50 protein-coding genes (2 of these 50 running past the window's edge) are annotated in these 54,640 nt (G+C 69.4%); 22 read left to right on the top strand and 28 right to left on the bottom strand.

All coding sequences use genetic code 11. The features are described from left to right. Positions 1-351, top strand: the 3' portion of a protein-coding gene (locus tag AVTE2539_RS08615) for a phage holin family protein (RefSeq protein WP_272569868.1). 6 nt of this gene lie to the left of the window's left edge; only the last 351 of its 357 coding nucleotides appear in the window; its start codon lies off the left edge, out of view; its stop codon occupies positions 349-351. Here AVTE2539_RS08615 and AVTE2539_RS08620 read toward each other — a convergent pair. Beyond that, on the bottom strand, positions 319-1,860 hold the full coding sequence (locus AVTE2539_RS08620; protein WP_502868898.1) for a M48 family metalloprotease: 1,542 nt from the start codon (positions 1,858-1,860) through the stop codon (positions 319-321). The genes AVTE2539_RS08615 and AVTE2539_RS08620 overlap by 33 nt on opposite strands. 171 nt (positions 1,861-2,031) lie before the next feature. Between AVTE2539_RS08620 and moaC the strand changes: the two genes are divergently transcribed. After that, positions 2,032-2,544, top strand: a complete 513-nt coding sequence (moaC, locus tag AVTE2539_RS08625; RefSeq protein ID WP_284409774.1) for a cyclic pyranopterin monophosphate synthase MoaC — start codon at positions 2,032-2,034, stop codon at positions 2,542-2,544. On the opposite strand, the gene AVTE2539_RS08630 is transcribed toward moaC, so the two are convergent. The 7 genes from AVTE2539_RS08630 to sucC form a co-directional block, all read right to left on the bottom strand. Beyond that, the gene (locus AVTE2539_RS08630) at positions 2,522-4,132 is read right to left on the bottom strand and encodes a PglL family O-oligosaccharyltransferase (protein WP_284409775.1); all 1,611 of its coding nucleotides are present in this window, start codon (positions 4,130-4,132) and stop codon (positions 2,522-2,524) included. The two genes, moaC and AVTE2539_RS08630, sit on opposite strands and share 23 nt — an antisense overlap. A gap of 171 nt (positions 4,133-4,303) precedes the next feature. Next, positions 4,304-4,795: a pilin gene (locus AVTE2539_RS08635; protein WP_284409778.1), complete on the bottom strand. Its 492-nt coding sequence runs from the start codon at positions 4,793-4,795 to the stop codon at positions 4,304-4,306. A gap of 254 nt (positions 4,796-5,049) precedes the next feature. Then, complete coding sequence (locus AVTE2539_RS08640) at positions 5,050-5,712, bottom strand: FHA domain-containing protein (protein WP_284400623.1); 663 nt, start codon at positions 5,710-5,712, stop codon at positions 5,050-5,052. A 53-nt stretch (positions 5,713-5,765) separates the two neighbouring features. Beyond that, positions 5,766-6,572 carry a Stp1/IreP family PP2C-type Ser/Thr phosphatase gene (locus AVTE2539_RS08645; RefSeq protein WP_284406524.1) on the bottom strand — a complete coding sequence of 269 codons (807 nt, stop codon included), beginning with the start codon at positions 6,570-6,572 and terminating at the stop codon, positions 5,766-5,768. A 192-nt stretch (positions 6,573-6,764) separates the two neighbouring features. Next, positions 6,765-7,457 carry a TerC family protein gene (locus tag AVTE2539_RS08650; protein WP_284409780.1) on the bottom strand — a complete coding sequence of 231 codons (693 nt, stop codon included), beginning with the start codon at positions 7,455-7,457 and terminating at the stop codon, positions 6,765-6,767. Between the two features lie 127 nt (positions 7,458-7,584). Beyond that, entirely contained in the window at positions 7,585-8,481 is an 897-nt protein-coding gene (gene sucD / locus AVTE2539_RS08655) for a succinate--CoA ligase subunit alpha (RefSeq protein WP_092742583.1), read from the bottom strand. Positions 8,482-8,496: 15 nt separating this feature from the next. Then, positions 8,497-9,657 carry an ADP-forming succinate--CoA ligase subunit beta gene (sucC, locus tag AVTE2539_RS08660; RefSeq protein ID WP_272566514.1) on the bottom strand — a complete coding sequence of 387 codons (1,161 nt, stop codon included), beginning with the start codon at positions 9,655-9,657 and terminating at the stop codon, positions 8,497-8,499. Between the two features lie 169 nt (positions 9,658-9,826). Here sucC and argC point away from each other — a divergent pair, with 169 nt between their 5' ends. Continuing rightward, positions 9,827-10,759: an N-acetyl-gamma-glutamyl-phosphate reductase gene (gene argC, locus AVTE2539_RS08665; RefSeq protein ID WP_284409783.1), complete on the top strand. Its 933-nt coding sequence runs from the start codon at positions 9,827-9,829 to the stop codon at positions 10,757-10,759. A gap of 54 nt (positions 10,760-10,813) precedes the next feature. Here argC and dprA read toward each other — a convergent pair whose 3' ends face one another. Beyond that, on the bottom strand, positions 10,814-12,007 hold the full coding sequence (gene dprA / locus AVTE2539_RS08670) for a DNA-processing protein DprA (RefSeq protein WP_284409784.1): 1,194 nt from the start codon (positions 12,005-12,007) through the stop codon (positions 10,814-10,816). Positions 12,008-12,076: 69 nt separating this feature from the next. Next, on the bottom strand, positions 12,077-13,285 hold the full coding sequence (locus AVTE2539_RS08675; RefSeq protein WP_272566511.1) for a LysM peptidoglycan-binding domain-containing protein: 1,209 nt from the start codon (positions 13,283-13,285) through the stop codon (positions 12,077-12,079). Between the two features lie 201 nt (positions 13,286-13,486). Between AVTE2539_RS08675 and def the strand changes: the two genes are divergently transcribed. The 6 genes from def (at position 13,487) to AVTE2539_RS08705 (ending at position 17,956) form a co-directional block, all read left to right on the top strand. Then, positions 13,487-13,996 carry a peptide deformylase gene (def, locus tag AVTE2539_RS08680; RefSeq protein ID WP_272566510.1) on the top strand — a complete coding sequence of 170 codons (510 nt, stop codon included), beginning with the start codon at positions 13,487-13,489 and terminating at the stop codon, positions 13,994-13,996. Continuing rightward, complete coding sequence (locus AVTE2539_RS08685; RefSeq protein ID WP_284409787.1) at positions 13,993-14,508, top strand: hypothetical protein; 516 nt, start codon at positions 13,993-13,995, stop codon at positions 14,506-14,508. The genes def and AVTE2539_RS08685 overlap by 4 nt, the downstream gene beginning before the upstream one ends. Before the next feature lie 16 nt (positions 14,509-14,524). Next, positions 14,525-15,511, top strand: a complete 987-nt coding sequence (gene fmt / locus AVTE2539_RS08690) for a methionyl-tRNA formyltransferase (protein WP_284409789.1) — start codon at positions 14,525-14,527, stop codon at positions 15,509-15,511. After that, entirely contained in the window at positions 15,508-16,329 is an 822-nt protein-coding gene (locus tag AVTE2539_RS08695) for an AzlC family ABC transporter permease (protein ID WP_272566504.1), read from the top strand. Before fmt ends, AVTE2539_RS08695 begins: the two co-directional genes overlap by 4 nt. Then, positions 16,326-16,661 carry an AzlD domain-containing protein gene (locus AVTE2539_RS08700; RefSeq protein ID WP_272566502.1) on the top strand — a complete coding sequence of 112 codons (336 nt, stop codon included), beginning with the start codon at positions 16,326-16,328 and terminating at the stop codon, positions 16,659-16,661. The genes AVTE2539_RS08695 and AVTE2539_RS08700 overlap by 4 nt, the downstream gene beginning before the upstream one ends. Positions 16,662-16,762: 101 nt before the next feature. Continuing rightward, complete coding sequence (locus AVTE2539_RS08705; RefSeq protein ID WP_284409793.1) at positions 16,763-17,956, top strand: phosphoglycerate kinase; 1,194 nt, start codon at positions 16,763-16,765, stop codon at positions 17,954-17,956. Between the two features lie 84 nt (positions 17,957-18,040). Here the strand turns inward: AVTE2539_RS08705 and AVTE2539_RS08710 are convergent, their stop codons facing one another. Continuing rightward, positions 18,041-18,940, bottom strand: coding sequence for a DMT family transporter (locus AVTE2539_RS08710; protein WP_284409795.1), 900 nt, complete (start codon positions 18,938-18,940; stop codon positions 18,041-18,043). 76 nt (positions 18,941-19,016) lie between these two features. On the opposite strand from AVTE2539_RS08710, the gene pyrF reads away from it, so the two are divergent. The 4 genes from pyrF (at position 19,017) to AVTE2539_RS08730 (ending at position 22,855) form a co-directional block, all read left to right on the top strand. After that, a complete protein-coding gene (gene pyrF, locus AVTE2539_RS08715; protein ID WP_284409797.1) occupies positions 19,017-19,841 on the top strand; it encodes an orotidine-5'-phosphate decarboxylase in 825 nt (274 codons plus the stop codon). A gap of 40 nt (positions 19,842-19,881) precedes the next feature. Next, positions 19,882-20,775, top strand: a complete 894-nt coding sequence (locus AVTE2539_RS08720) for a LysR family transcriptional regulator (RefSeq protein ID WP_284409803.1) — start codon at positions 19,882-19,884, stop codon at positions 20,773-20,775. 131 nt (positions 20,776-20,906) lie between these two features. Then, complete coding sequence (locus tag AVTE2539_RS08725; RefSeq protein WP_284409805.1) at positions 20,907-21,884, top strand: Bug family tripartite tricarboxylate transporter substrate binding protein; 978 nt, start codon at positions 20,907-20,909, stop codon at positions 21,882-21,884. Positions 21,885-21,889: 5 nt separating this feature from the next. After that, the gene (locus AVTE2539_RS08730) at positions 21,890-22,855 is read left to right on the top strand and encodes a M14 family metallopeptidase (protein ID WP_284409807.1); all 966 of its coding nucleotides are present in this window, start codon (positions 21,890-21,892) and stop codon (positions 22,853-22,855) included. A 37-nt stretch (positions 22,856-22,892) separates the two neighbouring features. Here AVTE2539_RS08730 and AVTE2539_RS08735 read toward each other — a convergent pair whose 3' ends face one another. The 4 genes from AVTE2539_RS08735 to AVTE2539_RS08750 form a co-directional block, all read right to left on the bottom strand. Next, entirely contained in the window at positions 22,893-23,843 is a 951-nt protein-coding gene (locus tag AVTE2539_RS08735; protein ID WP_284409809.1) for an EamA family transporter, read from the bottom strand. A gap of 237 nt (positions 23,844-24,080) precedes the next feature. Continuing rightward, positions 24,081-24,794 (bottom strand): arsenical resistance protein ArsH, encoded by a 714-nt coding sequence (gene arsH / locus AVTE2539_RS08740; RefSeq protein WP_284400561.1) that lies wholly within the window; start codon positions 24,792-24,794, stop codon positions 24,081-24,083. A 24-nt stretch (positions 24,795-24,818) separates the two neighbouring features. Further along, complete coding sequence (locus AVTE2539_RS08745) at positions 24,819-25,325, bottom strand: arsenate reductase ArsC (RefSeq protein WP_284409810.1); 507 nt, start codon at positions 25,323-25,325, stop codon at positions 24,819-24,821. 25 nt (positions 25,326-25,350) lie between these two features. Beyond that, positions 25,351-25,674 (bottom strand): ArsR/SmtB family transcription factor, encoded by a 324-nt coding sequence (locus AVTE2539_RS08750; protein ID WP_284409812.1) that lies wholly within the window; start codon positions 25,672-25,674, stop codon positions 25,351-25,353. Between the two features lie 106 nt (positions 25,675-25,780). Between AVTE2539_RS08750 and AVTE2539_RS08755 the strand changes: the two genes are divergently transcribed. Beyond that, positions 25,781-27,751: a methyl-accepting chemotaxis protein gene (locus AVTE2539_RS08755; protein ID WP_284409814.1), complete on the top strand. Its 1,971-nt coding sequence runs from the start codon at positions 25,781-25,783 to the stop codon at positions 27,749-27,751. Positions 27,752-27,826: 75 nt separating this feature from the next. On the opposite strand, the gene AVTE2539_RS08760 is transcribed toward AVTE2539_RS08755, so the two are convergent. The 3 genes from AVTE2539_RS08760 to ompR form a co-directional block, all read right to left on the bottom strand. Continuing rightward, the gene (locus AVTE2539_RS08760; protein ID WP_284409818.1) at positions 27,827-28,933 is read right to left on the bottom strand and encodes a serine hydrolase domain-containing protein; all 1,107 of its coding nucleotides are present in this window, start codon (positions 28,931-28,933) and stop codon (positions 27,827-27,829) included. 181 nt (positions 28,934-29,114) lie between these two features. Further along, positions 29,115-30,503 carry an ATP-binding protein gene (locus AVTE2539_RS08765; RefSeq protein WP_284409820.1) on the bottom strand — a complete coding sequence of 463 codons (1,389 nt, stop codon included), beginning with the start codon at positions 30,501-30,503 and terminating at the stop codon, positions 29,115-29,117. Next, entirely contained in the window at positions 30,500-31,255 is a 756-nt protein-coding gene (ompR, locus tag AVTE2539_RS08770; protein WP_284409830.1) for an osmolarity response regulator transcription factor OmpR, read from the bottom strand. The genes AVTE2539_RS08765 and ompR overlap by 4 nt, the downstream gene beginning before the upstream one ends. 227 nt (positions 31,256-31,482) lie before the next feature. On the opposite strand from ompR, the gene AVTE2539_RS08775 reads away from it, so the two are divergent. The 3 genes from AVTE2539_RS08775 (at position 31,483) to AVTE2539_RS08785 (ending at position 36,163) form a co-directional block, all read left to right on the top strand. Beyond that, on the top strand, positions 31,483-32,517 hold the full coding sequence (locus AVTE2539_RS08775; RefSeq protein WP_284409831.1) for an alpha/beta hydrolase: 1,035 nt from the start codon (positions 31,483-31,485) through the stop codon (positions 32,515-32,517). Between the two features lie 242 nt (positions 32,518-32,759). Further along, positions 32,760-34,661, top strand: coding sequence for a DUF1800 domain-containing protein (locus AVTE2539_RS08780; RefSeq protein WP_502868904.1), 1,902 nt, complete (start codon positions 32,760-32,762; stop codon positions 34,659-34,661). Between the two features lie 38 nt (positions 34,662-34,699). Beyond that, positions 34,700-36,163, top strand: coding sequence for a DUF1501 domain-containing protein (locus AVTE2539_RS08785; protein WP_284409835.1), 1,464 nt, complete (start codon positions 34,700-34,702; stop codon positions 36,161-36,163). A 28-nt stretch (positions 36,164-36,191) separates the two neighbouring features. On the opposite strand, the gene AVTE2539_RS08790 is transcribed toward AVTE2539_RS08785, so the two are convergent. The 3 genes from AVTE2539_RS08790 to uvrA form a co-directional block, all read right to left on the bottom strand. Further along, the gene (locus AVTE2539_RS08790) at positions 36,192-36,611 is read right to left on the bottom strand and encodes a hypothetical protein (RefSeq protein ID WP_284400833.1); all 420 of its coding nucleotides are present in this window, start codon (positions 36,609-36,611) and stop codon (positions 36,192-36,194) included. Then, a complete protein-coding gene (locus AVTE2539_RS08795; RefSeq protein WP_284400543.1) occupies positions 36,611-37,504 on the bottom strand; it encodes a DUF6402 family protein in 894 nt (297 codons plus the stop codon). Before AVTE2539_RS08795 ends, AVTE2539_RS08790 begins: the two co-directional genes overlap by 1 nt. A gap of 117 nt (positions 37,505-37,621) precedes the next feature. Next, the gene (uvrA, locus tag AVTE2539_RS08800; protein WP_284410653.1) at positions 37,622-40,642 is read right to left on the bottom strand and encodes an excinuclease ABC subunit UvrA; all 3,021 of its coding nucleotides are present in this window, start codon (positions 40,640-40,642) and stop codon (positions 37,622-37,624) included. A gap of 445 nt (positions 40,643-41,087) precedes the next feature. Between uvrA and AVTE2539_RS08805 the strand changes: the two genes are divergently transcribed. Then, a complete protein-coding gene (locus AVTE2539_RS08805; RefSeq protein WP_272569859.1) occupies positions 41,088-42,284 on the top strand; it encodes an MFS transporter in 1,197 nt (398 codons plus the stop codon). Positions 42,285-42,326: 42 nt separating this feature from the next. On the opposite strand, the gene AVTE2539_RS08810 is transcribed toward AVTE2539_RS08805, so the two are convergent. The 3 genes from AVTE2539_RS08810 to AVTE2539_RS08820 form a co-directional block, all read right to left on the bottom strand. Continuing rightward, positions 42,327-43,007 (bottom strand): aspartate/glutamate racemase family protein, encoded by a 681-nt coding sequence (locus tag AVTE2539_RS08810; protein ID WP_284409837.1) that lies wholly within the window; start codon positions 43,005-43,007, stop codon positions 42,327-42,329. A gap of 11 nt (positions 43,008-43,018) precedes the next feature. After that, positions 43,019-43,945: a transporter substrate-binding domain-containing protein gene (locus AVTE2539_RS08815; protein WP_284409839.1), complete on the bottom strand. Its 927-nt coding sequence runs from the start codon at positions 43,943-43,945 to the stop codon at positions 43,019-43,021. A gap of 68 nt (positions 43,946-44,013) precedes the next feature. Next, the gene (locus AVTE2539_RS08820; RefSeq protein WP_284409841.1) at positions 44,014-45,345 is read right to left on the bottom strand and encodes an aspartate aminotransferase family protein; all 1,332 of its coding nucleotides are present in this window, start codon (positions 45,343-45,345) and stop codon (positions 44,014-44,016) included. Positions 45,346-45,602: 257 nt separating this feature from the next. Here AVTE2539_RS08820 and AVTE2539_RS08825 point away from each other — a divergent pair, with 257 nt between their 5' ends. After that, on the top strand, positions 45,603-46,475 hold the full coding sequence (locus tag AVTE2539_RS08825) for a MurR/RpiR family transcriptional regulator (protein ID WP_272566430.1): 873 nt from the start codon (positions 45,603-45,605) through the stop codon (positions 46,473-46,475). A gap of 31 nt (positions 46,476-46,506) precedes the next feature. Here the strand turns inward: AVTE2539_RS08825 and leuA are convergent, their stop codons facing one another. After that, entirely contained in the window at positions 46,507-48,213 is a 1,707-nt protein-coding gene (gene leuA, locus AVTE2539_RS08830; RefSeq protein ID WP_284409844.1) for a 2-isopropylmalate synthase, read from the bottom strand. Positions 48,214-48,646: 433 nt separating this feature from the next. Here leuA and AVTE2539_RS08835 point away from each other — a divergent pair, with 433 nt between their 5' ends. Then, complete coding sequence (locus AVTE2539_RS08835; protein ID WP_284409846.1) at positions 48,647-49,801, top strand: ABC transporter substrate-binding protein; 1,155 nt, start codon at positions 48,647-48,649, stop codon at positions 49,799-49,801. A 57-nt stretch (positions 49,802-49,858) separates the two neighbouring features. Here the strand turns inward: AVTE2539_RS08835 and AVTE2539_RS08840 are convergent, their stop codons facing one another. Beyond that, positions 49,859-50,494, bottom strand: a complete 636-nt coding sequence (locus AVTE2539_RS08840) for a 3'-5' exonuclease (protein WP_284409848.1) — start codon at positions 50,492-50,494, stop codon at positions 49,859-49,861. Positions 50,495-50,594: 100 nt separating this feature from the next. Next, entirely contained in the window at positions 50,595-51,554 is a 960-nt protein-coding gene (locus AVTE2539_RS08845) for a LysR family transcriptional regulator (protein WP_284409850.1), read from the bottom strand. 145 nt (positions 51,555-51,699) lie between these two features. Between AVTE2539_RS08845 and AVTE2539_RS08850 the strand changes: the two genes are divergently transcribed. Both AVTE2539_RS08850 and AVTE2539_RS08855 read left to right on the top strand, forming a co-directional pair. Continuing rightward, on the top strand, positions 51,700-52,794 hold the full coding sequence (locus AVTE2539_RS08850; RefSeq protein ID WP_272550243.1) for a tartrate dehydrogenase: 1,095 nt from the start codon (positions 51,700-51,702) through the stop codon (positions 52,792-52,794). Between the two features lie 87 nt (positions 52,795-52,881). Then, entirely contained in the window at positions 52,882-53,883 is a 1,002-nt protein-coding gene (locus AVTE2539_RS08855) for a Bug family tripartite tricarboxylate transporter substrate binding protein (protein ID WP_284409852.1), read from the top strand. 25 nt (positions 53,884-53,908) lie between these two features. Here the strand turns inward: AVTE2539_RS08855 and AVTE2539_RS08860 are convergent, their stop codons facing one another. After that, on the bottom strand, positions 53,909-54,640 hold the 3' portion of the coding sequence (locus tag AVTE2539_RS08860) for an extracellular catalytic domain type 1 short-chain-length polyhydroxyalkanoate depolymerase (protein WP_284409854.1). The gene runs 492 nt beyond the window's last position; the window shows 732 of its 1,224 coding nt (coding positions 493-1,224); its start codon lies beyond the right edge, outside the window; it ends in the stop codon at positions 53,909-53,911.

Below are 54,640 nucleotides of genomic sequence, written 5' to 3' on the forward strand. Positions count from 1 at the left end.
CTCATCCTCAAGTGGTTGCTCAGCGCTGCGGCGCTGCTGTTCGTGGCCTACGTGTACAGCGGCGTGGAGGTGAAAAGCTTCACCAGCGCGCTCATTGCCGCCTTCGTCATCGGCTTGTTCAATGTCGTGCTGCGGCCCGTGCTGGTGGTGCTGACGCTGCCGGTCACCGTCCTCACCATCGGGCTGTTTCTCTTCGTCATCAACGCGCTCATGTTCTGGGCCGCCGCCACGGTACTGGGCGACGGCTTCCAGGTGCGGGGCTTCGCGGCGGCGTTGATCGGCTCGCTGATCTATTCGGTGCTGGGCGTGCTCATCGAATCAGCGCTCGGCGGCCTGTTCCTTAAGAAGTGAATCGACGGCCCGCAGACGCGTCTCGATGATCGACGCGTCGATGTAGTCGGCCGGGTCGCCCCCCCGGCTGCCGCTCTTGCGCGCCAGATCCTGGCCCGCCTTGAACCGGTCCACTGCCGCCTGGTAGTCGTAGCGTGCCGCATGCGCCTCGGCCTCGGCCCGCACCGCGCGCAGCGGGTGGTTCTGCTGCTGCCACACCGCCGCCAGCAAATGCCATGCGGTGGCATCGTGCGGATGCGTCGCCACCCGCGTCTGCAGCGGGCCGGTCATTTCCTGGGCATTGCCCGTGCGCAGCAGGGCCTGCGTGCGCAGCAGCATCTCCGGCCGCCCCGTCGGCGCAGCGGCCTGGGCGGGCGGGTGTGCCGAAGAAGCCAGGGTCGCCTGCGCTGGCAACTGCTGCAGTGCGGCCTGGAAGTCCCCGGCCGCGAATTCGATTTCCGCACTGAGCAATCTCGCCTGCCGCAGCGCCGGCGCATCGCCGCGCACCGCCTCCATCAAGCCCCGCAGTGCGGTGCGCGCCGCCGGCACGTCCTGCAGCTGGCTGGCGCTCAGCGCCGCCGCGTACCAGGCCGCCACCCGGCGGGGCAACGGCTGGGCCGCGAAACCGGTGCCCAGCGGTTCAGTCGTCCACTGCCGCCAGACATCCACGCCCGGACGGGACAGCACGCGGGCGCGCGCGGCCATCATCGCGTGTTCCAGCGTGGGCGTGGCCGGTGCGGCAGAGCCCCCTGGCGGCAGCCGCGAATGCATGTCGGCAATGCGCTGCGTGGTCAGCGGGTGGCTGCGCAGGTAGGGCCAGCTGCCGTTGTCGTTGATGCGGTTGGCTTGCTGCAGCTTGTCGAACATGGCCACGAACCCCTGCGGCGCAAAGCCGGCCGGCGCCATCAGCCCATAGCCGATGCGGTCGGCCTCGCGCTCCATGTCGCGCGAGAAGTTCAGCTGGTTCTGCACCGCCACCGCCTGCCCGCCGATCATCAGCGCCTGGGCCGCATTGGGGCTCTTGCTGGCGGCCAGCGCGCCCAGCACCAAGGCCCCGAGCATCAACGGCGTCTGCCGGTTCTGCTGCGTGATCAGGCGCGAGATGTGGCGCTGCGTGACGTGGCTCAGCTCATGCGCCAGCACCGACGCCAGCTCATCGCGCGTGGACACCACGCCGATCAATCCCAGGTGCACACCGAAATAGCCGCCCGGCAGCGCGAAGGCATTCACCGTGCGGTCACGGCCCAGCAGAATCTCCCAGGCAAAGCGCTCGTCCAGTTCGGGGGAGAGTTCCCCGCGCTCTCGCGCTGCTTTCACCAGGGGTTGGAAGATGCTGTCCACGTACTCGTTGAGCACGGCGTCGTCGATGTAATCCGGATCGCGGTACAGCTCGCGGATGATGCGGTCGCCGAGCTGGCGCTCCTGGGCGGTGGTGAGGTCGGAGCTGTCACCCAGCGTGGGCAGGCCCGCTTGCGCATGCACGGCGGTCGTGCCGCACACACCGCTCACGATGAAAAGGGAAGCGGCCACCGCCTGACGCACAAGCACCAGAGGCCGTTTTCGATCAAATGGCACGCAAAGTCTCCTGCACTGATTCGGCCACGCCACCCCGGCCCTGGCCGCTACACATGACCGTATGATGCCCTGGCCCCCGAATGTTCCCTGCCAGCGAATGACCCGCGTGCAATCACCAGTACTTGTATGAGCGACACCCCCACTCCCTCCAGCCTGACCCATTTCGACGCCCTGGGACAGGCCCACATGGTCGATGTGAGCGCCAAGCCAGCCACGCACCGCGTTGCCGTCGCCACCGGCCGCATCGAGATGCAGCCCGAAACCCTGGCCATCATCCAGTCAGGCACCGCCGCGAAGGGTGACGTGCTGGGCATCGCCCGCATCGCGGGCATTCAGGCGGCGAAAAAGACCAGCGATCTGATTCCGCTGTGCCATCCCTTGTCGCTGACGCGCATCGCCGTGACGTTTGCGACCGCATCCGAGGGGGTCGGCATCGAATGCACGGCGACCGTGGAAACCGTGGGGCCGACGGGCGTGGAAATGGAGGCGTTGATGGCCACCCAGGTCGCCTTGCTCACGGTGTACGACATGTGCAAGGCGGTGGACAAGCACATGGAGATCAGCGGCGTGAGGGTGGCGAAAAAACTCGGCGGCAAATCCGACTGGAAAACACCCCCTACTTCGGCCACGCCACCTTAGCCATCTCCGGATAGACCGCGGCCTGTTCATCCCATTGGCGGCGCAACTCGGCGACCAGATTCTGGCTGGGCTGGTTCAAGCGCGTCATCACCACGACCCAATATTCCGCCTCCTGGGTTTTGCCGGCCGAGGCATACATCGCGGCAAGCTTGTAGAGCGTGATGGTGCTGGGCAGGAGTTTCGTGGTCCGTGAAGCACGGACCAGATCCTGCTCGGAGTGCGCCTTGCCGGGATTCACCCGGATAAGCCACATCAAGTCCTGCAACTGGGTCAGAGATACCACTTCCGGGGCCAGGCGATCCGAGGGCGCGGCCAATTGCTGGCGTTCGAAGCGGAGAGAGAAGAAATCGTCTTCGATTCGCAGGTAGTCGTGGATGGTGATGGCCAATCCCACGCCAGCCACTCCCATCATGATGGCGATCGGCCAACGCCCCGTCTGCCCGACGGGCTTGAACCGCAGTGCCTCGTTCAACGCGCCCAGCATGAGGCCGCACGGCAGCAAAAAGTAAGCGTAGTAGAGGGGGTATTCCAGCATGGCGTGCACACCCAGCGCGGCCACGAACAGGAACATCCAGAGGTGCTCTGGCTGGGCCATGCGACGGATCGCATGAACGGTCCACAAGACCAGCACTGCGCACAAAGCCAGACCCAGCGGAATCCCTGTGAAAACCAGCAGATCCATCAGCAGGTTGTGGGCATGCCGGTGCGTTCCCGCCGTGACCATGTCGTAGGGGTTCGGAGCGAACTGCGCAAAACTGGTTTGCATCCAGCCAAAACCAAACCAGGGGCGACTCCATACGGCTTCCCACAGATGCATCCAGACGTCCAGGCGCAGTTCCAGGTTCGAGATGCTCCGCACGGGTCGCAGCTGGGACGCACGTCCCAACCACACATCGACATGGGGCAGCGCAACGAGGAAAACCGCGAACATGCCGGTCCAGGTGAACGCGCCCACCATGACGCCCCGCGTGATGGCCAGGCGTTTGCGGAACAGGGCCAGCATCGCCAAGAACAACAACACGACCAGCCAGGTCGTGCGCGACTCCGCCAGCGCCAGTCCGACAGCCAGCAAAACGGCCAGGAGCCAAGCCACAAGGCCAGGCAATCGGCTACGCTGATGCAGCCACGCACACGCCAGCACGCCGAGGCAGAGCAAACTGGCCAATTGGTTCGGCTGCCCCAGGTTGGCATGAAAGCGCTCGGGAGGGGCAGGAATGAAGAGCCAGAACGCGCTGCCGGGGTCGACTTGGAGCCATTGCTGGAATTGGATCAGCAGCGACCCCAACGCCCCCACCAGCGCCGCCATGAACAGAAAATCGGCGGCTTGAGCAGGCCGCCACCGCTCCAGCGCGGCCCCCACCAGCATGGTCAGGGCCAAGCCCATCAAATACAGGGAACTGGTCCACGCCACCCCTCTCGCCTCCACCAGACCGGCTGCGTATTGCGCCCATACGATCACACAGCACGCCAACACCGCCAGGGGAAGAACATGCCACGCTACCGCCTGAGCTTTGTTGATCCGCCATAGCACTACGGCGCCAAGCCCCCACATCGCACAGGCCGCCCACGCATCCGAATAGAAGTCCACCCAGGGCTCGTGGTGGTTGGGCAATAGCCAGCACAAGGCGAAAACCAACGCACCCAATACAGCCAACGGTATCGAACGGGAGGAAGAAGTGGGAGCCATAAATCTTTAAGGGCCAAGAAAAAAGGGGGCTGAAGCCCCCTTTTTTGAATAGAAACGCCAAGCGTTCAGTGATTACTTGCAAGAACCGGGTGCATAACGCAAAGCAACGCCGGTGCTCTTGCAGATCCACTCATAGACTTGCAGGCCTTGACCGCCGTTGGTAGCCGTGCCCAGTGCAAAGTTGTTACCACCGCTGTCCTTCTTGGGCGTGAGCGTGATGGTGTCGGTGCTGGCCATCGTCACACCCAGGTTGGTTGCATGCGGCACGACAGTGATAATGCCGGTGGTCGCATCGGTGGTGATCGAGGCCACCATCTTGGTGGGACCCGTTGCATCGCAACCGAAGGCATTCGTACCCGACAGCGTCGCATCGGTGCGCATGCTTTGGATGGTTTCGCTGATGGTCGTACGGCATTGGGAAGCGGCCAGAACCACTTCAGACATGCGCGCCTTGATGGTGTAGTCCTTGTAGGCCGGCAGGGCCACGGCAGCCAGAATACCGATAATCGCCACCACGATCATCAATTCAATCAGGGTGAAACCCTTTTGCAGATTGCGCTTCATAAATCTCTCCTAGGAGGTCGATTGCAAATAAAAACCTGCAGAAGAATTCTCCAGGTCCGCCATCAACTCAGCAGGTTCCATGCCAATGCAGCTCATCCGGTAAAACAGAAAAACCCCAGGGGGACAGACCAGGGAACCCCCGTCTGAATCGTTCCATCCCTGGCACTTGTGACAAATTTGTCCACCACCCCTGTCACAAGCAGATGCGTGAGTTACGAATCTCGCCGCATCGCAAGCCGACTGATACCAATCGATCAGCCCTGGACGAACTCCATCTCCGTCCCTGCCAGCGCCAAGCGGTCCCCGCTCTTCAACAGCACCGGTTCATCCGCCATCACGGCGCCATTCAACTGAGGCCGCTGCGCGCCTTCCACGTGCGACAGCACAAATCCATGGTGCCGCTTGGTGATCGACGCAACCGCCACACCCGGCTTGCCGATGGTGGTCACCACCTTGACCAGCGCCACCTCGCGCCCTGCAGCCGCCCCTGAGCAGACCCGGATCGACGCGCTCAAGACCGGAGCAGGCGTCGACCCGGCGGCGGACAGCGGGGCGGAACGGGAGGTCAATGGCCGCGGCGGCACCATGCCGGGCTTGAACACCATGGTCTTTTCGAAGTTTTCGCCCTCGTTTTCCTGCAGGAAGCGGATCTTGTACTTACCCACTTCCACCGTGTCCCCGTTGCGCAGCGGCTGGCGCTTGACGGGTTGCCCATTCACGTAGGTGCCGTTGGTGCTGCCGAGGTCCTCGATCTCCACCTCGTCGGGCGAGACATGGAGCACGGCGTGTTCGCCACTGACGGCCAGGTTGTCGATGACGATGTCGTTATAGGGGCGGCGGCCGAGGGTCGTACGCTCCTTCGTCAATTGGACTTCCTTGATGACGACTCCGTCGATCGACACGATCATTTTCGGCATGATCAATTCCTCATTCTTTCATTGCGATGGTCGGCCAGGTGGCTGATTCAACTTCAATCGGCACGCAAAAATCGCGACATCAAGCCGCGCTTCCTCTCAATGGATCCCGCCTGCACCAGCAGCACGCTGATGTTGTCGCGGCCGCCCCGGGCATTGGCGGCTTCGATCAGATGGGCGGCTTTGTCCTCCAGGGGTTCCTGTACCAGGGCCAGCGTTTGAATCTGATCGTCTTCGACCATGTCGGTCAAGCCATCCGAGCACATCACGAACAGATCCTGCGGCTCCACGGGAAACTCATTGATTTCGACCAGTACAGCACTTTCCACGCCAAGGGCCCGGGTGACCAGGTTGCGCTGGCCCGATATCGCCGCTTCTTGCGGCGTGAGGATGCCTGCATCCACCTGTTCCTGCAGCCAGGAGTGGTCGCGCGTGATCTGCCTGAGCACGCCGCCGCGCAGGCAATAGCACCGTGAATCGCCGATGTGCCCGAGGATCAGGCGATCGCCCAGAAAAACGCCGACCACTACCGTGGTGCCCATGCCCGAATACTGCGGATGGGAGAGCGACGCATCGAAGATGGCGTGGTTGGTGCGCTCCACGCAGTCTTCCAGCGCTCGGCGCACTTCCGTCGACGCGGCACGGGGGCCGGCTTGCGCCAGCCACTGGGTCATTTCGTCGTGAATGAGGCTAGTGGCCATGCCGCTTGCGATTTCGCCCGCGTTGTACCCGCCCATGCCATCGGCGAGCACCGCCAGCTGCGCGCTGGCGTCCGCGATCACGGCGTCTTCATTGTTCGAGCGCACCCGGCCTTGGTCGGTGCGGGCGCAAAACTGATAGTTCAGCTTGATACCCAAGGTCATGCTTCACCCGGCGCAGGGAGAAGCAAAGCTGCGCCAGCGGTGTGCGCAGTCCCTGTTGCAGTTTTTTGAAAATCCCCCATGTCGTGCCCTGTTGCGTCGCGTTCCGCATCATAGACGACGGACCCGCCGCCGAGAGGGCCTCGGGGTCGGCCAACCCCAAGTTTTCATCGGGCTACCGGAGGCACAACCGCATCAACCGGCCGCCGCCGAGTTTTGCTGCGCCCGTGACTGCAGGAATTTCCCGGCGCCCACCACGAACAGGGCGCCCAGAGCGGCTGCCACATAGTGCAAGGAAGGATGGGCCAGGACGACATCGTGCAGCGATGCATCGCTGGCGATGGTCTCGCCACCCACCCAGCCGATCAGGCCAGCGCCGAACAGGACGATGATGGGAAAGCGCTCCATGAGCTTGATCATGAGCGTGCTGCCAAAAATGACGAGCGGAATGCTGATGGCCAGGCCGAGGATCAACAGGACCATGTTGCCGTGGGCCGCGGCGGCCACGGCGATCACGTTGTCCAGGCTCATCACCAGGTCGGCGATCAGGATGGTGCGGACGGCCGCCATGAGGCCGCCGCCGGACTGGGAGCCTTCGCCGTCTTCGTCGCTGTCGGTCATCAGCTGCAGGCCGATCCACAGCAGCAGGCAGCCGCCGATGATCTGCAGGAACGACAGCTCCAGCAGCTTGGCGGCTACCACGGTCAGCACGATGCGCAGCACCACGGCGGCGCCGGAGCCCCAGAAAATGGCTTTCTTCTGTTGGTGCGGGGGGAGCGAGCGCGCGGCCAGTGCGATGACCACGGCGTTGTCGCCGGACAGGATGATGTTGATCCAGACGATCTTGACGAGGCCGATCCAGAAGTCGGCCGTGTGCAGGAATTCCATGCGAGGTATCTCCGTGTTATGAATGAAAGAGGCGCCCGAAACCAGGGTTTCGGGCGCCTCTTCTTTTATGGGAGAGCGCAGTTTATCGGGGCTGCAAACCCCTTTCGTCCGTAGTTTTGCTTACAGATTACTTCAGCTGCGCCTTGAGCAACTTGCCGAGCTCGGAAGGATTGCGGGTGATGATGAAACCCGACTCTTCCATGATGGCGAGCTTGGCATCGGCCGTGTCGGCACCGCCGGAGATCAGCGCGCCTGCGTGGCCCATGCGCTTGCCGGGAGGGGCGGTCACGCCGGCGATGAAGCCCACGATCGGCTTCTTCATGTTGGCCTTGCACCATTGGGCGGCTTCCGCTTCGTCCGGACCACCGATTTCGCCGATCATGATGACGGCATCGGTATCGGGATCGTCGTTGAAGGCCTTCATCACGTCGATGTGCTTGAGGCCGTTGATGGGGTCGCCACCAATGCCCACGGCGCTCGACTGGCCCAGGCCCACTTCCGTCAGCATGGCCACGGCTTCGTACGTCAGCGTGCCAGAACGGCTCACCACGCCGATGCGGCCCTTGCGGTGGATGTGGCCGGGCATGATGCCGATCTTGATTTCGTCGGGCGTGATCAGGCCGGGGCAGTTGGGGCCCAGCAGCAGCGTCTTCTTGCCGCCAGCGGCTTCCTTGGCCTTCATCTTGTTGCGCACTTCGAGCATGTCGCGCACCGGAATGCCTTCGGTGATGCAGATGGCCAGGTCCAGATCGGCTTCCACGGCTTCCCAGATGGCAGCGGCAGCGCCTGCGGGCGGCACATAGATCACCGACACGGTGGCGCCGGTCTGCGATGCGGCTTCCTTGACGGAGGCGTAGATCGGAATGTTGAAGATCGACTCGCCGGCCTTCTTCGGGTTCACGCCCGCCACGAAGGCGTTCTTGCCGTTCGCGTACTCCTGGCACTTTTCCGTGTGGAACTGGCCGGTCTTGCCCGTGATACCCTGGGTAATGACCTTGGTGTCTTTGTTGATGTAGATCGACATGTGTGTTCTCCGGGCTTACTTGACGGCAGCAACGATCTTGGTCGCAGCTTCGGCCATGGTGTCTGCGGCGATGATGGGCAGGCCGGATTCGGCCAGCATCTTCTTGCCCAGCTCTTCGTTGGTGCCCTTCATGCGCACGACCAGCGGCACGTTCAGGTTCACGGCCTTGCACGCGGTGATGACGCCCGTGGCGATGGTGTCGCACTTCATGATGCCGCCGAAGATGTTGACCAGGATGCCTTCGACCTTGGGGTTCTTCAGCATGATCTTGAAGGCTTCGGTGACCTTCTCGGGGGTGGCACCGCCGCCCACGTCCAGGAAGTTGGCCGGCTCGCCGCCGAACAGCTTGATGGTGTCCATGGTGGCCATCGCCAGGCCGGCACCGTTCACCAGGCAGCCGATGTTGCCGTCCAGGCTGATGTAGGCCAGGTCGAACTTGGAGGCTTCCACTTCGGCCGGGTCTTCTTCGTCCAGATCGCGGTAGGCCACGATTTCAGGATGGCGGAACAGCGCGTTGGCGTCGAAGTTGAACTTGGCGTCCAGCGCCATCAGGTTGCCCTTGGAGTCGCAGTTCAGCGGGTTGATTTCCACCAGCGAAGCGTCCGTCTCCATGTAGCACTTGTAGATCTTGGCGAAGATGTCCACGGCCTGGTCGATGGAAGCGCCGGTCAGGCCGATGGCTGCAGCCACCTTCTTGCTCTGCTCGGCGGTGATGCCGGTCAGGGGATCGATCATCTCGGTGATGATCTTCTCGGGCGTGGAGTGCGCCACTTCCTCGATGTCCATGCCGCCTTCGCTGGAAGCGATCAAGGCCACCTTCTGCGTGCCGCGGTCGGTCACCAGCGAGACATACAGTTCGTTCTTGATGTCGGCGCCGTCTTCGATGTACAGGCGACGGACCTTCTGGCCTTCGGGGCCGGTCTGGTGCGTCTTGAGCTGCATGCCCAGGATTTCGCCCGAGATGCGCTTGACATCGTCGATGGTCTTGGCGACCTTCACGCCGCCGCCCTTGCCACGGCCACCGGCGTGGATCTGGGCCTTGACCACCCACACGGGGCCGCCGAGCTTCTGGGCAGCCTCCACGGCTTCCTGCACCGTGAAAGCAGGAATGCCGCGCGGAACGGGCACACCAAAATTGCGCAAGATTTCCTTGCCTTGGTATTCGTGAATCTTCATGAGGTCTCTCTCAGGGAAGGATGTTGGTAACCCGTTTGCCATGAGCAGATGTCTGGCCGCGGGCGGGTGACATGGCAACCGGCGACTGTATCATGCTGCGATGCACCATCCCTTGCGGATGTCACGTACCACGGCGGGCCGCCACGGCCATCTTTTGCAGGAGCATTCCATGTCCAAAGTCTTCATCGACGGCGAAGCCGGCACCACGGGCCTGCAGATCCGCGAGCGCCTGCAGGCGATGCCGCAGGTGCAGGTGGTCAGCATCGCGCCCGAGCGGCGCAAGGACCCGGCCGCCAAGCGCGAACTGATCGCCGGCGTGGATCTGGTGATCCTGTGCCTGCACGACGATGCCGCCCGCGAGACCGTGGCCATGGTGGACGAGATCGAAAAGGCCGGCGGCCGCCGCATCAAGGTGATCGATGCCAGCACGGCGCACCGCACGGTGGCGGGCTGGGTGTTTGGTTTTCCCGAACTGGCCGCGGGCCAGAGCGATGCCGTGGCATCGGCCACGCGGGTGGCCAACCCCGGTTGCTATGCCACCGGGGCGATCGCGCTGCTGCGCCCGCTGGTGGAGGCCGGTCTGGTGCCGGTCGATTTCCCGCTGGCCCTGCCTTCGGTGAGCGGGTACTCGGGCGGCGGCCGCACGATGATCGAGGCCTACGAGCAAAACGCCGCCCCGGCGTTCGAGCTGTATGCCCTGGGCCTGTCGCACAAGCACCTGCCCGAGATCATGAAGTACACCGGCCTGACGCGCCGGCCGATCTTCGTGCCGGCGGTGGGCAATTTCCAGCAGGGGATGCTGGTGCAGTTGCCGCTGCACCTGGACCTGCTGCCCGGCGCGCCCAAGGCAGCCGACCTGCACGACGCCCTGGTCGCGCACTACGCCAAGAGCAACACGCCGGACCAATGGGTCAAGGTGTTGCCGCCAACTGACGACGGCAAGCTCGACGCCCTGGCGCTCAACGACACCAACCAGCTCGAACTGCGCGTGTTCGCCAATGAAAACTACCGCCACGCGGTGCTGGTGGCCCGCCTGGACAATCTCGGCAAGGGTGCCAGCGGCGCGGCGGTGCAGAACCTGAAGCTGATGCTGGGCCTGTGATGGGCCGTTGCGGCTGAGGGGCGGGGGCGGCGCCGCGATGCCGTACGCCCGGCCTCAGGCCCGCCCCATGCGCTGAAAGAGCCCACCGGGCAGGCGGGCCACCTGCCCGTCCAGTTCCAGTTCGAGCAAGGCGACCTGCAGCGACGCGGCATCCATGCCGGTGCGCGCCACCAGCGCATCGAGGCCGGTCGGGTCGAACCCCAGCGCCTGCAGCAGTGCCGCATGCTCTCCCGCCGGCAACGCCTCGCTGCTTTCGCCATCGCTGCGCGGCGAGGGCGCCTGCGATGCGGGTGCAGCCCGCGGTGCCTCGGAAGGCGCCAAGCGCAATTCTTCCAGCACGTCCTGCGCGGACTCGACCAGTTTGGCCCCTTGCCGGATCAGCGCATGGCAGCCCCGGGACTGCGGCGCGTGGATGGAGCCGGGAATGGCGAACACCTCCCGCCCCTGTTCGGCCGCCAGCCGGGCGGTGATCAGCGAGCCCGAGGCCAGCGCCGCCTCCACCACCAGCGTGCCTTGCGACAGCCCCGCGATGATGCGGTTGCGCTTGGGGAAATTGCCCGCCAGCGGCGGCGTGCCCAGCGGGTACTCGCTCACCAGCACGCCGTTTTGCGCGATGCGGTGGGCGAGGTCCAAGTTCTTGCGCGGGTAGACGCGGTCCAGCCCGGTGCCCACCACCGCGAGGGTCGCGGGCAGATCGTCGGCACCGTCCACCCCGCCGTCCAGCGCCCCTTCGTGCGCCGCGGCATCCACGCCCAGCGCCAGGCCGGAGACGATGCACAAACGGGCGCTGCGCAGCGCCCGCGCGAACTGCCGTGCATGGTCGGCGCCCTGCGCCGTGGGATTGCGGCTGCCCACGATGGCGATGCAGCGCTCGGTCGTCCAGGGTGTCGTCTGCGCCAGGAACTGCGGTGCCCCCAGGAGGTAGAGCATGAGGGGCGGGTCTTCGGTGGCCAGCAGGCCCGGCGGATAGGCCGGATCGCCCAGCGTGACGATCTGGCGGGCGGTCTGGCCCGGCGCCGCACCGTTCAGCCACTGCCAGGTAGTCTCGACCAGCGCCTCGAGCGTGGGCGGCACGGTGCCCAGGGCCCGCGCCTGGGCGGGCGTGGCACAGGCCTGCAGCGCCGCTGGCGATGCGGTGAACAGGTTCTGCGGCAGGCCGAACGCAGCCAGCAGCCGGCGCGCGGCCCCATTGCCGACGCCGGGCGTGAGCGCCAGCCGCAGCCAGGCGGCCAATTCGTCCCGATCCATGGAGGTCAAAGCAGGCATCCCGAGGCCAAGGGGCGCCCGCCAAGGCGCCCCCGGAGTGGGCCGCAGGGCTTACTGCGGATTGACGAGGCGGTCGCCGACCCGCACGCCCTGCTGCACCTGCAGCAGCAGCACGTAGGAGACGCGATCGAACGTGCGGAACACCATGCCCACGCCGTTGGCCTCGCTCGGCAGCTTGATCATGGCCTTGTTCTCGTCGGTCTTGTCCTTGATGCGCTCGCCCTTGGTGAGCAGCGTGAGGACATGGCCGGCCTCGATGCCGTCGCGGGTGCCGCGGTTGATGGCGATCACCTGGTTCTGAGCGGCATAGGCCACGGCCGAGCTGCCGTACAGCGACACGACGCGCGCATCCACCGGGGCCTGCGGCGCACGCGGCGTGTAGCTGGCGTAGCCGCGGGCGGGGGCGGGCAGCAGGCGGTCGCCGGCGCGCATTTCCTCCTTGGCGCTGCTCAGGTCCACGGTGGCAGGCACCACGTCGAGCGTGACTTCGCCCTTGGGGTCGCGCGTTTCCTCGGTGGTCTCGCCGCGCACCAGTTCGGCCTTGCCGACGTACTGGGCTTCGTAGCCCAGGATCTCGCCGGACTCGGGGTCCTTCATGGGGATGGCATTGCGGAACACGCGGTACTGGCGCGGCACGCCGGGCCCCAGGCGCAGCGGATTGCCGGTGGCACCGCGCACGTAGGCCCGGTCGCCGCTGGCCATGAGCACGCGTTCATCGACCGTGGCGACGATGCGCGGGGCCTGCTGCAGCGTGAGTTCGTCCACCACCAGCGGCTCGACGAGGAAGGGCTCGATCAGGTGGGGCTGCAGGGTGGGCAGCGCGGTGCCGGCCAGGCTGTCGGTGCGGGTGCGGGGCGAGACGCGCACCGTGTCATTGGGCACTTGGCCCGACGGGCTGGTGCGCAGACGGGCATAGCCGTCCACCTTTTCCAGGTACAGCGTCTGGCCGGGGAAGATGAGGTGCGGATTGGGGATGGCCTGCAGGTTCATGCCCCAGAGTTCGGGCCAGCGCCAGGCGCGCTGCAGGTACATGCCCGAGATGCCCCAGAGGGTGTCGCCGCGCTTGACCACATAGGTGTCCGGCGCGTTGGCGGCCAGTTCCGACATCGGCACGCCCCGAGAGGCCACCTGCTGGGCGGTGGCCCGCTGATCGGTGGTGACAGGGTAGTTCTGGGCATGCGCGGGGCCGGTCAGCAGGGCTGCGGCCAGAAAAGCCAGCGCTCCCAGCGCCGTGGGCCGCAAGCCTGTGGATGCCGTCATGTTGTTCCTCTTGTCATGCATTGCGAAACGCCCCTCGCTGGCGCCAGCGCGTGTTTGTCGGTTACAAAACCCGCCGGTTGATACGTTACAAATCTTCTCGGATTCTCAGCCCAAGCCCTTGATTGGGCAACGATTATTGCGGCGGGCGGCGGCCGTCCCCGTCAAAAGTGGCGAAAATAGCGACATCTTTCCGGGTTCGCCATGGCCATTCTTCCTATTCTCTGTTACCCCGATCCCCGCCTGCACACGGTGGCCAAGCCGGTCCAGGCCGTGGACGACCGCGTGCGCGCCCTGCTGGACGACATGGCGGCCACGATGTACGACGCCAACGGCATCGGCCTGGCGGCCACGCAGGTGGACGTTCACGAGCGCATCGTGGTCATCGACGTCTCCGAGGACCACGACCAGCCCCAGGTCTTCATCAATCCCGAGATCCTCTGGGCCAGCGAGGAAAAGACCGTGGGCGAGGAAGGCTGCCTGTCGGTCCCCGGCATCTACGACGGCGTGGCGCGCTCCACCGCGGTCCACGTGCGGGCGCTGGACGCCCAGGGCCAGTCCCGCGTGGTCGAGGCCGAGGGCCTGCTGGCGGTGTGCATCCAGCACGAGATGGACCACCTGCTGGGCAAGGTGTTCGTCGAGTACCTCTCGCCCCTCAAACGCAACCGCATCAAGACCAAGATGCTCAAGCAGCAACGTGAGGCACGATCATGATCGCCTGGCGCTCCCTTTCCTTTTCCTCCCTGGCGCGCGGCATGGCCGCCATCGGCTTGGCGGCCGTGCTCACCGCGTGCGCGTCGCCCGACTTCGTCAAGCCCGGCGCCTCGCGCGCCGAGGTGCTGCAGAACCTGGGCCCGCCGGTGTCCGTCACGCCGTTGCCCGGTGGCGGCGAGCGGCTGCTGTACACCACCCAGCCCGCGGGCCGGCAGGTCTACCACATGGACTTCGACGCCGGCGGCCGGCTCGTGCGAACGGACCAGGTGCTGACCTTCAACAACCTGGCCGGCATTCCGGCCGGCTGGACGGTGGACGACGTGCGCCGCACCTTCGGCCCGCCGATGCGCGTGGAGCAGGTGGCGCGCTTCGACGGCGACATCTGGACCTACCGCTTCCGCGACGACCTGGGCACCCGGCGCTTCGGCCACGTGCACATCGACCCGCGCGGCGTGGTGGTGAAGGTGATGTTCACGGACGAGCCCGATCCCCGCGATCTGCTGGGATTCTGACGCCGCGACCGCCTTCATGAAGATCGTCTTTGCCGGCACGCCCGACTTCGCCCGCGTCGCCCTCCAGCGCCTGCTGGACGCCGGCTTCACCGTCCCCCTCGTCCTGACCCAGCCCGACCGCCCTGCCGGCCGGGGCATGAAGCTGCAGGCCTCGCCCGTCAAGCAGTGCGCGCTGGAGCACGGCATCGCCGTGGCGCAGCCGCGCAGCCTGCGCCTGGACGGCAAGTACCCCGAAGACGCGGCCGCCGCGCGCGATGCGCTGGTCGCCGCCGGGGCCGATGCCATGGTGGTGGCCGCCTACGGGCTGATCCTGCCTCAGTGGGTGCTGGACCTGCCGGCCAGGGGTTGCCTGAACATCCACGCCAGCCTGCTGCCGCGCTGGCGCGGCGCCGCGCCCATCCACCGCGCGATCGAGGCGGGCGATGCCGAGACGGGCGTGACCATCATGCAGATGGATGCCGGCCTGGACACGGGCGACATGCTGCTCATCGAAAAAACCGCCATCGGCCCGCGCGACACCACGGCCACGCTGCACGACCGGCTGGCCGACCTGGGCGGCCGCATGGTCGTCGAGGCGCTGGAGCGGGCCGCCCGCGTCGGCCTGGCCGCCACGCCCCAGCCCGCCGAGGGCGTGACCTACGCGCACAAGATCGAGAAGGCCGAGAGCGCCATCGACTGGGCCCTGCCCGCCGAGTCGATCGGCCGGCGCATCCGCGCCTTCGACCCGTTTCCCGGCGCATCGACCACGCTGGACGGCGAGGCGATCAAGGTGTGGAGCTATGAAATCGATAACACGATGCCGGCGGATTCCATGCCTTGCGGGCAGATTCTGTCCGTGAATGACGCCGGCGTGACGGTGGCCTGCGGCCACGGCACGCTGCGACTGACCACGCTGCAGCGCGCGGGCGGCAAGCGTCTGCCGGTGGCCGATTTCCTGCGCGGCTTCGCGCTCGCGCCCGGCATGGTGCTGGGGGGCGGCGCGCCGGCCGGGGCGCGGGAATGAGCGCCCGGGGACTGGGCGCGCTCGTCCGGCATCCCGCCTACCGCCAGGGCGTGCTGGACATGTTCGGCACCAGCGTGGGCGTGGGCGCCTGGGGGCTGGTGACCGGCGTGGCCATGGTCAAGAGCGGCATGTCGGTGCCGATGGCGATCTTCATGTCGCTCGCGGTGTACGCGGGCAGCGCGCAGCTCACGGTGATCCCGCTGATGGCCGTCGGCGCGCCGCTGTGGGTGGTGTGGCTCACGGCCTCGTGCGTGAACCTGCGCTTCGTCATCTTCAGCAGCCTATGGCGCAGCTACTTCGCGCACCTGCCGCTGCGCCGGCGCCTGGCGGTGGGGTATTTCAGCGGCGACGTGATCTTCGTCGCCTTCATGAAGCGCTACCCCCAGCCCACGCCGCAGCCCGAGCAGGTGCCGTACTTCTGGGGCGCCGCGTCGATCAACTGGCTGTCCTGGCAGGTGCCGTCGATCACGGGCATCCTGCTGGCCAACGTGGTGCCGCTGTCGTGGGGCCTGGGCTTCGCGGGCGTGCTGGCGCTGCTGGGCGTGATGCTGTCCATGCTGTTCGACCGCGCCACCTGGCTGGCCACGGGCGTGGCCATGACGGCGGCCATCGCGGCGTTCGCGCTGCCGCTCAAGCTGAACATCCTGGTGGCGATCGCGGCGGCCGTGGCCGTGGGCCTCATCATCGAGACGGTGGACCGCCACCTGCGAAAGCCCGAGGTGCTGCTGGTGCCGGCCGAGAGCGTGCTGCCCCCCGAGGAGAAAAAGCACGTGCAGGACGGCGACGTGGTGCCGCTGCGCGAGGAGCGCCACCCATGAGCTGGTCCTGGGTCGAGCCCACCATCGCCATCCTGGGCCTGGCCGCCATCACGGTCGTGTCGCGCGCGTTCTTCATGATTCCCGAGCGCGAACTGCCCCTGCCGGGCTGGCTCAAGCGCGGCCTCAAGTACGCGCCGCTGGCCGCGCTGGCCTCGGTGATCGCGCCCGAGATCTTCATGGCGCAGGGCGAGCTGATCGGCACGCTGCAGGACGCGCGCCTGCCGTCCGTGCTGTGCGCCGCCGGCTACTACTTCTGGCGCCGCGGCATCCTGGGCACCATCGTCGTGGGCATGGTGGTTTACCTGCCGCTGCACATCGGCCTGGGCTGGTAGCCCACGGGCGGCGCCGGCCGACACGGCCGGGCACGGGGCCGCACCTACAATGCGGCGCAGTTTTCCACCCTCCCCGCGCCGCCCGCCGGCCCCATCGATCCATGCACATCCTTCGCTTTTCCGACCTCTGCGCCCAAGGCCAGGCCCGTGGCCAGCGCGTGTTCATCCGCGCCGACCTGAACGTGCCGCAGGACGACGCCGGCCACATCACCGAGGACACGCGCATCCGCGCCTCGGTGCCATGCATCCAGATGGCGCTGGACGCCGGCGCCGCCGTCATGGTGACCAGCCACTTGGGCCGCCCGACCGAGGGCACGCTGCAGCCCGCCGACTCGCTCGCCCCCATTGCGAAGCGCTTGGGCGAACTGCTGGGCCGCGAGGTACCGCTGGTGACCGACTGGGTGGACGGCGTGGCCGTGCAGCCCGGCCAGGTCGTGCTGCTGGAGAACTGCCGCGTGAACCCCGGCGAGAAGAAGAACGACCCCGCGCTGGCCAGGAAGATGGCCGCGCTCTGCGACATCTACGTGAACGACGCCTTCGGCACCGCGCACCGCGCCGAGGGCACGACCTACGGCATCGCCGAATACGCCAAGACCGCCTGCGCCGGCCCGCTGCTGTCGGCCGAGATCGACGCCATCACCAAGGCCCTGGCGCACCCCGCGCGGCCGCTGGCGGCCATCGTGGCGGGCAGCAAGGTCTCGACCAAGCTCACCATCTTGAAGAGCCTGGCCGACAAGGTGGACCAGCTCATCGTGGGCGGCGGCATCGCCAACACCTTCATGCTGGCCGCCGGCCTTTCGATCGGCAAGAGCCTGGCCGAGCCCGACCTGCTGGACCAGGCCCGCGCCGTGATCGACGCCATGAAGGCGCGCGGCGCCGAGGTGCCGATCCCCACCGACGTGGTGGTGGCCAAGACCTTCTCGGCCGATGCGCCCGCCACGGTGAAGGCGGCCGCCGACGTGGCCGACGACGACCTGATCCTGGACATCGGCCCCGAGACCGCGAAGAAGCTGGCCGCGCAACTCAAGCAGGCCGGCACCATCGTGTGGAACGGGCCCGTGGGCGTGTTCGAGTTCGCCGCGTTCGAGAACGGCACCCAGGCCATCGCCCAGGCGATCGCCGAATCGAGCGCGTTCAGCATCGCGGGCGGCGGCGACACGCTGGCGGCCATCGCCAAGTACGGCATCGAGAAGGACGTGGGCTACATCTCCACCGGCGGCGGCGCCTTCCTGGAAGTGCTGGAGGGCAAGACGCTGCCGGCCTTCGAGATCCTGCAAAAGCGCGCCCAGGGCTGAGCCGGCGGCGGGTTCACGCCCGCCGCTTTTTGCTATTGAATTAATAGCAGCATGCCCTAGTGATGATTGTGCCAGAGGCACTTCTCATGCCGCACCCACTGTGGCCACAGGGCGCTGCGGCCACAGCACCGAGGCGATCGCCAGCACCATCAGCGCCACGGCCGCCCAGTCCTGCCAGTGCAGGCGCTCGCCCAGCCAGACCGCGCCGCTGAACACGCCCAGCACCGGGATCATCATCACGCTGAGCGTGGACGCCACGGGCGGCAGGCCCCGCACCAGGAAGAACCACGCCGGCTGCGCGAAGCCGAGCACCAGCACCGCATTGAAGGCGATGGCACCCCAGCCCACGGCGGACGGGGCCTGCCAGCGGTCGTGCTCCAGCAGCAGCGACAGCAGGCTCAGCACCACGGTGCTCTGCACCGTCATCCAGAACGACAGCGTGAGCACCGGCAGCGGCAGGGTGCTGCGCCGCAGCAGCTGCGTGCCCAGCGCCCAGCAGGCGGCGGCGGTGAGCATGAGCCCCACGCCGACGGGCCGGCCGCCGAGCTGGCTGAGTTCGTGCCACAGCAGCAACAGCACACCCCCGGCCGCCGCCGCCACGCCCGCCCAGGCGCGCGGCGCCAGGCGGTGGCCGAAGCACAGCGCGCCCAGCACGGCCGAGAAGATCGGCATGGTGTAGCCCAGGATGGCCGCGCGCCCGCTGGACAGCGACGGAATGGCCGTGATGCTGAAGGCGTGCCACAGCACCATGTTGACAAGCCCCAGGCCCGCCAGCGGCAGCCAGTAGGCGCGCGGCACGGCGAACGGGGCCTTGAGCAGCACCAGGGCCAGGGCCAGCACCGGCAGGCCGAGCCACAGCGAGATCGCGCGGAAGGCCAGCGGCGGAAAGCCCGCCACGCCGAGCTTCATGACCGGCCAGTTGAAGCCCCAGATGAGGGTGACGAGGATCAGGGCGACGAGCTGGCGGGGGGACAGGGCGGGCATGCGCGGCATTGTGCCGGGACGGGCGCGGCGGCGCTCGCGGCGCCACCGGCGGCCCCGCCCCCTAAAATCGCGCCCCATGACCTTCATCGACATGCTGCAGGGCGCGGCCGCGCAGAACGACTCCATGCTGTGCGTGGGCCTGGACCCCGAACCCGACCGGTTTCCCGCAGCGATGCGCGGCGACGCCCGCAAGATCTACGACTTCTGCGCCGCCATCGTCGATGCCACCGCCGACCTGGCCTGCGCCTTCAAGCCGCAGATCGCCTATTTCGCCGCGCACCGCGCCGAAGACCAGCTCGAACGCCTCATGGCCCACATGCGCGCCACCGCGCCGCACGTGCCGGTGGTGCTGGACGCCAAGCGCGGCGACATCGGCTCCACCGCCGGGCAGTACGCGCGCGAGGCCTTCGAGCGCTACGGCGCCGATGCGGTGACGCTCTCGCCCTTCATGGGCTTCGACTCCATCGAGCCCTACCTGGCCTACCACGGCAAGGGGGCCTTCCTTCTGTGCCGCACCTCCAACCCGGGCGGCGACGACCTGCAAAGCCAGCGGCTGGCCAGCGTGGACGGGCAGCCGCTGCTGTACGAGCACGTCGCGCGCCTCGCCCAGGGCCCGTGGAACACCAACGGCCAGCTGGGCCTCGTGGTGGGCGCGACCTACCCGGCCGAGATCGAGCGCGTGCGCGCCCTGGCGCCCACGTTGCCGCTCTTGATTCCCGGCGTGGGCGCGCAGGGCGGCGATGCAGCGGCCACGGTGCGGGCCGGGCGGCGCGACGGCGGCCCGATCCTCGTGAACTCGTCCCGCGCGATCCTGTACGCGGCCGATGGCGAGGGCTTCGCCACAGCCGCGCGCGCCGTGGCCCTGGCCACCCGGGACACGCTGAACGCCGCCCGCGCCTGACCTGCGGCGCGCGTCACCGCCCCCTCACCACCCGCCGGCCATGCAGCTCAAGTGGCTGGAAGACTTCATCGTGCTGGCGCAGGAGCGCAGCTACACGCGCGCGGCCGAGCTGCGCCACGTGACGCACCCGGCCTTCGGGCGCCGCATCCGCGCGCTGGAGGCCTGGGCCGGCACGCCGCTGGTCGAGCCCGGCAGCAGCCCCGTGCGGCTGACGGCGGCGGGCCAGGTCTTTCTGGACACGGCCGAGCAGATGGCGCGCAACCTCGCGCAGTCGCACGAGGAGCTGCGCGCGGTGGCCGGGCGCCAGGCGCGCACCGTCACGCTCACCACGGGCCGCACCCTGGCCCGCACCGTGGTGGCCGACCTGCTGGTGCGGCTGCGCCCGGTGATGAAGGACTGCGAGCTGTGCATCCTGACCCGCGCGCTGGCCGACACCGTGGCCCTGCTGGAGCGCGGCGAGGCGGACTTCTCCATCGCCTACCACCACCCGGCGCTGGCCATCCGGCTGGATGCGCGCCAGTTCTCGCACATCACGCTGGCCTCGGACCGGCTGGTGCCGGTGTCGCGCGCCACGGCGCAGGGCGCGGCGCTGCACCCGCTGGCGGGCGCCGGCCCCATTCCCTACCTGGCCTACGCGCGCACGCTGGCGCTGGGCCGGCTGGTGGAGGACCAGCTGGCGCACCACCCGGTCACGCAGCGCCTGCAGCGCACGGTGGAGTGCGACTCGGCCGATGCGCAATACGAATACGTGCACAAGGGCCTGGGCGTGGCCTGGCTGCCGTGGTCCATGGTGCATGCCGATTGCAAGGCCGGCCGGCTGGCCAAGGCGGGCGACCGCAGCATGGAGGCGAAGTTCGACGTGCGGCTGTACCGGCCCAAGCGCCGGCTGAGCACGCAGGCCGAGGCGATCTGGCGCGCCATCGCCACGCGGTGACGGCCCGCGCCGGCATCGGGTTCGCCCCCTTGGCGCCCGCGTGCCGAAACAGCACCATGGCGTGCCGACTCGGCACCCCCGCGCCCTGCCTGCCTTCGCACAATCGGCCCACACCCCACCAGGAGACTCCGATGCATGCCCACCCCGCCTTCCGCCGCACGCTTTTGCTGTGCGGCCTCGCCCTGCTGGCCGCCGGCCCCGCCGCCGCGCAGGACAGCTACCCGAGCAAGCCCATCACCATCGTCGTCGGCTACCCGCCCGGCGGCAGCACCGACCTCACCGGGCGCACGGTGGCGCAGGAACTGGGCGCGCGCCTGGGCGTGCCGGTGGTGATCGAGAACGTGGGCGGCGCCGGCGGCGCCATCGGCGCGCAGAAGGTGGCCAGCGCCGCGCCGGACGGCTACACGCTGCTCGTGGGCGCGAGCAACGAGATCGCCATCAACAAGCTGGTGACCAAGAAGGTCAAGTACGACGTGAAGGACTTCACCGCCATCGGCGTGATCGCCTCGCAGCCGCTGGTGCTGGTGGCCTCCACCGGCTCGGGCGTGAAGAACGCGGCCGAGTTCACCCAGCGCGTGTCCAAGAACCCCGGCAAGTACAGCTACGGCAGCTCGGGCGTGGGCACCTCGCTGCACCTGGCGGGCGAGATGGTCAAGGAGCAGGGCAAGCTGTTCATGACGCACATCCCCTACCGCGGCGTGGCCCCGCTCACCAACGACCTGCTGGGCAACAACCTGGAGTTCGGTGTCTTCGTGCTCTCCAGCGGCCTGCCCCACATCAAGAGCGGCAAAGTCGTCGCGCTGGGCACGACAGAGGCCAAGCGCTCGGCCATCACGCCCGACATTCCCGCGCTGGCCGAGCTGCCGCAGTACAAGAACGTGGACATCGGCGTGTGGTTCGCCCTGATGGGCCCGGCCAAGCTGCCCAAGCCCGTGCACGACAAGCTCAAGAAGGCGCTGAACGAGGCGCTGCAGTCGCCCGACTTCCGCAAGAAAATGGAAGCCTCCGGCTCGACCGTGGCCTCCACCAGCCTGAACGCCGATCAGTTCATCGCCTCGGAAGTGGCCAAGTACCAGAAGATCGTCGAATTCGCCAAGATCGAGGAGTGACCTTGATGCCCCGGACCTTCGCACTCCCCGCCCCCGACCTCACGCCCTGGCGCGCCGGCAACACCGGCACCGAAGGCGTGTGGCACTTCGACTCCGGCCTGCCCGGCCGCCATGCCCTCATCAGCGCCCTGGTGCACGGCAACGAGCTGTGCGGCGCCTGGGCGCTGCAGGGCCTGCTGGCGGCGGGGCTGCGCCCGCAGCAGGGCGCGCTCACGCTGGCGTTCTGCAACCTGGAGGCCTTCGACCGCTTCGATCCGGCCGACCACGACGCCTCGCGCTTCACCGACCAGGACATGAACCGCCAGTGGTCCGACGAGCGCATGGATGCGGGCGACACGCGCGAGCGCCGCCGCGCCGCCGCGCTGCGGCCCTTCGTGGCGCGCGCCGACTGGCTGCTCGACCTGCATTCGATGCACGAGCCCGGGGTGCCGCTCCTGCTCACCGGCCTGCACCCGCGCAACCTGGAGCTGGCCCGCCGCATGGGCGCGCCCGAGCACATCGTGGCCGATGCGGGCCACCAGGACGGCGTGCGCATGCGCGACTACGGGCACTTCGGCCTGCCCGACGCGCAGGCCGGCGACCGGCGCTCGCTGCTGGTGGAATGCGGCTTCCATGGCGCGCTGTCCAGCCGCACCGTGGCCTACGACCAGTGCGCGCGCTTCCTCGCGGCGGCGCAGGTGCTCAGCCCCGAGGCGCTGGCCGCGCTGCTGCCCGGCTGGCGCCAGCCCGATGCGCCGCGCCAGTGGGTGCTGGAGGTGACCGGCCCGGTGGTCGCCAAGAGCAGCGCCTTCCGCTTCACGCAGCCGTTCACCGGCCTGGAGGTGATCCCCAACGCCGGCACGGTGATCGGCGACAACGACGGCGAACCCGTCACCACGCCGTACGACGACTGCGTGCTCGTCATGCCCTCCACGCGCCAGGCGCGCGCAGGGGTGACGGTGGTGCGCTACGCCCGCCGCCGGCCGCTGTAGCGCGTTGAACGGGTGCCGATTGGGCGACCGCGCCCGGTCAGCGCCGCTCCCAGCGCGGCCCGAGCACCACGCACCCCAGCGCCAGCACCACGCAGGCCACGCCGGCCCACTGCCAGGCGGTGACGACCTCGCCCAGCACCAGCAGCCCGGCGGCCAGCCCCACCACGGGTACACCCAGGCTGAAGGGCGCCACGCGGTTGGCCGGGTAGCGGGTGAGCAGGCCCGTCCACAGGCCGTAGCCGACGATGGTGGCCACCCAGCCCAGGTAGGCGATCGAGCCCCAGGCGACCGGAGGCAGCGCGGCCCAGGCGTCCCAGTGCAGCCAGCGGCCCGCGTCCGCATCGGTCAGGGCCGACAGCGCCGCGAACGGCAGCACCGGCACCAGGCTGCTCCACACCACGAACGACAGCGGCTTGTAGCCCGGCGATGCCCGCTGCGCCATGCGCGAGACGATGTTGGACACCGCCCAGGACGCTGCCGCGCACAGCGTGAGGCAGATGCCCACCATCGTCGCCCCGCCCACGCCCGTGCCGGTGGCCCCCGGCCCGATGAAGTTCATGGCGAAGCATCCGAGGCCCACCGCCGCGATCGCCATGCCCACCACCAGCGGCCGCCCGGGCCGCTCGCGCAGGATGCCGAACGCGAACAGCGCGGTGAAGAACACCTGCGTCTGCATGAGCACGCTGGCCAGCGCTGCCGTCATGCCCAGCTTCAGGGCGAAGAAGCCGAAGCCGAACTGCCCCACGCCTTGGAACAGCCCGAACAGCAGCACCCAGCGCCAGTGCATGCGCGGCGGCTTGAGGAAGAACACCAGCGGCAGCGCGGCGAACAGGTAGCGCACGGCACCGAGCTGGAACGGCGTGAAGTAGCGCAGGCCCCACTTCATCGCCACGAAATTGAGCCCCCAGATGACCACCACCGCCATCGCGGCCAGCACATCGCGCGAACCCATCGCATCGCCGACCGGCGCCCGGGCCGCGGCGCTCATGCGGCCCCCCTGCGGCCCGGCAGGCCGGGGAAGCGGTGTCGTCCAGGGCGCGGCAGCGCGGCGAAGGCGGAAGAGAGCACGGGACAGGGCATGCGGCGGTTCGCCGGCAGGCCGGCGCAGAAAAAAGGGGGCGGGGGAAGGGGGGCGCGAGAAGATCGATTATTCAGCACGGCCCCGGTTTCCGTGTGGCCGCACGGACAGCCCGGCGTGCGCGGCACCGCCCGCCCCCGCTGCCGCTCAGAGGCTGCGCTGGTTCACGCGCTGCGACAGGGCCTGCGCGCTTTCCCGGCGCTCGCTGTAGCGGTCCACCAGGTAGGCCGCGCCGTCGCGCGTCAGCAGGGTGAACTTCACCAGCTCTTCCATGACATCCACCACGCGCTCGTAGTAGCTCGACGGCTTCATGCGGCCGGCCTCGTCGAATTCGAGGAACGCCTTCGCCACGGAGGACTGGTTGGGGATGGTGACCATGCGCATCCAGCGGCCCAGCACCCGCATCTGGTTGACGGCATTGAACGACTGCGAGCCGCCCGAGACCTCCATCACCGCCAGCGTCTTGCCCTGGGTGGGTCGCACCGCGCCGACCGACAGCGGAATCCAGTCGATCTGCATCTTGAGGATGCCCGTCATCGCGCCATGGCGCTCGGGGGACGTCCAGACCATGCCTTCCGCCCATTGGGCGAGCGTGCGCAGCTCGGCCACCTTGGGGTGGTCGTCGGGCGCCGCGTCCGGCAGCGGCAGGCCGCGCGGATCGAAGATGCGCGCCTCGGCGCCCAGGGCCCGCAGCAGCCGCGCCGCCTCTTCGGTCAGCAGCCGGCTGTAGGACCGCTCGCGCACCGAGCCGTACAGCAGCAGGATACGCGGGGCATGGGTGGCGCGCTGCGCGGGAAACAGCCGCTCGGGATCGACGGGGTGCAGCAGCGCGGCGTCGAGGTTCGGAAGGTCAGGATTCATACGCGTGTCGGCATCGCCCTGCCCTCAATCGCAGGCCAGCTGGCGGACGCTGGCTTGCAGCACGGCGGGGTCCAGCCGGTCCGGCGGCAGGGCGACCAGCCGCTCCAGTTGCCGCTTCATGGCGTGCAGCGTGTTGCGGAACGCGCCCAGCTTCTCGGCATCGTTGCCGCTGCCTTCGCTGGGGTCGGCATGGCACCAGTGGGCCGTGGCCGGGTGCCCCGGCCAGATCGGGCACACCTCGCCGGCCGCGCTGTCGCAGACGGTGATGACCAGGTCCATGGCGGGCGCCCCCGGCGCGGCGAATTCGTCCCAGCTTTTGCTGCGCAGGCCGTCGGTCGCAATGCCTGCGCTGCGCAGCACCTGGATGCCCAGCGGATTGGGCCGCTGGTGGGCGCGCGGGTGGCTACCGGCGGAGTGGGCCTGGAAGCGGCCCCGGCCCAGGTCGTTGAGCAGGGCCTCGGCCAGGATGCTGCGGGCCGCGTTGTGGGTGCAGAGAAAGAGGACGTTCAGGGCGCGTGGGGTGTCGCTCATGGGAGGCTCCGGGGGACCGGCACGGTCAGCACTGGCATGCGTTGGCGGCGGCGGGAAGGCACGGCGTGCCCTGGCAGCAGTTTTCGGTGAGATAGGCCAGCAGGGCGTTCATGGCCGGGTAGGCGGCGCGGTAGATCAGGTTGCGGCCCTGGCGCTCCTGGCTCACGAGGCCCGCGTGCGTCAGCTCCTTGAGGTGGAACGACAGGGTGTTGGGCGCGATCTCCAGGCGCTCGGCCAGGGCGCCGGGCGTGAGGCCCTCCTCGCCCGCCACCACCAGCGCCCGAAAGACACGCAGGCGCACGGCCTGCGCCAGCGCGGCCAGGGCTTTGACCACATCGGATTCATTCATTATTCGACTATACGACAATCATTGAATTATTAAGATGAAAGCAGGAGACAAGGGGCAAAGGCACATGTCTTGCTAGACCCCAGAACCAAACATTTGTTTACACAAAATGCCCATCCTCCACCGCCTCACCCTGCTTCAGAAATTCCTGATCCTCGGCGTGATCGCCGTGCTGATGTCCGCGCTGCCCACCGGGCTGTACGTGCGCGGCGCGCTGCAGGAGATCGGCGATGCGCGCCACGAGAGCGCGGGCGCGCCGGCCATCATCGCGGTCAACCAGGCCGCGCAGTGGCTGCAGGTGCACCGGGGCCTGTCGGCCGCCATGCTCAACGGGGACGAGGTGCTGGGCGCGCGCCGGCCCGCCGTGCGCGATGCGATGAACAAGGCCCTGGCCGAGGCCGACCGGCAGATGGCGGCTGCCGCGGCCCCCGCGGCGCAGGTCAAGGCCTGGGCCGACGCGGCGCAGGCCTGGCGCGCGCTGGAGCAGGCCGTGGCGGCCCGCGCGCTGCCCGCCGCGCAGGCCCTGGCGCAGCACACGCAGCTGGTGGCCGACCTGCTGCGGGTGAGCGAGGAGCTGCTGCACGCCTACGGCTTCCAGACCGATCCCGATACCGCCACGCAGGACCTGATCCAGGCCTCGTTGGTCCACGCCCCGCTGCTGGGCGAAAAAATTGGCCTGCTGCGCGGCCAAGGCGCCGGGTATCTGGCGCGTGCCAGCCTGCCGCCCGAGGGCAAGGGCTCGCTGCAGGCGCTGCAGCAGCGCGTGGGCGAGCTGGAGGAAAGCACCTTCCGCAATTTCGACCGCGCCATGGCCGGCGATGCCGGCCTGCAGCAGGCGCTGGGCGCCCAGGTCTCGGCCGTGCGCCAGCGCGTGGCCGCATCGCGCGGCCTGGCCGACCGGGGGCTGCTCAAGGCCACCGAGATCACCCTGCCCGCCAAGGACTACTTCGACGACCTCTCGGCCACCATCGAGGCGCTGAGCGCCCTGAACGCCACCGCCATGTCCAGCCTGGATGCCGCGCTGCAGCAGCGCGTGGCCCGCCACCAGCGCGCCCTGGGTGTCGCCGCGCTGGCCATGGCGCTGGCGCTGGCCCTCGCGGGCGGGCTGGCGGCGGTCTTCGTGCGCTCCATCACCCGGCCGCTGGCGCAGGCCGTGGACCTGGCCAGCGCCGTGGCCGCGGGCGACCTGAGCGGCGAGGACACCGCCCACGGCAGCAACGAGGTGGGCCGGCTCATCGCCGCGCAGCAGCAGATGCGCGCGCGCCTCAAGCCCATGGTGGCGCAGGTGCGCAGCGGCTCCGAGGGCGTGGCCACCGCCAGCGCCCAGATCGCCCAGGGCAACATGGATCTGTCGGCCCGCACCGAGGCCCAGGCCAGCGCACTGGAGGAAACCGCCGCCTCCATGGAGGAGATGACCGCCACCGTGCGCCAGAACGCCGACAGCGCGCGGCAGGCCAACCAGCTCGCCGAACACGCCAGCACCGTGGCCGTGCAGGGCGGCGCCGTGGTCACGCGCGTGGTGGAGACCATGCAGGGCATCCACGCCGCCTCGCGCAAGATCGGCGACATCATCGGCGTGATCGACGGCATCGCCTTCCAGACCAACATCCTGGCGCTGAACGCCGCGGTGGAAGCCGCCCGCGCGGGCGAGCAGGGCCGGGGCTTCGCCGTCGTGGCCGGCGAGGTGCGCAGCCTGGCCGGCCGCAGCGCCGAGGCGGCCAAGGAGATCAAGGCGCTGATCGGCGCCAGCGTGGAGCGGGTGGCGCAGGGCAGCGCCCTGGCCGACCAGGCGGGCAGCACCATGACCGACGTGGTCACCGCCATCCGCCGCGTGACGGACATCATGGGCGAGATCAGCGCGGCCAGCCACGAGCAGTCGCTGGGCGTCTCCCAGGTGGGCGAGGCCGTCACCGAGATGGACCAGGCCACCCAGCAGAACGCCGCGCTGGTCGAGGAGATGGCCGCCGCGGCGAACAGCCTGCGGGCGCAGGCGGAAGAACTGGTGCGGGCGGCGGGGGTGTTCCGGCTGGGGACCGGGGATGCGGTGGTGCAGCCGGGCGATACGCTACAAATTCGATAGCAATATGCCCTAATGCTGATTGCACTAGCGGCATTTTTTGCCCTCCCTGCCGATCCCGGCGGCAGCGCGGGCCGGTCAGGGCGCCTTGCCGGCCCGGCAGGGCGCGGTCGCCAGCAGGCGGGCAGCGTGCAGGAACGCCTTCGGACCGACCCAGCTGACGTTCCAGTTGCCCGCCACCGGGACCTGGCGCTTGTGCGCGATCACCATCTGCCGTTTCGGCACCACCAGGATGTACTGGCCGTGCACGCCCCAGGCCATGTAGGCGCCTACCAGGGGCGAGTCCGGCGGCTCCTGCAGCAGCCACCACAAATAGCCGTACCCGAAACCGCGCCGCGCGGTGTGCGCAGGGTGCATCTGCGAGGCTGGCGTCGTCTGCTGCGTGATCCGCGCCACCCAGTCCGCGGGAACGAGCTGCTGCCCGCGCCAGTGGCCCTGCTGCAGCATCAGGTGGCCCAGCCGCGCCATGTCGCGCGTAGACAGGAAGAAGGGATAGGCCAGGTGCTCCGACCGCCGGGCATCGCCGCTGCGCACATGCCGCGCCGGGTCGAAGTCCTGCAGCTGCAGCGGCGCGGCCAGATCGTCTGCGAAGGCCTGGTAGATGCTGCGCCCCGTCATGCGCTCGAAGGCGGTGCCGGCCGCGTTGAAGTCCCAGTTGTTGTAGAGGAAATAGCGGCCCGGCATCTGAGATCCGCGCGCCGGCGCGGCCGCCGCGTCGTCGCCCCCATTGGCGGCCGCATGGTAGACGCCCGAACGCGCCGTGAGCAGGTCACGCAATGTCGCCTGCCGCTCGATCGGCAGCAGCCCGCCCGTGTCGTCGATGCCCAGGTCCGCCAGCGTGCGGTCGAGGTCGATGGTGCCGTCCGCCACGGGCGGGCCGTACAGCATCGACAGCACGCTCTTGCGCACCGAAAACACGATGCTGACCGCCTCCACCGGGCCGTATGCAAACAGCACCCGGCCGTCCTGCACCGCCATCAGGGCGGTCGTGTCCAGGGTGCGAAGGTAGTCGCCGGCGGCTGCGAGACCGCGGCGGCAGGCCGGCCCCTGCTCCGCGACGGGCTGGGGCTCCCACGATGCGCCGGGAAAGGCGGCGGGCACGGGCGCCGTCGAAGCCGGTGGGACGGACGTACACGCGCTGGCGAGCAGCAGCAGGGCCGCGCCGCACAGGGTTCGCAAAGGCATCGGCATCGGCATGGAATGAAAGGGGCAGCGTGGTGGGGCGTGGAATGGGTTCAGCGGTCCGGCCCCCTGCTGCCGGAGCCAGGAACCGAAACCGCCGAGCCGGTGCAGATCGGCCCGGGAAATGCTATTAATTAAATAGCGACATGCCCTAGTACTGATTGCGCTGGAGCCCTATTTTGCGCTAATCCTTTTCCAGTCCACCAGCGCCGTTCTCCCGCGGCAGCACGATGCGCGCCCGCAGCCCCTGCCCGGGCGCGCCATGTAGTTCCAGCGTGCCCCCGTGCGCCCGCGCCACGCGCTCCACGATCGCCAGGCCCAGCCCCGCCCCCGGCGACCCCGAGCGCGCCGCTCCGCCGCGCGCGAACGGCTCGCGCACGCGGGCGAGGTCCTGCGGCGCGATGCCCGGGCCGGCGTCCTGCACCTCGATCCACGCAGCCGTTCCCTGCGCGGCCCCGCCCGTGCGCAGCACCACGGGGGCGGCGCCGTGGCGCCAGGCGTTCTCCACCAGGTTGTCCACGGCGCGGCGCAGGGCCTGGGGGCGCAGGGGCAGCGGCGGGGCGCCGCCCGGCTCCACGCGCACCGTGCGGCCGTGGTCCGCCTGGGCCTGGGCGACGGCGTCGGCCAGGGCATCGAGCGATTCGCGCACCGGGGCCTCGGCCTCGCCCACGCGGGCGAAGTCGAGGAACTGGCCGACGATGGCATCCATCTCGTCGAGGCTGCGCGCAATGCTGGCGGCCAGGTCGCCGTCCAACCGGGGCTGCGCGATCTCCACGCCCAGGCGCAGCTTGGTGAGCGGCGTGCGCAGGTCGTGCGACACGCCGGCCAGCATCAGTGCGCGGTCGTGGTCGGCGCGGGCCAGGGCGCACGCCATGGCGTTGATGCTGCGGCTGACGGTGGCGAGTTCCTCGGGCCCCTCCTCGGGCAGGAGCGGCGGCGGCTGGCCGCGTGCGATGCGCCGGGCCGCCGCCACCACGCGCGCCAGCGGCCGGTGCAGGTGCCGCTGCAGCCACCAGGCCGCGGCCAGCGCCAGCAGCATGCCGGCCACCGTGGCCATCAGCCAGGCGCCCGTGGCCTCCCGCGTGGGGAACAGGCCGGGCAGGCCGAGCCAGTGGTCCGCGCCGTCGAAGGACAGGCGCAGCACGAGTCCGCCGGCCTCGTCGCGCCGCCAGCGGGGGGCGGTGGCGGCGCCAGCGCGGTCGGGATCGGCCGCCAGGCGGCGCTCCACGGCCTGCATGAAGGTGCGCTCCACGGGCGAGGGCCGCGCGCCGGGCGCGGCGCCAGCGGCCGTGCCGGCCAGCTGCCGGGCGCGGCGGTTGAAGGCGTCGGTGAAGGCCGCCCGCTGCGCAGGCGGCAGCGCGGCCAGCCCGGCGCGCAGCGCATCGACATGGCGGGCCACGCCTTCGGCCACCTGCTCGGCGCGGGGGCGCAGGACCATCTGCCGTGCCACCCAGGCCGCGCACAGCTGGCCCAGAACCACCAGGGCTGCCACCAGCAGCCACTGCCGCCCGAGCAGGCTGCGCGGCCAGCGCGCGCGGCGCGCCCCGGTCGCGGACCCGGCCGGGGCGCTCATGGGGCGGCCTCCGCGCCATCGGCGGGCGGTGGGGCCGCGGCATCCGGCACGAACACGTAGCCCACGCCCCACACGGTGCGGATGTGGCGCGGCCGGGCCGGGTCCGCCTCGATCAGCTTGCGCAGGCGCATGACCTGCACGTCGATGCTGCGGTCGGTGGCGGCATGCGCCGGCCCGTGGGCGAGCGCGATGAGCCGGTCGCGCCCCAGCGGGCGGTGCGGGTGGCCGGCCAGCACGCGCAGCAGCGCGAATTCGGCGGTGGTGATGGGCAGGTCCTGCCCCGCGCGCTCCAGCCGGCGCTCGTCCAGCCACAGCGTGAAATCGCCGAACGCCACGCGCCCGGCCGAGGGCGCGGGGCCGGCGTGCGCACCCAGCATGCGCTGGCGCCGCACCATGGCCTGGATGCGCGCGAGCAGTTCGCGCGGCTGGAAGGGTTTGGGCAGGTAGTCGTCGGCGCCCATCTCCAGGCCGACGATGCGGTCCACCGGGTCGCCGCGCGCGGTCAGCATCAGGATGGGAATGGTCTCGCCCTGCGCGCGCAGGCGGCGGCAAATGGCCAGGCCGTCCTCGCCCGGCATCATCACATCCAGCACCAGCACGTCGAAGCGCTCACGCGCCAGCAGCCGGTCGAGCGGGCCGGCGCCGTCGACCGTGCGCACGGCGTAGCCGTGGTCGCCCAGGTAGCGCTCCAGCAGCGCCCGCAGGTCGGGTTCGTCATCGGCCACCAGAATCCGGGCCAGCGCATCGGTCATGGAAAAACCCCTGTGATTGACCGCGATGGTAGGGCCGGCCCGCGGCGCCATCGGCATGCCCGTGTCAGGCCATGACAGGGCCTGGCGCAGCGGTCATGGTTTGTCATCACTTGGAATGCGCGGGCCATCGTTTTGGAACGGTGGCGCGGCACAGTGGCGGCGAGGGCGCAGCGATCCGCGCACGACGCCCCACCCAACCGCCACTGCCCTCCCAGGAGTCCGATGCCATGACCGCCCACGCCCCCACCCACACCGCCACTCACTCGCCGTCCCCCCGCCCTGCGCCCCTTGGGCTGCGCCACCCGCTCGTGGCCGCGCTGCTGCTGGCCGGCGCCGCATTGGCTTGGCCAGCGCAGGCCCAGGGGCCCTGGCAGGGGCGCTGGGCCGGGAGCGGTGGCCTGAAGGCCGTCGGGTGGCTGGGGGAGCAGGACCCCCGCGGCATTTCGCGGCTGCCTGAGGGCGTGCAGCGCCTCTTCGACGTGCACTACGGCAACGACCCGCTGCAACGCATGGACGTGTACCTGCCGCCCGCCTCCGCGCGGCCGGCCGCCGGGCCACGGGCGCCGATCCTCTTCATGGTCCACGGCGGCGCGTGGCGCACGGGCGACAAGGCCATGGAGCGCGTGGTGCAGGAGAAGGTGGCGCGCTGGGTACCGCTCGGTTTCGTGCTGGTGTCGGTCAACTACCGGCTGCTGCCGGACACGGGCGTGGCGCTGCAGGCGCACGACGTGGCCACGGCCCTCGCCACGGTCCAGCAGCGGGCGGCGCAATGGGGGGCCGACGGCAGCCGGACCGTGCTCATGGGCCATTCGGCGGGCGCGCACCTGGTGGCGCTGCTGAACGCCCAGCCGGCGCTGGCGCAGCGCGCAGGCGCGGTGCCCTGGCTGGGCGCGGTGTCGCTGGACAGCGCGGTGCTGGACCTGCCCGCCCTCATGGGGGCGCCCCACGCCCCGCTCTACGACGAGGCCTTCGGCGACGACCCGGCCTATTGGGCGGCGCTGTCGCCCTACGACCAGCTGGTGCCGGGCGCGGCGCCGTTCCAGTTCGTGTGCTCGACCGTGCGCCCGGACCACCCATGCCAGCAGGCCGTGCACATGGCCCGCCGCGTGCGCGAGGCCGGCGGCCGCGCCGAGGTGCTGCCGCAGGCGCTCTCGCATGGCGACATCAACGGTACCCTGGGGCTGGACAGCGACTACACGCGGGCCGTGGAAACGTTCATGGCCTCGCTCGACGGCGAAGTGGCGCGGCGGCTGGGACGCTGACGGCGCGGCCGGGCGCCGGCCGGGCATGGCGGCCTAGGGAGCGGACCGGCGCGCCCCGCTGCGGCGGTAACAACCGGACACAGACCGGATGTAACAGCTGCATCGGCCTGTCATCGGAATGGGCGGGCGCGCCGTTCCCAAAAATTCCTGCCCCTCCTCGCGCGCCGCCGTCGCCCCGACGCCCCGGCGATGCCCGTGTCCCCATCCGCCACGCTCCCGTTTGCCCGGGACAGACGCCCATGATGCTGACCCCCGCGGCACCCGCCCTCGGCGCCGACCACCCTGCGCCCCACTCGCCAGGCCCATCGCCGGCCCCGCAGCCCACCTCGCCCCTCGCCCCCTCGCTGCCTTCCAGCGCCCCGGCCGCCGGCGCCGCCGCGCTGACGGCCGCCCTGCTGGCCGCCTGCGGCGGCGGTGGGGGTGGTAGCGAAGACAGCGGCACCAGCCCGCCGCCCCCCGCGGGCACCCCCGCCCCCAGCCCGGCGCCCTCGGGCGGCGGCACGGGGGCCGTGAACGCCCCGGCCACCGACGAGGAGGCCGCGCGGTTTCTACTGCAGGCGCAGTTCTCGGCCACCGACGAATCCATCGCCGAGGTGCGGGGCCAGGGCTACGCCGCCTGGCTGTCCAACCAGTTCGCCCAGCCCATCGGCACGACGGGCACCGACTGGCTCACCCAGCGCGGCTACGGCGTGGCCAATGCCGACACGCGCCTGTACAACGCGGCCTACCCGGCCGACTTCATGCTGTGGAACCAGCTGTTCACCGCGGGCGATGCGGTGCGCAAGCGCGTGGCGCTGGCCCTGTCGGAGATCATGGTGGTCTCGGTCAACGGCCTGGACCAGACCTGGAACGCCTTCCTGGCCGCCGGCTACTGGGACGTGCTCAACACGCACGCGCTCGGCAACTTCCGCGCGCTGCTGGAGGCCGTGACGCTGAATCCGGCCATGGGCGTGTACCTGAACACGCGCGGCAACCAGAAGGAAGACGCCCGCACCGGCCGCCAGCCCGACGAGAACTACGCCCGCGAAGTGATGCAGCTGTTCACGCTGGGCCTGTACCAGCTCAACGCCGACGGCACCGAGCAGCGCGACGGCAGCGGCAACCGGCTGGAGAGCTACACCGCCGCCGACGTGAGCAATCTGGCGCGCGTGTTCACCGGCTACGACTACGACCGCAGCCAGAACCAGCCCACCACCGTGGGCACCAGCACCGTGCCCAGCCCGCAGCAGGCCCGGCTGCCGATGGTGCTCACTGCCAGCCGGCATTCCACGCTGGCCGCCACGTTCCTGGGCACCACCGTCGGGGCCGGCACGCCTGGCGAGGCGGCGCTCAAGACGGCGCTGGACACCCTCTTCAACCACCCCAACGTCGGCCCCTTCATCGGCCGCCAGCTCATCCAGCGCCTGGTGACCAGCAACCCCAGCCCGGCCTACGTGGCGCGCGTGGCGGCGGCGTTCGCCAACAACGGCAGCGGCACCCGGGGCGACCTGCGCGCGGTGGTGGCCGCCGTGCTGCTCGACACCGAAGCACGCAGCGCCACGGGGCTGGCGAACCCGCAGTTCGGCCGCCTGCGCGAACCCATGGTGCGTTTCGTGCAATGGGGCCGCACCTTCGGGCTGCGCTCCGCGCAGGGCAGCTGGAAGATCGGCGACCTGAGCGACCCCGCCACGCGCCTGGGGCAAAGCCCGATGCGCGCGGGCTCGGTGTTCAACTTCTTTCGGCCCGGCTACGTGCCGCCCTCCACCGCCATGGCCGCCAACGGCCAGGTCGCGCCGGAGTTCCAGATCGTCAACGAAACCAGCGTGAGCGGCTACCTGAACTTCATGCAGAACGCCATCCGCAACGGCATCTTCGTGAACGCGCCCGACCTGCCGCAAAACGCCAGCAACGCAAGCAACGGCTTCGACATCGCCTGCACCTACGCCAACCTGCTGCCGCTGGTGGCCGACGCCACGGCCCTGGTGCGCAAGGCGGCGCTGCTGCTGTCGGCGGGCCAGGTGTCCGCCGCCACGCAGGGCCGCATCGCCGCCGCGCTGAACACCACGCCCGTCACGGCGAGCAGCACCACCGCCGTGCAGCTCAACCGCGTCGCCGCGGCCGTGCTGCTGGTGATGGCCAGCCCCGAATACCTCGTGCAGAAGTGACCGCCCCTGCCCCACGGACACGCCCACGGAACACGCCCATGCCCACGAACCCGTCCACCCCCTTCATCGACCCGGCCCGCCACACGCGCCGCGCCTTCCTGCGGCGCTCGGCCCAGCTGGCCGCCACCGGCACCGCGCTGCCGTTCGCCCTCAACCTCGCCGCGCTGGGCGAGGCCGCGGCGTTCGAAGCCAACGACTACAAGGCGCTGGTGTGCGTCTTCCTGTACGGTGGCAACGACTACGCCAACACCGTCGTGCCCTACGACAGCGCGCGCTACGCCCAGTACGCCACCATCCGCGGCGGCGGCGCGGACGGTGCCGCGGGCGGCATCGCGCTCGGGCGCAGTGCGCTGGGCGGCACCGTGCTGCAGCCGGCCAGCGCACTCGCAGGCGGCCTGCAGTACGCGCTGCACCCCGCCATGACCGGCATGGCCGGCCTCTTCAACAGCGGGCGCGCGGCGGTGCAGCTCAACGTGGGGCCGCTGGTGGTGCCGCTCACGCGGGCGCAGTACGCCAGTGCCGACCGCCGCACCTACCCGCTGCCCCCGAAGCTCTTTTCGCACAACGACCAGCAGTCGGTGTGGCAATCGCAGGGCGCCGAAGGCTCCACCGTGGGCTGGGGCGGCAACCTGGGCGACCTCGCCCTGTCGGCCAACACCAACTCGCTGTTCACCTGCATCTCGGCCAGCGGCAACGCGGTGTTCCTCTCGGGCGACCAGGCGCTGCAGTACCAGATCAGCACCAGCGGCGCCGTGCCCATCAACGGGGTCAAGAACAACGTCTATGGATCGAGCGCCGTGCGCGGCGTGCTGAGCGAACTGGTGCAGGCCGCGAGCGCCCACGCGATGGAGGCCGAATACGCGCGCGTGACGCAGCGCTCCATCGGCTCGGAAGGGCAGATCTCCGCAGCGCTGGCGGGCGCGGGCGTGTCCACCGCGTTCCCCACGGGCAACCCCCTGGCCGACCAACTCAAGGTGGTGGCCCGGCTCATCGCGGCGCGCGGCGCGCTGGGCACGCGGCGCCAGGTGTTCTTCGTGTCGCTGGGCGGGTTCGACCTGCACGACAACCTGGTCTCGGGCCAGGCCGTGCTGATGGACCGCGTGAGCAGCGCCATGACCGCGTTCTACAACGCCACCGTGGAACTGGGCGTGGCCGACAAGGTGACCGCCTTCACCGCCTCGGACTTCGGCCGCACGCTCACGTCGAACGGCGACGGCTCCGACCACGGCTGGGGCAGCCACCACTTCGTGGTCGGCGGCGCCGTGCGCGGCGCGGCCTTCTACGGCACGCCGCCGCCCATCAGCGTGGGCAACGGCAGCGGCAGCGAAGACCAGTGGCACGTGGGGCAGGGCCGCCTGCTGCCCAGCACCGCCGTGGACCAGTACGCGGCCACGATGGCGCGGTGGTTCGGGGTGGCGAATACCGAGATGGCGGGCGTGCTGCCGAGGCTGGGGAATTTCGGGGGAGCGGCGTATCCGGTGAATCTGGGGTTCTTGGGGTGATGGGTGGAGTGGTGATTGGAACGATGCCTCACTGCGGTGTGGAGTCAGTGCTGAGTGCGCAATCCGGCGGCATCGTTGGGTCCGTGCATTCGGAAGGAATGTCGTTAAAGAACACATCCCGCCCTACATAAACTTTGTTAGTGGCTACCGGTGCATCCAAATGCCAACTGGTCTCGCCATTCATCCAGAGATCGACCACTTCGCTTTCACCGATCAATGTTCTGGAATTGACCCGGTAGAGACGCACCACATAAGGCATCTTGTAGTCGTAATGGATGACACGTTGAATGATCGATGCCTTGTAGAACTCAAGGCGATAAACGCGGTGAGGACTGCTCTCACTGTCGAAGAAAGTGGGGGTCGCCGCGTACCAGACCAAAAAAATAGTTGCATTCAGTGCAAGGCACCAAACGATACAAGGCACTTTACGAAGATCTGACAGTTTCATCACCATTCCAGCTTCATCGGAAAAGGAAGACGCACACGGTGCACGTCGGATAGGACGATGAAGTCGCCACCACGCCCATGCTTTGCGCGCCATTTGCGAAAGTCCTCGTTCTGCACAAGGTAAGTGTGACCACGCGCTTTGCCCTCGCTCTCATGTGACCATTGCTCAGAAATTAAAACCTGCCCGCCTGGCGGATTCACGCGGCTGACACCGTCGTATCCCCAGAAGCCCAATGGCTGGGATAGGAAAGCCCGGTCTCCGTCGCTGAAGTCGTAAGAGTCGCGCAAATAAAAGCCCAGTTCGTCGATTGCGACTGCGGTTCTACCCGTCCCTTGTCGGGTGACCCATCCTGAAACGGCCACCTTGAGGGTCGCCTCGCCCATGGCTCCGTATAAATCATCCAGAGGATCGCTCATCCGGCCAAAGGTGAGGAAATTCACTTGGCAAGTCTCATCCAGCATTTTTGCGGCTTGAGCAAGATTGCCCAGCCTCCAACCTTGCGGGCTTCGAATCCCAATCCAATCGTCCGCACGTTTTTGCAACTGACGAATGCCAGCGGGAGTGGCCCAACTCACTTGCAGCTTGGCCAACGCAGCACGCACGCGAGCAAAGCCCAGCGCCCACCCCATGGTCACGACACCTTCTTCCAATTGCATGCTGCCAAGCGTCGTCGCCTTGTAAGGGGCACGCCCTTGCTTCATGTACTCAGGCATCTCATACCCTGCCCCCCGAAACCACCGCTCCATCAAAGCCGCCGCCACCGGCCATCCCATGCGCGATCGCATCACGCCCGGAATGTCATCCAGTTGAAAGAGCCGCACCTTGGGCGGCAGTTTTTTCTCCAGTTGCGCACGCAGGCGCTCCTGGTCCACTTGGACCATGCCCTTGTTCATGGGACCTCCCCGTTCCGTCTTCGGTTGTTTTTAGAACCGCGGATTCTGGGGGTAAAAACCGGCGCAAGGCGCGGTTCGGGGCAACTGATTTGCCACCGAAAGTAACGTAACTATCGATCAGCCCTGCGCTGTGGACGGCAGGTAACGCGCCAAGTACCGCCCGGTGTGGCTGGCCGGGTTGGCGGCCAGCTCTTCGGGCGTACCTTCGCCCACCACGGTGCCGCCGCCGGCGCCGCCTTCGGGGCCCATGTCGATGATCCAGTCGGCGGTCTTGATGACATCCAGGTTGTGCTCGATCACGACGATGGTGTTGCCCGCATCGCGCAGCTGGTGCAGCACCTTGAGCAGCAGGTCGATGTCGGCGAAGTGCAGGCCGGTGGTGGGCTCGTCCAGGATGTAGAGCGTGCGGCCGGTGTCGCGCTTGCTCAATTCCTGCGCGAGCTTTACGCGCTGGGCCTCGCCGCCCGAGAGCGTGGTGGCGGCCTGGCCCAGACGGATGTACGACAGGCCCACGTCGAGCAGCGTCTGCAGCTTGCGCGCGATGGTCGGCACGTCCTTGAAGAACGCGAAGGCGTCTTCCACCGTGAGGTCGAGGATCTGCGCGATGTTCTTGCCCTTCCACAGGACTTCGAGCGTCTCGCGGTTGTAGCGCTGGCCGTGGCAGATGTCGCAGGGCACGTACACGTCGGGCAGAAAGTGCATCTCCACCTTCACCACGCCGTCGCCCTGGCAGGCCTCGCATCGGCCGCCGGCCACGTTGAAGGAAAAGCGCCCGGGCCCATAGCCGCGTTCCTTGGCGGTGTTCACCTCGGCCATCAGTTCGCGGATCGGCGTGAACAGGCCGGTGTAGGTGGCGGGGTTGCTGCGCGGCGTGCGGCCGATGGGGCTTTGGTCGACGTTGATGACCTTGTCGAAATACTCCATGCCCTCGATGGCCTCATGCGGCGCGGGCTCGTCGTGCGCGCGGTAGAGCTGGCGCGCCACGGCGGCATACAGCGTGTCGTTGACGAGCGTGCTCTTTCCGGAGCCGGAGACGCCGGTCACGCAGGTGAGCAGGCCCACGGGGAACTCCACGCTCACGTTCTTCAAACTGTGTCCCGTGGCGCCGACCACGCGCAGGGCCTGCAGCCGTCCCTGGGTGGCGCGGTGCTCGGCCTGGCGCTCGGCGCGCTGCTCCGCGCGGCGCTTGCTGGCCTCGGTTTCGGGGAAGCGCGATTTGCCCTTCCTCGCCGCTTCGGGGGCCGCGGGGGTGCCCTCCATCACGGGCAGCCACGGCGTGCGGCGCGGGGGAACGGGGATGGACAGCGTGCCCGACAGGTACTGGCCCGTGAGCGAATCGGGATGGCCGCGCACCGCGTCGTAGGTGCCCTGCGCCATCACGCGCCCGCCGTGCACGCCGGCGCCGGGGCCCATGTCGATCACGTGGTCGGCGGCGCGCATCATGTCCTCGTCGTGCTCGACCACGATCACGCTGTTGCCGATGTCGCGCAGGTGCTGCAAGGTGGCGATCAGGCGGTCGTTGTCGCGCTGGTGCAGGCCGATGCTGGGCTCGTCGAGCACGTACATCACGCCGGTCAGGCCCGAGCCGATCTGGCTGGCCAGGCGGATGCGCTGCGCCTCGCCGCCCGAGAGGGTTTCGGCACTGCGGTCCAGGCTCAGGTAGTTCAGCCCCACGTCGTTCAGGAACGTGAGGCGCGTGCCGATCTCGCGCACGACCTTGTCGGCGATCTCGGCCTTGGCGCCGGTGAGCTTGAGGTGCGCGAACCAGGCATGCGCGTCGGCCAGCGTGGCGTGGCTCACCTCGTAGATGGCACGGGCCTGTTCGCCCTCGCCCACCTTCACGTGGCGCGCCTCCAGCCGCAGCCGCGCGCCGTGGCATTCGGGGCAGGGCTGGGTGCTGCGGTAGCGCGCGAGTTCTTCGCGCACGACCACCGAATCGGTCTCGCGGTAGCGCCGCGCCATGTTGGGCAGGATGCCTTCGAAGGGGTGCTTCTTGACGATGGCCTTGCCCTTGTTGGCGCCGCTGTCCAGCACGTAGTTGAAGGCGATCTCCTCCTCGCCCGATCCGTACAGCACGGCCTGCTGCACCGGCGGGGGCAGCGATTCGTAGGGTGCCTCCACATCGAAGCGGTAGTGCCTGGCCAGGCTCTCCAGCATGGCGAAGTAGTAGCCGTTGCGCCGGTCCCAGCCCTTGATGGCGCCGCTGGCCAGGCTCAAGGACGGAAAGGCCACCACGCGCGCGGGATCGAACACCTCCTGCTGCCCGATGCCGTCGCAGGCCGGGCAGGCGCCCATGGGCGAGTTGAACGAGAACAGGCGCGGCTCCAGCTCGGCCAGCGAGTAGCTGCACACGGGGCAGGCGAATTGGCTGGAAAAGAGGTGCTCCCGGCCGCCGTCCATCTCCAGCGCCAGCACGCGGCCGTTGCCTTCCGCGCCGCCCACCCGCAGGGCGGCCTCGAAGCTTTCGGCCAGGCGCTGTTGCATCTCGGCGCGCACTTTCAGGCGGTCGATCACCACGTCCACGTCGTGCTTTTCGGTCTTCTTGAGCTGCGGCAGGCTTTCGTATTCGTAGATGGTGCCGTCCACCCGAAAGCGCACGTAGCCCAGCGCCTGCATCTGCGTGAAGAGTTCGGTGAACTCGCCCTTCCTGTCGCGCGCGACCGGGGCCAGCACCATGAGGCGGGTGTCCTCGGGCAGGGCCAGCACGGCGTCCACCATCTGGCTCACCGTCTGGGCGGCCAGCGGCAGACCGTGGTAAGGGCAGTACGGCGTGCCGGCGCGCGCGTACAGCAGGCGCAGGTAGTCGTGGATCTCGGTCACCGTGCCCACGGTGGAGCGCGGGTTGTGGCTGGTGGCCTTCTGCTCGATCGAGATGGCCGGCGACAGGCCCTCGATCAGGTCCACGTCGGGCTTGTCCAGCCGGCCCAGGAACTGCCGCGCATAGGCCGACAGGCTCTCCACGTAGCGGCGCTGGCCCTCGGCATAGAGCGTGTCGAACGCCAGGCTGGACTTGCCCGAACCCGACAGCCCGGTGATCACCACCAGCTGGTTGCGCGGGATGTCCAGGTCGATGTTCTTGAGGTTGTGCGTGCGCGCCCCGCGGATGCTGATGCGCGCCTGCTGCAGGGCGGCGCCCAGGTAGCGGCCGGCGGCCGGCGCCGCAGGGGCGTCGCCATCGTCGGCGGGCCGGGAGAAGGGGGAGTGGTTCACGGTGGGCGCGGCTCTGGGCGGGGAAACCCACCATGATAGGCCACGCCCCCGGCGCGGGCCGTCCGCAGGGCCACCCGGCCCCTGCTGCCGGGCGGGGGGCGGTCCGGCGGTGGTCCGGAAAACCATTCGCTCCTGATTTGATAGCAAACAGGACAATGAATCCGCTGGCATGAAGGCCTTTTTGGCCTGCAACGGCGAAAACGGGTTCGCCAGGCCGTCAATGCCTGCGCGGTGGCGCCGGTTCCGGCCTGCGGGCGATGGGCGAGAATCGCGGCTTTGGCTTCAGGCCCTCAGCGCACCCACCGTGCCGGATTCCTCCACCCACCTTCCAGGTCCAGGCGCCACCGCCTCGCCCCCGTCCAACGCCACCGCCATGACGCCGCTGGAGCGCCGCTCCAGCCTCGCGCTGGCGCTGATCTTCGCGCTGCGCATGCTGGGGCTGTTCCTCGTGCTGCCCGTGTTCGCGCTCGAAGCGCGCAAATACCCGGGCGGCGACGATCCCGCGCTCGTCGGCCTGGCCATGGGCATCTACGGCCTCACCCAGGCGGTGCTGCAGCTGCCGCTGGGCATGGCGTCCGACCGCTTCGGGCGCAAGCGCGTGATCGTGCTGGGCCTGGCCGTGTTCGCCGCCGGCAGCCTGCTGGCGGCGCTGGCCGACTCGCTCACCGGGCTGCTGGCCGGCCGGGCGCTGCAGGGCGCGGGCGCGGTGTCGGCCGCCGTGACGGCGCTGCTGGCCGACCAGACGCGCGATGCCGTGCGCACCAAGGCCATGGCGCTGGTGGGCGGCAGCATCGGGCTGATGTTCGCCGTGGCGCTCGTCGCAGCCCCCGTGCTGGCCGCGCACATCGGCCTGGCGGGCCTGTTCGGGCTGACCTGCGCGCTGGCGCTGGGCGGCATCGCCGTGGTGCTGTGGGTGGTGCCGCCCGAGCCCGCGCGCCATGCCGACGCCCCGCGCGGGCGCCTGGCCGAGGTGTGGCGCCATGCCGACCTGCTGCGGCTGAACCTGGGCGTGTTCGTTCTCCACACGGTGCAGATGGCCATGTGGGTGGCCGTGCCCGCGCTGCTGGTGCAGGCGGGGCTGCCCAAGGCCGCGCATTGGCAGGTGTACCTGCCCGCCGTGGTGCTGTCGTTCGCCATGATGGGCGGGCTGTTCGCGCTGGAGCGGCGCGGCCGCCTGCGCGAGTCGCTGCTGGCCGCCATCGGCCTGGTGCTGCTGGTGCAGTTGGGGCTGGGCGGCGTGGCCGCGGCCGGCGCCGTGCCCGCGCTGTGGGCGCTGGGGCTGCTGCTGTTCGTGTTCTTTTGCGGCTTCAACGCGCTGGAGGCCAGCCAGCCCAGCCTGGTCTCGCGCATGGCGCCGCCGCACCTGCGCGGCGCGGCCCTGGGCACCTACAACACGCTGCAGTCACTGGGCCTGTTCGCCGGAGGGGCCCTGGGCGGCGCGCTGGCCAAGTGGGCCGGCACGCCGCAGCTCTTTGCCGTGACGGCGCTGCTGTGCGCGGTGTGGCTGGCCGCCAGTTGGGGCCTGCGGCCGGTGGGCCGGCAGGCGGGCGGCGCGCCGGCAGGGCACTGAACGCGCCCGCACCGCCCGGCCTTTCCACGTTTTTTTCTCTTTTCAGCCCAGCCGCTGGCGCAGCCGCGCGACGGCGCTGTGCACGGTGGTGAACACCGGCAGCCCCGTGGCCCCCTCGCACGCGCCGCGGGCGCGCGCCATGCTGAATTGCGCGAGCGCGATGCGGCGGCAGCCCTGCGCCTGCAGCGCAAGTGCCTGCTCCGCGATGAGCCGGTCGTGCAACGCCGCATCGCCCCGGTTCAGCGCGTCGAGCGCGCCGTCGGCCAGGGCCGTGCGCAGCGCCACGTGCGCGGGAAACTCGGGCGGCATCGAGGCCAGCGTGGGTGCGAACGTGGCGATCAGGCCCAGGGTCCCTTCGCCGGCGGCCTGCGCGATGTCGTCCACCATGGCCTCGTTGGGCTTGAGCACCGGCAGTCCCGCATGGCGGCGCGCCACCGCCTCGATGCACGGCCCGAAGGCCGAGCAGGTGAACAGCAGCGCGTGTGCGCCCGTGCCCACGGCGTAGTCCGCCAGCCGCAGGAACCGGTCGTGCATGGCCGCATCCAGCCCCGCACCCGAGCGCGCCAGGTCGGCCGAGAGGCTGTCGTCCAGCAGGTTCATGCGCAGCGCCTCGGGCCACTGCTGCGCGAAGGCGGCATTGATGGGCTCGACGGAATGCTGCAGGGCATGGATCAGCGCGATGCGCGGCGGTGCGGATGCGGATACGGGGGTGGGTGCGGTCATGGGAAGGGGGCTCAGATGCCCTTGGAGCTGGGGTTCTGGAACGCGTCGCGCGTTTCGGCATTCAGCGGGTAGCGGATGTTGATGTTCTTGGGCGGAATGGGCGACATGAACCAGCGCTGGTACAGCGCCTCCATTTCACCGGACCGCATCATGGCACCGACCACTCGGTCCACCAGCGCCTTGAACGGCGGATCGTCCTTGCGGAACATGAGCGACTGGTTCTCGGTGCGCAGGCTCTCGCCCACGATGGCGAAATCCTGCGGCTGGCGCGCATTGGCGATCTGCCCCGCGAGCAGGATGTCGTCCAGCACGAAGGCGGCGGCGCGGCCGCTCTCCACCAGCAGGAAGGAGTCGGTGTGGTCCTTGCCCGACAGGTGCGTGATCTGCAGGGACTGGCCCTTGTCGGCCTCGCGCAGCAGCCGCAGCGAGGTCGTGCCCGCCGTGGTCACCACGGATTTGCCCTGCAGGTCCGCGATGCCTCGGATGCCGGAATCGGCCTTGACCAGCAGGCGCACGTTGTAGCGAAAGATGTCGGGCGAGAAAGCCACCAGCTTTTGCCGCTCCACCAGGTTGGTGGTGGAGCCGCACTCGATGTCCACCGTGCCGTTCTGCACCAGCGGAATGCGGTTGGCCGAGATGACGGCCTGGTACTTCACCTCGATGGAAGGCATCTTCAGTTCGGCCTTGACCGCCTCCACGATGCGGTGGCAGATGTCGATGCTGTAGCCCACGGGCCGCAGGTTGCCATCCAGGTACGAAAAGCCGAACGACCACTCGCGGTAGCCGAAGGTGATGGCACCGCTTTGCTGGATCTTGCCCAGGGTGCCGCCGGCCGCAGGCGCCTCCTGGGCGAAGGCCGCCGGGGCGGCCAGGGCCGCGCACGACAAAAAGGCGGCCAGGAGGCGGCGCGGGAACGAAAGGGACGGGGCGACGGGCATGGCAAAGGCTCCTTCAGGAATGAGGGATGGAACGGGAGGGAGAACGGAACGACGGGGGAGGGTGCCGCTCAGGCCAGCGCGGCCGTGGCCTGTCCGATGGAGTGCGCCAGCAGGCCGGCGATGGCCTGCAGGTCCTCGCGCGTGGCGATGTAGGGCGGCGCGAGCAGCACATGGTCGCCGCGCAAGCCGTCCACCGTGCCGCCGAACGGATAGCACAGCAGGCCCGCGTCCATTGCGGCCCGCTTGACGCGCGCGTGCAGCCGGAGCGCGGGGTCGAACGGGGCCTTCGTTGCGCGATCGGCCACCAGCTCGATGCCCCAGAAATAGCCCCGCCCGCGGATGTCACCCACGTGGGGATGGTCACCCAGCGCGCCGCGCAGCATGCTTTCGAACACCGGCGCATCGTCCTGCACTTTCTGCAGCAGGCCGTCGCGCGCGATCACCTGCTGCACCGCCAGCGCGGCGGCGCAGGCCACCGGGTGGCCCAGGTAGGTGTGGCCGTGCTGGAAGAAGCCGCTGCCGCGCGACATGGCCTCGACCACGCGCTCCTGCGCCAGCACCGCGCCGATGGGCTGGTAGCCGCCCCCCAGGCCCTTGGCCACGGTGATGAGGTCGGGCACCACACCCTCCTGCTCGCAGGCGTGCAGGGTGCCGGTGCGTCCCATGCCGCACATCACCTCGTCCAGGATCAGCAGCACGCCGTAGCGGTCGCACACCGCGCGCACCGCCTGGAAGTAGCCCGGCACCGGCGTGAGCACGCCCGCCGTGGCGCCGCCCACCGTCTCGGCCACGAAAGCGATCACGCGGTCCGCGCCTTGCGCGAGGATGGCGGCCTCCAGCTCCGCCGCCAGCCGCTGGCCGTAGGCCCGCGGAGACTCGCCGTCGCGCATCTCGCGGTACGGGTAGCAGGGCGACACGTGCGTGGCCGGCACGAGCAGCGGCGCGAACGGCGCGCGCCGCCAGGCGTTGCCGCCCACCGCGAGCGCGCCCAGCGTGTTGCCGTGGTAGCTCTGACGCCGCGCGATGAAGTGCGTGCGCTGGGGCTCGCCCCGCTCCACGAAATACTGCCGCGCCATCTTGAGCGCGGCCTCCACGGCTTCCGAGCCCCCGCTCACGAAATAGGCATGGCTCGTGCCCGCCGGCGCGCCGCGCACCAGCGTCTGCGCCAGCTCCTCCGCCACGTCGGTGGTGAAGAAGCTGGTGTGGGCGTACGCGATGCGGTCGATCTGCCGGTGCATGGCGGCGATCACGTCGGCATGGCCATGGCCGAGCGAGGAGACGGCGGCACCGCCGCTGGCATCCAGGTAGGTGCGGCCGCTGGCGTCGCGGACCACCATGCCCTGCGCGCCCGCGGCGACAGCGGGGGTCTGATGGAGATGGCGGTGCAGGACGTGGGTCATGGCGGGGCAGGCGAGGTTCGGTGGCGGCGGGGCGGTCAACGGATCAAAAAATCCATTTCCCATTAATTTGGAACAAATATACCAACGCCTGCAAAAATTGCAACATGCGTTTCTCTGATCAGTCAGATGGAACACATGATCCAAACCCCATCCCGCCCTTCCTTTCATTCCTGCCCGTGCGCGCTTGCCCTACAGTCGTGCGGTGGCGCAGCGCGCCGCGCCACCGCTTTGTTCAGCCCTTGTCCAGGTCCGTTTCCATGAGTCTCAGAGACACCATTCGCCAGCGCCATGCCGGGCTGTCCCCCTCGCTGCAGCAGGCGGCCAAGTTCGTCATCGACCGTCCGAACGAGGTCGTGACCACCTCGATGCGCACCGTCGCCGCGCGCTCGGGCGTGCCGCCGGCCACCCTGGTGCGGTTCGCGCAGCAGCTGGGGTTCGAGGGCTGGCCTGCGCTCAAGGAGGCCTTGGCGCAGGACATGGGCCTGGGCAGCGAGCAATACGCCCCGCGGGCACGCCAGTTGGCCGGGCGTGCCAAGGACCAGTCGCTGGTGGGCGAGATGTTCGACGTGCACCGCCACAACCTGGAACAGACCGAGCGGCAGAGCGCCGTCTCGCTGCCGCGCGCCGCGCGGCTGCTGGAGCAGGCCCGCCATGTGCACGTGGCGGGCTTTCGCGCCTGCTTTCCCGTGGCGTTTTCTTTCGTCTATGTGTACCGGCTGTTCCGCCCGTCGGTCCATCTGGTGGACGGCCAGGGAGGCTCGCTGGAGATGCAGCTGCGCGCGCTGGCCAAGGGCGACGCGCTGGTGGTGGCCAGCTTCGCGCCGTACTCGCGCGAAGCGCTGCAAGCCGCCGAAGCGGCGCGCAGCGTGGGCGCGAAGGTGGTGGCGCTGACCGACAGCGAAGCCTCGCCGCTGTCGCTGCTGGCCCATGAGACGGTGCTGTTCGCCACCCAGAGCCCGTCGTTCTTTCCGTCGATCGCCGCCGCCACGGCGGTGGCGGAATCGCTGCTGGAACTGCTGGCCAGCCGCGCGGGCGCGCCGGGCATCGAGCGCATCGAGGCGGCCGAGCAGCACCTGGTGCGCTCGGGCGCCTACCTGCAGCCGGTCACCCTGCGCAAGCCGGGCGGTTGACCGCCGGCCCCGGGGCTCACGCTCCGCGGCTTCAGGCGGCCGTCGGGGCGGCTTGGGACGCGGCCGCTGGCGGCACCGCCTGCCGGCGCTGCGCCAGCCGGTTGGCCGCGCTCACCACCGCATGCACCGAGGCCGTGACGATGTTGTGGTGCAGGCCCACGCCGAAGGTCGCGCCGGGCACGCCGTCAAGCGCCGCCTCCACGATGGCCAGGGCCTGCGCATCGGCGCCGGAGCCGGTCGCGCGCTCCTCGTAGCCGTGCACGCGCAGCGGCAGGCCCAGGGCGTCCACCGTGGCGTCGATCGGGCCGTTGCCCTGGCCCTGCAGGGTCTGGCGCGCGCCGTCGATGGTCACGTCCAGCTCGATGCCGCGGCCGTCGTCGGCCAGCCGGTGGGCATGGCAGACGATGGCGCCGGGCACGCCTGCAGGGGTCTCGAGGTAGGTGGCCTGGAACAGCGACCACAGCGTGGCGCCGGTCATCTCGGTCTCGCTGGCATCGGTCTGGCGCTGCACCACCGCGCTGAACTCCACCTGCATGCGGCGCGGCATGACCACGCCGCGCTCGCGCTCCAGCAGGAAGGCGATGCCGCCCTTGCCCGACTGGCTGTTGACGCGGATCACGCTGTCGTAGGTGCGGCCGAGGTCCGCCGGGTCGATGGGCAGGTAGGGCACCTGCCACAGGCCCTCGGGGTCGTGGGCGGCGAAGCCCTTCTTGATCGCGTCCTGGTGCGAGCCCGAGAACGAGGTGAACACCAGGTCGCCCACGTACGGGTGGCGCGGGTGCACGGGCAGCGCAGTGCATTCCTCGGCCACGCGCGCCACGGCGTTGATGTCGGAGAAGTCGAGCCCCGGATGCACGCCCTGCGTGTAGAGGTTGAGCGCCACCGTCACCACGTCGAGGTTGCCGCTGCGCTCGCCATTGCCGAAGAGGCAGCCTTCCACGCGCTGGGCGCCGGCCATCATGGCCAGCTCGGCCGCCGCCACGCCGGTGCCGCGGTCGTTGTGCGGGTGCACCGAGAGCACGATGTGCTCGCGGGGGCTCAGGCGCCGGTGCATCCACTCGATCTGGTCGGCGAACACGTTGGGGGTGGCGTTTTCCACCGTGGTGGGCAGGTTGATGATGATCTCGCGACCCGGGCCCACGCCCCAGGCGGCGATGGCGGTCTGGCAGGCTTCGAGCGAGACTTCCAGCTCGGTCGCGCTGAAGGTTTCGGGCGAATACTGCAGCGTCCAGCGGGTTTCGGGCTGGGCATCGGTCAGGCGCTTCAGGTGCGAGACGTGCTGGTCGATGAACGCCATCACCTGCGTCACGTTCATGCCGAACACCACGCGCCGCCACACGGGCGCGGTGGCGTTGTACAGGTGCACGATGGCGCGCGGCGCGCCGCGCACGGCCTCGACAGTGCGCTCGATGAGGTCGGCGCGCGACTGCGTCATGACCATCAGGGTCACGTCGTCGGGCACAAGGCCTTCGTCGATGAGGCGGCGCACGAAGTCGTAGTCGGTCTGCGATGCGGCGGGAAAGCCCACCTCGATTTCCTTGAAGCCGATGCGCACGAGCTCGTGGAACAGCTTCATCTTGCGCTCGCCGTTCATGGGCTCGAACAGCGCCTGGTTGCCGTCGCGCAGGTCGGTGGATAACCAGATGGGGGCGCGGGTGATGGTCTTGGAAGGCCAGGTGCGGTCGGCCAACGCGATGGGGGCGATGGGCTGGTACTTGGTAGCGGGCTTGGAAATCATGAGAGGCTCCACGAACGGTGTGTGCCGCGCTGCAAGGCAGCGCTGGGGCACGGGTCGAATCAACGGTGAACGGTGAACGACATCCCCTGCAGCCCTCCACCATGGGTGGAGGCTGGTTCGCGGGCCGGGGTCAGGGGGAAATCGGTGTTGCGCTTTTAGGCAACGGTGATGGCGAACGCAGGCAGACCCCGGCCAGGCACTAGGCCTAGCGATAGTGGGGATAGCAGCAGATTGCGTTGCATAGCGGCAAATCCTAGCACAGGACGATCAAATCCCGTCCACAGGGGCCCAAACGCCACAAAAACTGATTAACAATAGGTCATACATTTCGCACGTTCTTGCATTTTCAGGGGCGTGCCGGTTCTTCTGCATCGGTTCGTCCGGGCGCGTTGGCGCTCTTCTCTGCTGTCTGCCCTCCACAGGAGCACGTTCCATGAAACGCCGTGTATTCACCACCCGCCTGGGCGCCTCGCTGGCCCTTCCCTGGATCGGCTCGGCCGCCCGCGCGGCCCCTCACGTCATCGTCGGCATGGTGGCGCCGCTGACCGGAGGCAATGCCGCCGAAGTGGGCAAGCAGGTGGTGCTGGGGGTGGAAACCTACTTTGCCGAAGCGCAAAAGAGCCAGGCATTTCCCGGCCTGGAGGTGCGGCTCGTCGTGGAAGACGATGAATTCAAGCCCGAGAAGACGCTGGCCGGCGCCCGCAAGCTGCTGGCCATGAAGCCCGCCGCGCTGATCTCTTTCGCCACCAGCAACACCCAGGCGCTGATCGAGGCGAAGCTGCCGCAGGACAGCGGCGTGCCGCTGTTTCCCACGCGCTCAGGCTCGCAGGTCATCCGCGAGCCGGTGAACCCCTACGTCTTTCACGTGCGCGCCGGCTACAGCACGGAGCTGACCAAGATGGTCGCGCAGATGGGCGACGCCATCGGCATGACCAAGTTTGCGGCGCTCTACCAGAACGACGCCTATGGCGAAAAGGGCCTGGAGGCGCTCACGGCGGCCCTGTCGCAGCGCAAGCTGGCGCTGGTCGCCAAGGAGCCCTACGAGCGCACCTCGTCGGACATCCAGCCCGCGCTGGCCAAACTGCTCAAGGCCGATGCGCAAGTGATCGTGATGGTGGCGGGCCAAGCCGCGGGCAGCGCCTTCGTGAAGGCCTACCGCGCAGCCGGCGGGCATGCGCAGGTGGTCGGCATCTCCGACCTCGACCCCGTGAAGCTGGTGGATGCCGTGGGCGCGGAAAACGCCCGCGGCGTGGGCATGACGCAGGTGTTCCCGGCGCTCACCAACCAGTCGATTCCGGTGGTGCGCGAATTCCGCCAGGCCATGCAGTCAGCGCAACAGAGCGCCAGCATCGCCTCGTTGGCGGCGTTCGAAGGCTTCCTCGTGGCCAAGACCATCGGCCAGGGGATCAAGGCCGTGCCGCGCAGCGGCAGCGGCGGCATGGATGGCCGGGCGCTGGCCGAGACGCTGTCGCGCCTGCCGCGCATCGATCTGGGCGGCTACGAGGTGTCGTTCCTGAACAACCGGCGCGAAGGCAGCCTGTTCACGGAAATCGCCATCCTCGACAGCTTCGGGCGCGCGCGCTACTGACCAAAGCTGGGGCCCCTGAGCCCAGGGCATCCCCGCGAAACGGGGCCCGGAGCGGTGCTAAACGCCCGCGGTGGCCTTCGCCACCGCCGCGCCGTGCTGCGCGAACCACTTGCCCAACGCGGGCCGCGCGCAGCGCTGCAGGCCCATGAGCAGGGCATGCGCAGGGTCGGCCACGCCCCAGCGGGTGCGCAGGTCGTGCTGGATGCGGCCCAGCAGCGCCGCGGCCATCTCCGCATCGGCCAGGGCCCGGTGGGCGCGTTCCGCCAGCGGCAGATCCAGGTGGCCGACGATGCTGCCGAGCTTGTGGCTGGGCGCCTCCGGGTAAAGCCGCCGCGACAGCAGCACGGTGCACGCGAAGGCGTGGGGCGCCGGAAGGTCCGCGCACTGCAACTCGGCCGCCCAGAACTTGCTGTCGAACGATGCGTTGTGCGCCACCATGGGCGTGTCGCCCACGAAGCGCGCCGCCTCGCGCATGACCTGCGCCGCATCGGGTGCGGCGGCCACCATGGCGTTGGTGATGCCCGTCAGCTGCGTGATGAACGGCGGAATCCACGCGCCGGCGTTCATCAGGCTCTGAAAGCGGTCCACCACTTGGCCGTTGTCCAGCAGCACGATGGCCACTTCGGTCGCCCGCGCGCCCTGGCCGGGCGAGATGCCCGTGGTTTCGAAATCGATGACGGCGATGAGGGACATGGCGGGGCGGCAAAGGGTCGGCGTGCGGAATGCCCGCATTTTCGGCGAAGTGCCCGGACCGGCCGGCGCGAAGGCGCCGCCACGGCCGCGCGGCAGGCGCTCACTCCGCGTCGCCGTCCCCACCGCCGGCCCTGCCCCGGTCCGACAGCGCCTGCGCCACGAAATCGACGAAGGCCCGCACCCGCGCCGCGGACTGGTGGCGCTGCGGGTACACGGCGTGGATGTCGGCATCGGGCGTACTGTAGGCGGGCAGCACCGGCACCAGTTGCCCGCTGCGCAGGTGGCGCTCGATGTCCCACTCGGCCCGCATCAGGATGCCATGCCCTTCCAGGGCCCAGCGCACGGCGATCTCGCCGTCGTTGGTAGTGAGGCTGCCGCGCGTCTTCACCGACTCGGTGACCGCATGGCGCCCGCGGCCGCGCGTGAGCCGCCACACGCCGTAGGCCTCCTCGCCCTGGCGGATGCCCAGGCAGTTGTGGTGCACCAAGTCGTTGGGCACCTTCGGCGTGCCGTGGCGCGCCAGGTAGTCGGGCGATGCGCACAGTAGCCGCCGGTTGTGCGCCAGGTGCCTGGCGATCACGCGGGCCTCTGGCGGCGCGCCGAATCGGATGCACACGTCGAACGCATCGTCGGTGAGCGCAGGCGGGTTCACGGACAGCTGCAGTTGCACCTGCACCTGCGGGTGCAGGCGCGCGAAGCGCGAGATGAGCGGCGCGATGTGGCGGCGCCCGAACCCCAGCGTGGCATTCACCCGCAGCAGGCCCTTCGGCGTCGCGCGCGACAGGCCCAGCAGCTCTTCCAGGTCGTGGATCTCGCCCAGGATGCGGCGCGCGTGCGCCAGGTACAGCTCGCCCTCGGGCGTGAGGCCCATGCGGCGGGTGGTGCGATTGACCAGCGGCACGCCCACGCGCGCCTCCATCAGCGCCAGGTGCTTGCTGACGGCCGGCGTGGTGATGCCCAGCTCGCGCGCGGCCGCGCTCAGGCTGCCGCAACTGGCCAGCACCGAGAAAAATCCCAGGTCGGCCGGCTGGATGGCGGGAAGGGCGTGGGCAGCAGGCATGGGTAGGCGGCAGGAAAAAAGAGTTGTGGGGCGGGCCGCTGGATTGTTGAATCCAGGTGAACAATGGTTTCACTATAGCCCCGCGCCGAAAGGCCGGCGGTGCCTAGAGTGGCGCGGTCCCCAACGCTTTTCGACCGAACCACCCATGACCACCTACGCCATCGCCACCATTCCCGGAGACGGGATCGGCAAGGAAGTGATTCCCGCCGGCCGCCAGGTCCTGCAGGCCCTGGCCGCCACCGACGACACGCTGCGCTTCGAGTTCGAAGACTTCGACTGGGGCGGCGACCACTACCGCGCGCACGGCGCCATGATGCCGGCCGACGGGCTGGACGCCCTGCGCGGCAAGGACGCCATCCTGTTCGGCTCGGCGGGCGATCCGCACATTCCCGACCACATCACCCTGTGGGGCCTGCGCCTGAAGATCTGCCAGGGCTTCGACCAGTACGCCAACGTGCGGCCCACGCGCATCCTGCCGGGCATCGACGGACCGCTCAAGCGCTGCACGCCCGAGCAACTGGACTGGGTGATCGTGCGCGAGAACTCGGAGGGCGAATACTCCGGCGTGGGCGGCCGGGTGCACCAGGGCCACCCGATCGAGGCCGCCACCGACGTGTCGATCATGACGCGCGTGGGCGTGGAGCGCATCCTGCGCTACGCCTTCCAGCTCGCCCGGTCGCGTCCGCGCCGGCAGCTCACCGTGATCACCAAGAGCAACGCCCAGCGCCACGCGATGGTGATGTGGGACGAGATCGCGCTGGAGGTCTCGCGCGACTTTCCCGACGTGGCCTGGGACAAGGAACTGGTGGACGCCGCCACGGCCCGCATGGTGAACCGCCCGGCCACGCTGGACACCATCGTCGCCACCAACCTGCATGCCGACATCCTGAGCGACCTGGCCGCCGCGCTGGCGGGCAGCCTGGGCATCGCACCGACCGGCAACATCGATCCCGAGCGGCGCTATCCCTCGATGTTCGAGCCCATCCACGGGTCGGCTTTCGACATCATGGGCCAGGGCCTGGCGAACCCGGTGGGCACGTTCTGGTCGGCCGTGATGCTGCTCGAACACCTGGGCGAGGCGGACGCCGCCCGGCGCCTGATGCGGGCCATCGAACACGTCACCGCGGACCCGGCCCTGCACACGCGGGACCTGGGCGGCCAGGCCACAACGGCCCAGGTCACGCAGGCGGTGTGCGACCACCTGGCCGGCACCCGCCAGGCGCAGCGGCTGGCCGCCTGAGTTCCCTCTCTCATTCCTTCCTTCGCCCGACCGCGTAGCGGCGGGCCATCCCCCAGGCGCCGCAGAGCGCTCTCCCAGGAGACCAGCATGGCCCCGAAACTTTTCCCCGCGCGCCGGCGGCGGCAGGTGCTGCTGCACGCTTTCGCGGCCGCCTTCCCGGTGCTGGCCAGCGGCAGCGCCCTCGCCCAGGCCGCCTGGCCCACCAAGACCATCAGCCTGACGGTGCCCTTTCCCGCCGGCGGCACCACCGACGTGCTGGCGCGGGCGCTGGCCGACCGACTGACGGTGTCGCTCGGCCAGCCCGTCATCGTGGAAAGCCGCCCCGGGGCCGGCGCCACCATCGGCGCCGACTACGTGGCCCGGTCCAAGCCCGACGGCTATACCCTGCTGATGGGCGCGGTGCACCACACTATCGCCACCAGCGTGTACAAGAAACTGCCCTACGACTTCCAGAAGGACCTGGCCCCCATCACCACGGTGGCGCTGGTGCCCAACGTGCTGGTCGTCCACGCCGACAACCCGGCCAGGACCGTGGCCGATCTGGTGGCCCAGGCCAGGGCGCAGCCGGGCAAGCTGACCTTCGGCTCCAACGGCAACGGGACCGCGCAGCACCTGATCGGCACGCAGTTCCAGGGCCTCACCGGCACGTCGCTCGGCCACATTCCCTACAAGGGCAGCGGCCCGCTGGCCACCGACCTGCTGGGCGGCCAGATCACCATGTCGTTCGACACCATCACGCCCGTGCTGCCGCACATCAAGGCCGGCAAGCTGCGGGCGCTGGCGGTGTCCACCCTCCAGCGATCCTCCGCCCTGCCCGACGTGCCGACGCTGGACGAGGCGGGCCTGAAAGGCTTCGACCTGGGCACGTGGTTCGGCGTGCTCGCCCCGGCGGCCACGCCCCGGGACATCCTGGACCGGCTGAACGCCGAGATGGTGAAGGTGATCCAGTCACCGGAGTTCCGCAAGCGCATGGCCGACATCGGCGCCGAGCCGGTGGGCAACACCCGCGAGCAGATGGCCCAGCAGATCCGCAGCGAAACCGAACGCTTCGCCCGGCTGGTGGCGGACGCGAAGGTGGTGATCGACTGACGCCACCGCCGCGCCTTGCTCCCGATCAACCGGCGGCGCGGGGGTGCTCCAGGAAGAACCGCAGCATCTGCGCCGTCGCGTTCACCCCGCGCGGATCGGTGTAGCTGCCCCGCGCGTGGCCCCCGGCCCAGGCATGGCCCGCGCCATTCAGTTGCCAGTGTTCGGCCACCACCGCGCCCGGGCCGCTGCCCGGTGCGGCGCGGTACACGGTGCGTGTGTAGCGCTGGCCGCCGGGGCTCTGGCCGGTTTCGGCCTCGGGCCGGGCACCGGGCGCGGACCGCAGCGCCGCGGCCAGCAACTGCTCGCCATTGCGGGCGTGCACCGTCTCGTCGGCATCGCCGTGGAACACGATGAGCGGCGGGGCGCCGGCCCCGTCCTCGCGGGCGGGGGATGCCGGGCCGGGCGTGCCCTTGGCGCCGTTCTTCATGGCCGACAGCGCGCCCATCACGTTGTGCGCGGCGCCGGCCTGCAGGCCCGAATGCACGCCCACGGCCGCGAACAAGTCAGGGTATTCGCGCGCCAGCAGCGCGGCCATCGCCCCGCCGGCGGACAGGCCGGCCACGTACACGCGGCGGGCATCCACGGGGTGGCGCGCCATCGCATCGCGCACCATGGCGACCAGCGTGGCGGGCTCACCGTGGCCGCGCTGCTGGTCCTGTGGACGGAACCAGTTCCAGCAGCCGTGCGCGTTGGCGCCCTGGGCCTGCGCGGGGTACAGCACGAGCGCGTTCGCGAGCGCGGCGGCCTCGTTCATGCC

Source organism: Acidovorax sp. SUPP2539, from assembly GCF_030158975.1.
In the GTDB taxonomy this organism is placed as follows: domain Bacteria; phylum Pseudomonadota; class Gammaproteobacteria; order Burkholderiales; family Burkholderiaceae_C; genus Paracidovorax.

Bases quoted from the DNA above. Each gene is read 5' to 3' on its own strand.
- moaC (WP_284409774.1), top strand. From the start codon at position 2,032: ATGAGCGACACCCCCACTCCCTCCAGCCTGACCCATTTCGACGCCCTG.
- AVTE2539_RS08635 (WP_284409778.1), bottom strand. From the start codon at position 4,795: ATGAAGCGCAATCTGCAAAAGGGTTTCACCCTGATTGAATTGATGATC.
- AVTE2539_RS08640 (WP_284400623.1), bottom strand. From the start codon at position 5,712: ATGCCGAAAATGATCGTGTCGATCGACGGAGTCGTCATCAAGGAAGTC.
- AVTE2539_RS08645 (WP_284406524.1), bottom strand. From the start codon at position 6,572: ATGACCTTGGGTATCAAGCTGAACTATCAGTTTTGCGCCCGCACCGAC.
- AVTE2539_RS08650 (WP_284409780.1), bottom strand. From the start codon at position 7,457: ATGGAATTCCTGCACACGGCCGACTTCTGGATCGGCCTCGTCAAGATC.
- sucD (WP_092742583.1), bottom strand. From the start codon at position 8,481: ATGTCGATCTACATCAACAAAGACACCAAGGTCATTACCCAGGGTATC.
- sucC (WP_272566514.1), bottom strand. From the start codon at position 9,657: ATGAAGATTCACGAATACCAAGGCAAGGAAATCTTGCGCAATTTTGGT.
- argC (WP_284409783.1), top strand. From the start codon at position 9,827: ATGTCCAAAGTCTTCATCGACGGCGAAGCCGGCACCACGGGCCTGCAG.
- dprA (WP_284409784.1), bottom strand. From the start codon at position 12,007: ATGGATCGGGACGAATTGGCCGCCTGGCTGCGGCTGGCGCTCACGCCC.
- AVTE2539_RS08675 (WP_272566511.1), bottom strand. From the start codon at position 13,285: ATGACGGCATCCACAGGCTTGCGGCCCACGGCGCTGGGAGCGCTGGCT.
- def (WP_272566510.1), top strand. From the start codon at position 13,487: ATGGCCATTCTTCCTATTCTCTGTTACCCCGATCCCCGCCTGCACACG.
- AVTE2539_RS08685 (WP_284409787.1), top strand. From the start codon at position 13,993: ATGATCGCCTGGCGCTCCCTTTCCTTTTCCTCCCTGGCGCGCGGCATG.
- fmt (WP_284409789.1), top strand. From the start codon at position 14,525: ATGAAGATCGTCTTTGCCGGCACGCCCGACTTCGCCCGCGTCGCCCTC.
- AVTE2539_RS08695 (WP_272566504.1), top strand. From the start codon at position 15,508: ATGAGCGCCCGGGGACTGGGCGCGCTCGTCCGGCATCCCGCCTACCGC.
- AVTE2539_RS08700 (WP_272566502.1), top strand. From the start codon at position 16,326: ATGAGCTGGTCCTGGGTCGAGCCCACCATCGCCATCCTGGGCCTGGCC.
- AVTE2539_RS08705 (WP_284409793.1), top strand. From the start codon at position 16,763: ATGCACATCCTTCGCTTTTCCGACCTCTGCGCCCAAGGCCAGGCCCGT.
- AVTE2539_RS08710 (WP_284409795.1), bottom strand. From the start codon at position 18,940: ATGCCCGCCCTGTCCCCCCGCCAGCTCGTCGCCCTGATCCTCGTCACC.
- pyrF (WP_284409797.1), top strand. From the start codon at position 19,017: ATGACCTTCATCGACATGCTGCAGGGCGCGGCCGCGCAGAACGACTCC.
- AVTE2539_RS08720 (WP_284409803.1), top strand. From the start codon at position 19,882: ATGCAGCTCAAGTGGCTGGAAGACTTCATCGTGCTGGCGCAGGAGCGC.
- AVTE2539_RS08725 (WP_284409805.1), top strand. From the start codon at position 20,907: ATGCATGCCCACCCCGCCTTCCGCCGCACGCTTTTGCTGTGCGGCCTC.
- AVTE2539_RS08730 (WP_284409807.1), top strand. From the start codon at position 21,890: ATGCCCCGGACCTTCGCACTCCCCGCCCCCGACCTCACGCCCTGGCGC.
- AVTE2539_RS08735 (WP_284409809.1), bottom strand. From the start codon at position 23,843: ATGAGCGCCGCGGCCCGGGCGCCGGTCGGCGATGCGATGGGTTCGCGC.
- arsH (WP_284400561.1), bottom strand. From the start codon at position 24,794: ATGAATCCTGACCTTCCGAACCTCGACGCCGCGCTGCTGCACCCCGTC.
- AVTE2539_RS08745 (WP_284409810.1), bottom strand. From the start codon at position 25,325: ATGAGCGACACCCCACGCGCCCTGAACGTCCTCTTTCTCTGCACCCAC.
- AVTE2539_RS08750 (WP_284409812.1), bottom strand. From the start codon at position 25,674: ATGAATGAATCCGATGTGGTCAAAGCCCTGGCCGCGCTGGCGCAGGCC.
- AVTE2539_RS08755 (WP_284409814.1), top strand. From the start codon at position 25,781: ATGCCCATCCTCCACCGCCTCACCCTGCTTCAGAAATTCCTGATCCTC.
- AVTE2539_RS08760 (WP_284409818.1), bottom strand. From the start codon at position 28,933: ATGCCTTTGCGAACCCTGTGCGGCGCGGCCCTGCTGCTGCTCGCCAGC.
- AVTE2539_RS08765 (WP_284409820.1), bottom strand. From the start codon at position 30,503: ATGAGCGCCCCGGCCGGGTCCGCGACCGGGGCGCGCCGCGCGCGCTGG.
- ompR (WP_284409830.1), bottom strand. From the start codon at position 31,255: ATGACCGATGCGCTGGCCCGGATTCTGGTGGCCGATGACGAACCCGAC.
- AVTE2539_RS08775 (WP_284409831.1), top strand. From the start codon at position 31,483: ATGACCGCCCACGCCCCCACCCACACCGCCACTCACTCGCCGTCCCCC.
- AVTE2539_RS08780 (WP_502868904.1), top strand. From the start codon at position 32,760: ATGCTGACCCCCGCGGCACCCGCCCTCGGCGCCGACCACCCTGCGCCC.
- AVTE2539_RS08785 (WP_284409835.1), top strand. From the start codon at position 34,700: ATGCCCACGAACCCGTCCACCCCCTTCATCGACCCGGCCCGCCACACG.
- AVTE2539_RS08790 (WP_284400833.1), bottom strand. From the start codon at position 36,611: ATGAAACTGTCAGATCTTCGTAAAGTGCCTTGTATCGTTTGGTGCCTT.
- AVTE2539_RS08795 (WP_284400543.1), bottom strand. From the start codon at position 37,504: ATGAACAAGGGCATGGTCCAAGTGGACCAGGAGCGCCTGCGTGCGCAA.
- AVTE2539_RS08805 (WP_272569859.1), top strand. From the start codon at position 41,088: ATGACGCCGCTGGAGCGCCGCTCCAGCCTCGCGCTGGCGCTGATCTTC.
- AVTE2539_RS08810 (WP_284409837.1), bottom strand. From the start codon at position 43,007: ATGACCGCACCCACCCCCGTATCCGCATCCGCACCGCCGCGCATCGCG.
- AVTE2539_RS08815 (WP_284409839.1), bottom strand. From the start codon at position 43,945: ATGCCCGTCGCCCCGTCCCTTTCGTTCCCGCGCCGCCTCCTGGCCGCC.
- AVTE2539_RS08820 (WP_284409841.1), bottom strand. From the start codon at position 45,345: ATGACCCACGTCCTGCACCGCCATCTCCATCAGACCCCCGCTGTCGCC.
- AVTE2539_RS08825 (WP_272566430.1), top strand. From the start codon at position 45,603: ATGAGTCTCAGAGACACCATTCGCCAGCGCCATGCCGGGCTGTCCCCC.
- leuA (WP_284409844.1), bottom strand. From the start codon at position 48,213: ATGATTTCCAAGCCCGCTACCAAGTACCAGCCCATCGCCCCCATCGCG.
- AVTE2539_RS08835 (WP_284409846.1), top strand. From the start codon at position 48,647: ATGAAACGCCGTGTATTCACCACCCGCCTGGGCGCCTCGCTGGCCCTT.
- AVTE2539_RS08840 (WP_284409848.1), bottom strand. From the start codon at position 50,494: ATGTCCCTCATCGCCGTCATCGATTTCGAAACCACGGGCATCTCGCCC.
- AVTE2539_RS08845 (WP_284409850.1), bottom strand. From the start codon at position 51,554: ATGCCTGCTGCCCACGCCCTTCCCGCCATCCAGCCGGCCGACCTGGGA.
- AVTE2539_RS08850 (WP_272550243.1), top strand. From the start codon at position 51,700: ATGACCACCTACGCCATCGCCACCATTCCCGGAGACGGGATCGGCAAG.
- AVTE2539_RS08855 (WP_284409852.1), top strand. From the start codon at position 52,882: ATGGCCCCGAAACTTTTCCCCGCGCGCCGGCGGCGGCAGGTGCTGCTG.